Here is a 57671-nt window from a genome sequence, read left to right as displayed (position 1 = left end):
AGCCACCGGTTCAAAGGCTTCGACCTGGGCCAGGAAACCCTCAGCATCCCGAGTCGCGAAGTAGGGTTCGTTGTTGAGCTTCATTCGCCACTGTGACTTATCGTCGCCTACCAGCATGAGTGCCATGCTGACGGTCGCCGTCGAATTGTCCGCCGCATGCGGGTCCACGGTGCCGATTGAAAAACGCCCGACAGCGGGAATGTTAGCCGGTAGAAAAATACGTGAGGTCGACAGAGGGACGGCTGCGCCGCTCGCATGAAAAGTCCCACTGAAACACATACCCTTACCGTGGGCCCGTCGATAGCCTGGCGGAAAATGATCCAGGGAATCACCCAGAAATTCTTTTGTGGTAACGCCGGTGCCTAAGAATCCTCCTGTCCAGGCAAAAGCCAGCACAAGAGCAGTCGCGATACTGAATATGCCCAAAAACGGCACTCGATATTTCCATAAGCCCTGAAGGTTATTCTTAAGCATAAAATTCTCAGCTGCACTTTGTCAGGCAGCGCTGGATTGAAACTGCCGAATGGATAGCGCCAACGCTAACCGGCGCAAAGCAGTAGTCATGTGTAAGACAGAGGAATTTCAATCGCCGATATGGCAGGAAAAAATCCCGGTGGGCTCAATGGGTTTGCTTGAGCGGCAAAGCATGATAGCCCCTGCGCCATAGCCTGTGTGTGTCATTACATTGCTGAGGACGCCCAAGGCAAATGACGCCGGCGGTGCACCCCTTTTGACGTTATATGTCCAGCACCAATCGTGGAGATTTTGATCGTGAACAGCATACTAATATCGTATCGTTCGCCGCTTTTTCATCAGCAGTGAGATACACATCTCGATGGTCTGGTTCACCCTCTAAAACATCACAAAGGCATGTGCCACAAACACCCTGCTCGCAGGATATTTCGATATCAATACCTACTTCAGCCAGTGCTTGATAAATGGTCTGCCCGGTCATGACATTGACGATTTTACCGCTGCGCGCCGCCACAACCTCAAAACCAGACCCATTGGTATCAATGTCGGCCTGAAAGTATTCGCGGTGAATGTGTGCATCAGGGTAGCCGAGTTCGAGAGCATTATTGATAACCCACTCCATAAAACCTCCCGGTCCGCATGTATAGATGTGAGCCGTCTCCTGGCTGCCTCCTAATACGCGTTTGAGGTCCAGTTTGCTTTCAGGTTCATCGTCGAAGTGCAGCTGGACGGCTTGGGAAAATACGGAGCCCTCCAACTCTTCAAGAAACGCACTTCGGCTACGTGAGCGTGCGCAATAATGCATTTCAAACGCCTTGCCCTTGGCTTCAAGCGCATAGGCCATGGCCAGCATCGGTGTGATGCCAATACCCCCTCCGAGCAGGATTGAACGTTCGGCATTCAAGTCCAGCGGGAAATGGTTACGAGGCAGGCTAATGTTGACCTTTACGCCTTCAAGCAATTCCTGATGGACTGCAATGGATCCACCCCTGGATTGAGGATCTCTCAATACCCCAAGGCGATAAATGCCTGCGTCAGCGGGATCGCCGCACAACGAATATTGGCGGATCACACTTGAGGGGAGGTGCACATCAATATGGGCACCGGCTTCAAAGGTCGGCAAATTGCCGCGGTCTGCCCGCGCCAGCTCGATGACGACCACATCATCACCTTGCAGCACTCGTTTAAGCACGACTACGTTTAGGAGTTCATTCATCGGGTAATACCTGTACGCACGCGGGAAGACAATTCATCTTGATGGTTTAAAAAAAGCTCGCCAATCTTCATTCAGCCTGATCAAAAACACGCATAACACCGGCCTTGAGTGACGTGTGGGCGAGTAAGCCTTCTTCACCCAATTCATGACCTGCGCCCGAATCCTTCATGCCGCCGAAGGGGAGACTGAGATCCAGCACATTGTGGTTATTGATCCAGATAGTGCCTGCCTTCACGCCGCCGAAGAAGCTCGTGATCCGATCGACGTTTTTGGTCCAGATACTGGCTCCCAAACCAAATGAGGTCGCATTGGCGCGCTGGATAACCTCACGGTCGTCCTTGAAGGAAAAGGCTGTTAGCACCGGCCCAAAAATCTCCTTTTGGGATGTGATGCTGTTGTTTGTAAGGTCGGTCAAAATGGTAGGCTGAATATAAGCACCAGGGCTGTTGATCGTTTCGCCCCCACACAGTAATTCTGCACCGGACTCAAGGCCCTGGTGGATCATGCTCATAACCTTGTCGCGGTGGGCGTGATGAACGAGTGGGCCCATCTGCGAACTTAAATCCAGACCCGGGCCAATTTTGATGGTCCGTGCGATTTCAGCGACTCCCGCAGTGACTTCGGCGTAGTGGCGTTCGTGGACGTACAGCCGAGAACCTGCGCAGCAGTTTTGACCATGATTGCCGAAAATAGCCCAGGCAGCGCCGGGAATAGCGATGTTCAGATCGGCATCTTCGGCGATGACGACCGGTGACTTTCCGCCGAGTTCAAGCGTGTATTTTTTCATCAGAGGCGCTGCTATTGCGGCGATTCGTTTCCCTGTCTCGGTCGAGCCTGTAAAACTTATCTTGTCCACGCCAGGGTGCTCAACAAGCGCCGCGCCCACTTCATGACCTAGGCCGGTAATGACATTGACAACTCCAGGTGGAATACCAGCTTCATTACACAGCTCCGCCAGGCGCAAAGTAGTGAACGGGGTTTGCTCAGCGGGCTTGAGAACAACAGTGCACCCCGTTGCAAGAACAGGTGCCAATTTCCAGACCGCTTGGCAAAGCGGCACGTTCCACGGGGTAATTGCTGCTACGACACCCAGAGGCGATCGTTTTGTGAAACCAAAGAATTTTTGATCCGGAAGGTAAGGAACGGACAAATCCAGGGTTTTTCCAGAGATTTTGGTGGACCACCCCGCCATATAACGCAGCGTATAAACCGACAGGTCCGCATCGAATGCGCGAGTGTTTCGAATAAGGCGGCCACTGCTGAGCGTCTCGAGTTCAGAAAGCTCCTGAGCATTTTCCGCAATCAAATCAGCTAGCCGCAGCATCAAAGCTTCACGTTGGTAGGGTCTCATTCTGGACCAGGCGCTGTCTTCAAATGCCTTGCGTGCAGCGGCCACTGCCAGGTCGACGTCAAATTGGTCTGCCTGTGCGATTTGACCTAATTCAAGACCGTTACTAGGATCGGCGATAGAAAAGTATTTTTCTGAATGCGGGTCCCTGAACTCACCATTAATGAAGATTTGAGTGCGTTTGCCGATCCTGGATTTAGCCCCAGCGCTGAGGTGTTCGTAGTTATTTGCCAATGTCATGATCGAATGCCCATTGTTATTGTTTCAGGGGCCGCTATCGTACTAGCGGAATATAATGGAAATTAATATCCCGCACCGTCAAGAGTTGAACAATGACAGCAGAGGTACCTATTGTTGCCCTTGCTGCAACAAAGGCGAATCATCCAGGTGGTGCGTCCAATGTCTCACTTGCGTGTAGGACGGATTGGTTTTTGCTGATCGTGCCCTAGGCCATGGACCACAACTGCACTAAGCTTAGACGACGATATCGGGTAAAAAAGTAGTGCATCTAACCGGCCAGGTATATCTGGCCTGTATGTAATACAAGCAAGTATGGGCTTTAAGGCGAATTAAGAGTGTTGTATAATTTCTGGAAATTTTTTAGGTGAAAAAGGAAATTCTCAATGAGGATTGCTAAAAACAATCAAAAGACTGAAGAGAGGCGTACGGCTATTTTGGTCGAGGCAAGGATGGTATTTCTCGACTCGGGAAATGCTGGATTCAGTATGAGAAGCGTGGCTAAAAAAGTCGATATGTCGCTGAGTCATCTTCAATATTTTTTTCCGACCAAAGATCAACTATTTTTGGAGATGGTCAGGTACACCGTAAATGACTATCTGAGAAATTATAAACTCATAATGATGGAGTCCTATAACAGTCCCGAGCAACAGATGTGTGCTGTGTTGGATTATTTGTTTAGCGATCTCATGCGACTGGATGTTACAGCTATCTTCGTCGAGCTCTGGGGGATGGCACTCCGGGATGTAGAGGCTCGCCTTTTTCAGCGTAAACTGTACAGAGTCAATAGGCGAAAATTTTCGACAATCCTTACCAGGGTTTACCCTGATGCATCGCGTGAGACCATAAAACGGGTCGCAACCCAGGTGCTGTTACACATCGATGGCATTATGGTGCTTTACATGGTGGATTGGCCGGATGCACAGAATTATGAACGAATAGTTCAAGACGCTAAATCAATCATATGGAGAATCATGGAAAATATCGCTCAGAAAAAAGAGGCTAGTCAACTGCCGTAGCGATGGCATTTTTCCGAACCAAGAAAATCTTATTGGGGTTTCTGCTGTTGCAATCACGAATGCGCCGAATCTGTGCGTTTATCGCCATTGCCAAGTAATGCACCAAATCACGCGACAGAGGGGACAGCTTCCTGGATTGGCGCGAAATAATTTGTACTTGTGTTACATTCAACGCGTGATAATCGATAGGAATAGCTTTTAACGTGCCATTGCATAACTCATCAATGACGGGGAAGTCACTGAGTATTGTCGAGGCTATGCCGTTGCGCGTGAGATCCAACATTATCTTCAGTGAGTTTGAGGTAATGTAAGGCTGGAAGTGAGCGCTGCTTTCACTTCGCAACTGATCAATAATCCCTCTGATCCGGTACTCAGGGGGGGGTAGAACAATATCTTCGTCAGCCAAGTCTTGAAGACTGAGTATCGATCTGCCCGCCAGCGGGTGGTCGGGGTGGACAATAGCTCTCATGGGTTGATCGAAAGAATGGAGCCTATTGATGTTTGCGGTCTTGGTAGGGGAAAACACCAATCCTATGTCTGCTTCGTCTTCAGCGACCATTCGCTCAACTTCGTGAGAGGGCGCAATCAAAAGCTCAGTGTGCGATTGTCGGTTAGCTTTGAAAAATTGATAAAGCTCACCTATGGCCTGAGTGCTAAGCAGTCCTTCGCCCACCGCAATACTTGTTCTATTTAAATATCCTTCTTTGAGTTGGCCGAGTTTTTTCAAAAGTAGATTGTGATGACCCATACGCTCAACATAATAATCAACTGCAGCCTGACCAGCGGCGGTCAAGCAGATCCTGTGAGTACCTTCTTGTATGAGCTGAATACCGAGATCGGACTCCAGTTTTGCAATCTGGCGACTGATGGAGGAGACGGCGAGCTCCAGCTCTTCGGCCGCCGCGCGCATGGTTCCCAATCTGGAGCTTAAATACAGATACTTGAAGCGTTGATCTTGAAGCTCAGTTTGGGAATTCATCATGGGTGCCTCGCACGGTTCGCATCATCAAGTTTTTATTATGCTGACGAATCTATGCTAGTGAATGCCGGGAAGCAATACCGTGGGCTAGTTTTTTTGGTCAGTGACCTACAATATTTTTATAGCTTTTTGATCTAAGAAGGCTTTTCTGTCTGCGCCGAAATTTGCGGTTCCAGGTTGCATGTTTAACGTTCTATGGGACGCTTGATTGCTGAGGTACCCCTGATTTCCTGGCTTGATCAGCTGTGCTGGCGCTTGAGGTGATACGGTGCGGGATTAACTATGGGTGTGTCGCCAGTGACGAGATCAGCGACCAGTTGTCCGGCTGCTGGAGAGGTGCCAAAACCATGCCCTGAGAATCCGGAAGCAAGCGTCAAGCCCGGGATTTTATCCACGGGGGATATCACTGGGAGGCCGTCCGGCGTTACATCGATCATGCCAGCCCATTCGAGCTCTATGGTGGCTTTTTTAAAGGCGGGCCAAGCTTCAGTGAGATTGCGTAATGCAGCCCGATTCAGTCCGTGATTGACGTTTGGGTCTATTGTCCGTCGCCGCTCGAAAGCAGAGCTACCTTGATCAGAACTGCGTCGCGACAGGGCCAGTTCTGTCATGAACTCTCGTCCCAGGGAAAGATTCATGTTTTTCCATTGGGAACGCAGTGTGGAAAAGTAGTGATGCCCGATCAGCAAGCTGTCAGGTACGATCGGCACCATGAAAGCTCCCCGGTTCGTAATGATATATCCGCCGTCCTGATGTTTGCGAAAAGAGATATCTGGAGTTCCTACCGCGATCTCAGTCATTCCCTCTATCGTCAGCGGAGCCGTTCGAAGGACTGAGGCGACTACCGGCAACGTCAAGAGGGGAACACCCAAGGTAGCCAGGAAGCGTCTCGACCACGTGCCGCCGGAAAGGATTACGTTATCGCAACGCACTTCCCCCCGCTCGGTTACAACACCGCTTACGCTGCCTGCCGACATGGAAAGCGTTCGCACCGCGCAGTTCTCCACGATGATAACGCCTTTTGCAATAGCCGCCCGTGCGATGGCGCTGCTGGCAAGAGTAGGCTCTGCTCGGCCATCAGAGGCTGTATAAATTCCGCCTGCCCAATCGACGGTGCACCCTGGAGAAAGATCAGCGATTTCTCTCGCCGTGACCAGGCGTGAGTCGAGCGAGGCATCAGCGACTGAGTTCAACCATTCTTGATGTGAAGCCATTTCTGAGGCTGAACTGGCGGTATACAAAATACCGGTCTGTCTGTAGCCAACATCGGCATTGAGCCGTTGCGCCATGGTGCCCCAGAGTTTTTCTGCAGCGATTGAAAGAGGGAGGTCCAGTTTGTCCCGCCCCATTTTCCGGATCCAACCCAGATTTCGCGAGGATTGTTCGCCAGCAATTCGGCCCTTTTCAAGTACTGTGACGGGTATGCCACGTTCTGCCAGCGACAATGCCGCGGTGAGTCCGATAATGCCCCCTCCGATCACCACCACTGTCGTGGAGGCAGGAAGAACGACAGAAGTCTGAACGGGAGAGATAGAGGGGGCCAAGTTTCTTATCCTTGATATTGTATACGTTATCGAAAGTGCACTGAATCGCTGCGCCCTGAGGCTGCTAAGTGTCACGTATTATTATGAGTAATCGTGATTTCTTTGACATCGGCCTTTGAAACCCCGCGATAGGCGGTGACTTCAATTTCAACTTTGTATATCTCAGATCCCAGGGGAGGGCTGGTCAGCGTCAGCGTTGGATTAATGCCTCGCATTTTTTCTGCGTAGGTGGCCATTACGATATCTATGTCCTTCGCAAACGGTATGAACACGCGCGCGGCAACGATATCGCCAAGCGAAGCGTCAACGGCCGAAAGGGCATGTTCTATATTGGCCAAGACTTGAAGGGTCTGCTCAGCCGGGTCTTCGGGCATTTCCTTTGTGGCGGGATTGCGGCCGGCGGTATTGGATACGAAAATCAGATCGCCGACGGCGATCAGGCGCGAATAGCTACCCAGCTCCTCAAACTTGGATCCGGTTTTAACTTTAATAACGTCGATAACTTCTTTCATGTGGAGTGTCCGATATTCAATGAAGACTCAGAAGGCGCGGTGGCCGTGCGGGCTCAACTTAGCGTTGGGGTTTCCCAGAGATTAAGTTTGACGCCTATGCCTTTTTCGCATGCGTTCCGATAAATCACGGTGCCCCACGCAACATCTTCTACTGGCATACCGCCGACCGACATGATGATGATTTCATCGTCGTTTTTACGGCCGGGTGCTTCACCGACAACAATCTTGCCCAGATCCTCGAGCTGGTCAGGTGACATTTTTCCTTCGTCGATCAGATCCAGGAATTGGATGCCCACTACTGGCACGATGTTGTGCACTGGCTTGGGATTTTCTTCATGCCATGCCTGGTAGAGAGAAGGATTGTCCAGAACCTTGCGAATGTCGGGTGACTGCATGCCTTCATCGATACTCGTCAAGGCGGGCATGGACAGGAACGTACCAGGGCTTACCCATTCACGCTTCACCACAGGATAGGCAGAGGCGTCACCAATTGCTCCGGAATTGCAGAAGGTGACGATGTCACAGTCGCGTACCACAGCTTCGTTGGTGTCAACCACATGAATGTTGACAATCTGCGGAAAAGTCTCACGAACCCACGATGTAAACGCATCGATATTTTTTTGGCCGCGGCCCTTGACTTTAACTGTGTCAATCTCAGGACATTCGGCAACGAATGCCGAAAGTGAGGTTTTCGCCATCACGCCTGGACCCAGAATGCCAACCACCTTCGAATTCTTTTTGGCCAGATGGCGAGCGCCTACGCCAGGCACCGCGCCTGTTCGATAAGCAGAAAGAAGATTCGCTGACATGATTGCCAGAGGAGCGCCCGTATCGGCATCGTTGAGTACGAACAGAAGGATGGAGCGGGGCAGACCCTTCTCTCTATTCGCGATATTGGATCCGTACCATTTCATCCCGGCCGTCCGAAATTGACCGCCAAGGTACGCAGGCATCGCCATGAAGCGTCGATCGGGGGTAGGTTTAGGCATGTCCGGAAAAGGTGAGTCTTCGGGAAATACCACCACAGATCCGTGGGAATTGTTATTGGGACCTGCCATGCGGTAGTCGCCGTGGTACATCAGGGAAAACATTTCTTCCATCGTGTCAACGCAGGCTGCCATATTGGTAACGCCCGCCTGAATCATGTCCGGTTCAGAGAGGTAGATGAAATCAATATTTGGTAAGTTGTGCATAGTCGTTGATGCTCATTTTGAAATACTGCTCTTGCCGCTGATGCGAACCCTTCTCAGCGGGGACGTGATCTGACCGGTTGCGCTCTAACCTTCAACGCCGTTGTCATTCTGAATCGAACGGTCCAAACCGCAGGGCCTTCGAATAATCGGGTGAGCCATGACGGTTAGGCGCTTTTTTCGGCGCTTAACTGCTCCCAATCAGCCTTGGAGCATTCGGCATGAGTTCTGGCGCTCAAGCTAAACTAGGTAACAGACCACGCTTATCCTACAGTTCGATTTTTTGAACTCGATGACATTCGAGGCGACACTTGTTGTGGTAATGACAACGCTTGCGCTAGCAGGGTATAGAGGCTATTCCGGTCAAGCACCGATCAACGTCATTGCCTAAAAAGCAACATGATCCCTGGTTACTGTGATTGTGGCCCGATTTCTATGTCAGTAATTTCCTTGTCTTGTTTTTGCAAATTCGACAGGAGCCTTTTCATGATTCCCCTCATTTCTGACATTTCCCTGCTGGAAGAGCGTATTCGGGTACTTGAGGCCGAATCTGCGGTTCGCCATTTACTGAATCGGTATATGTTTTTGTGCGACGTTCCCGGGCCTGAAACACGTGAAAGCGAGCTGGGCCAATTGTTCTGCCAGGACGCAGTGTGGCAGGGGGTCGGATCTCGGTATGCCCTTAAGTTTGGTCGTCTAGACGGACGCAAAGCGATAGTGGCGATGCTCATGAGTTACCTGCCGCCAGCTCCACACTTTCTGTCAAATATGCACTTTCTTTCCGGTGAGCAGATATCTGTCGATGGTTTTCAAGCCAAAGGCCGATGGGTAATGCAGCAACTCAGTCGCTACGAATCTGGCCAATCAGGATCAATTGTCGCCGCCCTCAGCGTTGATTTTCTCTGGGAGGCAGGCGCCTGGCGCATCTCCTCTTTTTCAACTGAACGCGTTGATGCCTTTCGTCTCGAGAATGTCCAGGAGGCGTCACTGTGAGCCCGCTGGTCATTGAAGGTTGCATCGGGGGGCCGGGTCGGACGGTCGCCATCAAAGATTCTTTGGATGTGGCAGGTTGGCCAACACGGTGTGGGAGTCGTGCTTTCGAACACGCCCCGCCAGCCCAAGACCATGCAACTGTTGTGGAGGCGCTTCTCGACGATGGCTGGCAAATCATTGGCAAGACTGTGCTGCATGAGCTGGCTTTCGGTGTGACCGGTATCAACGAGTGGGCTGGAACGCCAGTTAATCCACAGGCACCGGATCGGATACCTGGTGGGTCTTCCAGTGGCTCAGCGGTCATCGTTGCTCAGGGAAATGTGGATGTGGCATTGGGTACTGATACAGGAGGTTCTGTGCGCATGCCGGCTGCCTGCTGTGGGGTCTTGGGTCTCAAGCCATCGTTCGGTCGTTTGAGTCGTCACGGTGTGTATCCGGCTTCCAGTTCTCTTGATGTTGTAGGGCCCATGGCTCGTGATCTCGAGACGATCGTGGCTGCGATGACGTCAATGGACTCAACTTTTTCGGCGCATAAGCCTCTCGGGAAATTTCGGGTAGGTTTAGTCAATGTCTCTTGCGATCCGGCGATTGAGCAAGCCATACGGGACGAGATGAATCGTCGCGGCTGGGCCTGGGAAGTCGTCACGCTGCCGCTTCTTGATCAGGCATTCGAAGCTGCATTGACCGTCATTAATGCTGAAACGTGGGCTGCTTATGGTCATTACACCGGCCAGGCTTTACTGGGTGCCGATATTGAGGCGAGGTTACTGCGTGCGGCCAATACTGATGCCGTAGCCGTACAAGCTGCGGATGCGGTGCGCATGGCATTCAGCGAACAGGTAGACCATTTACTGGAGCGCTTCGATACACTTGTCCTTCCGAGTTTGCCTCGTCTGCCACCGCTATTGGTTGATGTATGCAAGGGTGAATCGGTGATCGATCTGACGCGCTTCCTCAGGCCGTTCAACTTGAGCGGGCACCCGGCATTGAGTGTGCCAATTCCCTATCCGGGTTCCTCCATTAAAACCAGCCTGCAACTCATCGGAGCAAAGGGTGACGATGCACGTCTGTGTGCCATTGCTGGTGCGTTCCTTTGAATAAATCAGCGTTCGTCATCGAGCGCAGCAAGCACGCGGGTCAGGCGGTGCAATCAAAAAGTGACTCAGTTCCTTCTCGGGCGACCAAGGACCTGATCAGGGATGTCACCCAAAAGGTTGCAGCGTTGCAATCTGTACAACGAATGTCGCTTACGGTGTCATCGTTTTCGTGGCGAAGTACTGCAAGGATACCGGTAGGCCGTACACCCATATGAAGCCGGCTACCTGTGATGCGCAATCTACATCGCGCCGACAATTAGAAGGATACGCTTGAACCAGATTCAATCCGATTGCCAAGGCCAGGAATATACACTGGACATTGATGCCTCGTTGAATAGGCGTCATGAATCGTGTCATCGAAGACAAGTGATTGGTTTGAGTTTCTGAGTACCCGCCTTTTGGCAAGATAAGAGTTTGGTGAACTTGGCAACGAGTGAAGAGCGATATAAAGAATAGCCAGGCTGCGGTTTTCAGGGGCAGCGGGCAGGTATCGCTTGCGCTTGAGGAGCGCTCGCGTTGGTCCGCAAGGACGCTGCTGCATCGATTTATTTCCGTTATTCATAAAATAATTAGAGTGGAGAATTGGGATGACAGAGCTATCCGAACCCCTATCTGCAGATGTGCCTGCAGGCGGCCAGCAATTAGAAGGTAATCTAAGTGCTTATAAAATCGCGTTATTGGTGATTGCAGCCGCAGGACCGTTAGGGGCGGTTCTCACCGCGGCCCCCATCGCTTTTGAGCACGGTAATGGCGCTGGCCTTGCCGGAGCATTCCTGCTGGCGGGAATTCTGATGATTTTTTTCTCGATAGGCTATGGCGAATTAATCCGGGCGGTCCCGGGGGCCGGCGCATTTTACAAGTACCTCACGGTGATCTTTGGACGGGGCGTAGGAGCGGGGGCGGCATGGGTTGCCTTAGCCTCTTATCTGGCGATTACTACGGCGATTGCTGTGGCGTCCGGGTATTACACGAATATGACCATGCAAGGGTTTGGTATTGATATCGGCTGGGCAGCATGGACCGTCTTATACGTGGGGGCGATTTGTTACCTGGGTCGGGCGAATATTGATTTTGCGGCAAAGATCCTCGTGCCTTTGGTGCTTGCAGAGTTTTTTGTGCTTTTTCTACTGGGTATTTCCATATTCTTGGATAAAGGTCTTAACGCCTTCCCGGTTCAAGCCATCTCGGTAGACGCAATAATGTTGCCGGGGCTGGGGGTTGGGCTCATGGTGGCGCTGGCATCATTCCTCGGTGTCGAGTCCGCCGCGCTTTATGCGATGGAAGCCAGGAAGCCAGCAAAAACCATTCCGCATGCCACTCGTTTGGCGGTCGTTTTGGTAGGCGTCGCCTACTTGATCATTATCTGGCTGATCATCGGTGAGGTTGGGTTTGACTCCATCAAGGACGAGGCAGCAATAGCGAAGGGCGGGTTGGTCATCAATTTGTTCACGACTCGTTTGGGTAGCACGATGGCGACAATTGTTTCCCTCATGCTGTGCACCAGCAACTTTTGCTGTTTGTTGTCACTGCATAATGCTGCGACGCGGTATGTTCAAGTTTTGGCCAAAGACAGGCACTTGCCGAATGTTCTTTCACATGTTCATGAAACGAAAAAATCTCCAGCCAATGCAAGTCTTCTTGTAACCGTGCTCGTCGCGCTGACCATTATCGTCTCTTCCTCCCTGGGCTATGACGCCTTTGTATTTTTGTTTCCCGTAACGGTGGCATTGTCGACGCTTGGATTGATAGGGCTTCAGACATTTGTCACATTGGGGGTCGTCGTTCACTTCAAAAGAGCCAACGATAAACGGTATTTTAAAACGTTACTCAGCCCGCTCATCGCACTGGCTGGGCTGAGTACTGCCGTTTATCTCATCTACGATAATTACGGCATGCTAACGGGCAGTGAATCTGCCTGGGTCAATGGCACTCCATTACTTCTGGTTGTCTTATTTATCTACGGGATAATCAAGGGGCGCATCAGGAAAGCTGACTCTTCCGGGATCAAATGATATAGGCCATGCCTACACCGCCGTTAAGCTTGATCCAGGTGGATTGACGCTTGTTGTCTTTAAAACAATAAACCTCTCGCGGTCGGCGGTTGATGAGGTGTGGGTGCGGGCTTAAGGTTATTTCAAAATAACTCTCGTCACATTGCGATAGAAAGGTAATTAATTGTGAGCGATTTAATTAACGTTGTCGGGCTTGATATGGAGCCCGCAAGCTTGGTCAAGCACGACCGCGTGCACACGTCGTTGTACACCGATGCCAAGCTGTTTGACATGGAACTGGAAAAGATTTTCTACAGTACCTGGGTCTGGGTCGCGCACGTCAGCGAGATCCCGGAGGCGGGCAGCTACAAAAGCACCTACATCGGCAAGCAGCCGGTGATCGTGGTGCGCGACCGCAAGAAACAGGTCCATGTGCACCTCAACCGCTGCCGCCATCGCGGCGCTACGGTATGCGAACACAAGAAGGGCAAGACCAACAGCTTTGTCTGCCCATATCACGGCTGGAGTTACGCGCTGGATGGTTCACTGCGTGGTGTGCCGAGCCCTGAAAGCTACGGTGATTGCCTCGATAAGGGCGAGCTGCCTCTGGTCAGCCTGCGTGTTGAAGAATATGCGGGCATGCTGTTTGCCACTCTCAAGGATGACATCGAACCACTGGTCGACTTCCTCGGGCCTGCCAAGAAATGGATCGACCTGTTCATGAAACAGGGCGCCGGTTACCCGATCAAGGTCCCAGGCGAGCACCGTTTCCGTTTTCCGGGCAACTGGAAAATCCAGTTGGAAAATACCACAGACGCCTACCACTTCCCGCTGGTGCACAAGTCATTCCTGGCATCGGTAGATGAGCAAACCCTTAAACTTTTCGACTTCGTTGAAGGGCCGGGTTACGTCGAAGACCTTGGTAATGGGCACAGCGTAATGGTGATGATCCCCGACTTGGTGGATCTTGAAGCCGATCTCGACAAACCGATCCCGGAGCGCTTCGAGGAGCTTGCTGCGCAATTGCGCGAAGACGGTATCGAAGAGCAGCAAGTACGCCGTATTGTTCGTGCTGTCGGTGGCTCGGGTTTCAATCTTAACCTGTTCCCCAACGTTGCCTGTTCCATGGCGTTTTTTCGCGCGCTGCAACCGATATCGGTGACAGAGACGGAAATTCATCACTCGGTAATCACCATGGACGGCGGCCCGGCTATAGCCAACCGCTACCGCCTGCGTTTGCATGAGCACTTCCAGGGGCCGATGGGCTTTGGTACTCCGGACGATTCCGAAGCCTGGGAGCGTGTGCAGAAAGGCGCCAGTGCTGGCGAAGACCTGTGGATCATGTTGAACCGTGGCCTGCCGGGTGAGAAACCGACCGAAGACGGGCTGGTCAGCGACGTAAGCGCCGAGACCGGCATGCGCGCTGCTTACCAGCAGTGGAAAAAGATGATGACGGCAGAGACTAAGTAAATGAACCTGCAATTACTGAATCAAGTCACCGCTTTTATCTGGGCTGAAGGCGACATGCTCGACCATGGCGAATTCGAAACCTGGTTGAGCCTGTGGAACGAAAAGGGTACTTACATTATCCCGATCAATCCCAAGGAAGAAGACTTCGAAAACACCCTCAACTACGCCTATGACGATCATCACATGCGTCAGTTACGAATCCAGCGTCTGACCGGAGGTGATTCGATTTCCACCAGCCCGCAGCCGCGTACCGTGCGCACCCTGTCACGTTTTCGTGTGCTGTTCGAAAGCAATGAAAAAGTGACGGTCCGTTGCGCGCAAAACTTGCGGGAGTTCCGTAAGGACTCGCTCAAACATTACAGCGCCGACATCGTCTACGAGCTTGAGCGCGTCAGTGATACTTTCAAAATTCAGCGTAAGTTGATTCGTTTGATCAACGCTGACGACGCACTCGCCGGGATAGGTTATATACTTTAAGTTAACAGTTCGGGTGCCGGAGACGAGGAGTGTCCGCACTGTTTCTGCCGGCTATAAGAGCGGTGCCTTCTGACACTCGCCAAGCGTTTTGATCGGAAGGCAATTTGTCGGGGTTGAACAGTGTCTGCTGAGGGTGTCGGTTATAGATTTAAATATCAGTCTCTGTAGAGGCGGGTGTTTTATGCTAGGTCAGCATAGTTAAGTTTTTAGCCCTTCTTATACTTGACACATGCTCTACAGAAAAAGCACGTCAGACTCATGCGATTGTTGTACAGATAATAATGCTCATGTTAGGCCTGGTAGAGAGTTATTCAAGCAAGCTATCGCGAGGAGGTGAAAATTTAAAAAAAGCAACAGATGTTAAAAAATAGACTGCGCAACTATTAATTAGTAGCTCGCATTGACTACCCCAACGACTGCAGAATCCTGGCGGCATTTAAATGCAGGTGAGGAATAGCCCATTTAATGCATCGCTTAACCCAATAAAAAAAATGGAAATGCAACCATGCGTCGATATTCCCTGCTTCACTTTTGTACCCTCGCTGCACTGTTCAATGCAACAACTCCCGCGGGCGCTTACGAGCTTTTTTCCCGAGATGACACCCATCTCAATGCTAACCTGGATGCGGTTTTTGGCGTTTTCCACAGTCGTGAAAGTTATCCAGCCTCTGGCCGGTTAACACAGGGAGCGTCCACATGGAGAGAGGGCTACATCAAGTATGGCGTGAGCGGCGATCAGGGATTGCGAGGCGCAGGGACGGCCTATGGTGCCTTCTCATTGGTCAGTTCGGCCACTTGGGGGGACGGGGATGCTGCAGGCTACACTGATGGATCTGAGCGCACCACCAAGATTGAAGATGCTTATCTGGGATGGCGCTCGGGCAACCTATTTGAAGTCCTTGGCAAAGACGGCATCGACTTTTCATTCGGTCGACAGAATATTGCAGTGGGCGACGGCTTCCTTATTCAGGGCGACGCCTTCAGTGCGGGTCGCGGCCTCGGCGACGGACAGTACAATCGTGGAGGTGCTTTCTACGTGGCTGCCCGCAAAGCGTTCGATAAGACAGCCGTGTTGCGCATTGGCGGTAAAGAGGGCTGGCGTGGCGATCTGATGTGGCTTAAATCCGATAACCCCTCTCAGGCCAATACCGAGATGTACGTCAGTACGCTGGAACACGTGGCTGCAGCCGGTACGGTTGGCCTGACGTACGTCAACACCACGAAAATCGCTGAACAGTACGCTTCGCCCCTGCAGCTTGAGCGTGACGGCATGAAGACCTACAGCGTGCGCGCAGTGGGTAATGCGGGCGTGGAAAACCTGTTTTTGTCGGGTGAATACGCCAGGCAAAACAAACCGAATGCGGCGAATGAGGACGCTTGGTATCTGGAAGCAGGGTGGACCTTTGCTGATGCCCCGTGGAAGCCGAGCGCCAGCTATCGCTACAGCCGCTTTTCAGAGGGTTACGACACCTTGTTTTATGGAACGGGTCGTGGTTACGGCACATGGTTCCAGGGTGAAGTGGCAAGTAACTATGCCGGCCCCTTCAACAATAACGCTCGTATCCAGAATGTTACATTCAAGGTCTCTCCTTTGGAAAGCCTGACCCTCGGAGCCATGTACTTTAATTACGACACCATCGATCGTAACGTGCGTAACACCGATGGTCATGAAATCGACTTGTATGCCGAATGGCGCGTTAATCAGCACTTGACCGTTTTGCCGTTGTTAGGCATCTACCAGCCCGGCAAGAGCGCAGAGAAGGGGGGGACGCAGTTGGGTAACAACGATACAAATATGTACACCCAGTTGGTGTTTGCTACGACATTTTGATACCTGGCAGGTGAATGATGTCACCTGTTTTTGTTCCTGCCCGTTTAGATAAAGTTGTATCCCTAGACACGCCATAGCCCACCGTCGAATCGCCGAGTTTTGCCTGGCAAACGTTCTGTACTTCTTGCGAGATCTAGCTTGATCAAAGAAAAGCATGACGTAAATAACGCAGTCAGTAATGGAAACCGGCAGAGCGTTTCATCCGTGCGCTTGGAATAGTTTCCACTTTTGCTCCTTGGTGGAGGTGCCCTCGTTCCCGAGGGCACCCTTTTTAGACAGCCACTCTTTTTGAGCGGTTCTTGGCCGCTTTATTCTGGCGTTGCGTTTTCCAAGACTATTTTGTCTGGAGCACTCACGATTTTAGCCCCATCGACTTTCCTGACAGCTGCGTCAACGACGCCCAGGTGGTAACCCAGCACGCTTTCATGGGCGACATCACTTATCAAAACGCCGGAGCCATGTTCTTCGGCAAATAGCTTTTGCCTGGCTACCACTAACCGTCGAGGAAATAAAATGAGCGATAAAAAGACCTTGCGCGTGCTGTTCTGCATGGGAATCAACCAGAATTTTTTCGATGCTGCGCGCGACGAGCAATTGCAGGTGTGGGCCGCGTTCAGTGCAATGTGGAACGGTATCCACGACCTGGCCGGGGTCAAGGTGCTGGGCAATATGGATGACGACCAGAGCATGGTCGGGCCGTCCGATGGCTTCCCCTGGACCACCTACCTGTTGGCCGACGTGCCGGATATCCAGACCGTGCATGCCATGTGCAACCTGTTTCGTAGCACCCCGGTGGGCGATGGCCCTTACAAGCTGTGGCGCTACACCAAGGTTGAAGCCCGGGTTGGGCGCGAGCTGATCATTCAGCGTACTTGATGCCGACGAGGATACTTCCATGAGCATGCTGATTCCCGCTGTAAACCTCGCCGTCGACCCCGCTGAACGGGTGCAGGCCGATCGCGTCCACACCTCGATGTATACCGATGCGCAACTGTTCGACGCCGAGCTGGAGAAGATTTTCTATAGCACCTGGATCTGGGTCGCCCACGAAAGCGAGATACCCGACAACGGCAGCTACAAGACCACCTATATCGGCAAGCAGCCGGTGATCGTGGTGCGTGACCGCAAGAAAGACGTGCACGTGCTGCTCAACCGTTGTCGCCACCGTGGCGCCACTGTGTGCGAACACAAAAAAGGCAAGACCAACAGCTTCGTCTGCCCTTACCACGGCTGGGGCTACGCGCTCGACGGCTCACTGCGTGGCATCCCACACCCGGAAAGCTACGACGACTGCATCGACAAGGCCGAGCTGCCGCTGGTCAGCCTGCGTACCGAAAGCTACGCCGGCATGATCTTCGCCACCTTCAAGGACGACATCGAGCCGCTGGAGGACTACCTCGGTGCGGCGAAAAAATGGATGGACCTGTTCATGAAGCAGGGCGCTGGTTATGGCATCAAGGTGCCGGGCGAGCACCGTTTCCGCTTCCCCGGCAACTGGAAGATCCAGCTGGAAAACACCACCGACGCTTACCACTTCCCGTTGGTGCACAAGAGTTTTCTGTCGTCGGTGGATGAGCAGACCCTGGCGCTGTTCGACTTCGTCAAAGGACCTGGCTACGTCGAGGACCTGGGCAACGGCCACGGCGTGATGGTGATGATTCCCGACTTGATCGACCTCGAAGCCGACCTGGACAAGCCGATTCCCGAGCGCTTCGAAGAGCTGGCCGCCGAGCTGCGTGACGAGGGCATCGAGGAGCAGCAGGTGCGCCGGATCGTGCGTGCGGTCGGCGGCACCGGCTTCAACCTCAACCTGTTCCCCAACGTTGCATGCTCGATGGCGTTTTTCCGGGTGCTGCAGCCGATCTCGGTGACCGAGACCGAAATCCACCACTCGGTGATAACCATGGACGGCGGGCCGGCCGTTGCCAACCGCTATCGACTGCGCCTGCATGAGCACTTCCAGGGGCCGATGGCTTCGGCACTCCGGACGATTCCGAGGCTTGGGAGCGGGTACAGAAGGGCGCCAGCGCCGGTGAAGATCTGTGGATCATGCTAAACCGTGGCTTGCCCGGCGAGCAGGCCAGCGCAGACGGGCTGGTATCCGACGTGAGTGCCGAAACCGGTATGCGCGCCGCCTATCGGCAGTGGAAAAAGATGATGTCGGCCTGATCCGTGGAGAACCTTATGAACCTGCAATTACTGCAAGAAGTGACCGCTTTCATCTGGCAGGAAGGCGACATGCTCGCCCACGGAGAATACGACGGCTGGTTGAAGATGTGGACCGAGAAGGGCACCTACATCATTCCCATCGCCCCCAAGGAAACCGACTTCGAGAACACCCTCAACTACGCCTACGACGATCATCATATGCGTAAACTGCGGGTGCGGCGTCTGACCGGCGGCGAATCGATCTCAACCAGCCCGCAACCGCGCACGGTGCGCATGCAGTCGCGGTTCCGGGTGTGGGCCGATGACGGCGTGCAGGTGACTGTGCGCTGCGCGCAGAACATCCGTGAGTTCCGCAAGGAAAGCCTGAAGTTCTACAGCGCCGACCTCACCTACGAACTGATCCGCTGCGACGGTGGTTTCAAGATCCAGCGCAAAGTGGTCAGCCTTATCAACAGTGACGATGCCCTTGCCGGTATCGGCTACATCCTTTGAGGCGCGCCGAAATGAGCCATATCGCATTGGTGACGGGCGCGGGGCAGGGGCTGGGGCAGCATTTCTGCGCCAGCCTCCTGCGGGCCGGGTACTCGGTGGCGATCACCGACCTCAACCTTAAAGCCGCACAGGCGTGCGCCCATCAGTTGGACCCGGGCGGCGAGCGCACGCTTGCGCTGCAACTGGACGCCGGGAGCAAAGCCGATTTCGAAGCGGGCTTGGACCAGGTGCTGGTGCGCTTCGGCGCGCTGCACGTAGTGGTCAATAACGCTGCCGTCACCAAGACCACGCCGCTGATGCAGATCAGCCCCGAGGAATTCGACGCCGTGGTGGGCCTGAACCTGCGCAGCGTGTTCCTCGGCTGCCAGGTGCTGGGCGCGTACATGGCCGAAACCGGCTATGGGCGGATCATCAACATGGCGTCCCTGGCCGGCCAGAACGGCGGTACTGCGACCGGCGCACACTATGCCGCGAGCAAGGGCGGCATAGTGACGCTGACCAAGATCTTCGCCAAGGAGTTTGCCGCCCGCGGGGTGACTGTCAATGCCATTGCCCCTGGCCCTATCGAGTCGGCGGCGGTACGCGCGGCGATTCCGGTCGAACGCCTGCCGGACCTGCTGGCGAATATTCCGGTGCGACGCCTGGGCGACGCGGACTTTCTCGGTGACTTGATTGTGCAGTTGGCACGGCCAGAGGCCTATTTCACGACCGGGGCCACCTGGGATGTGAATGGCGGCCTGTTCATGCGTTGACTGATACCGGCCGCCACGGCGGCCTTTACGAACTCCATGGAATAACGGCCATGACTGAAGAACTGTTGGACGTAGTCGTGCGCAAGCGCGAGTTGCACGGGGACGGCGTTGTCGTCCTGGACCTGACCCGCCGTGACGGCGCGCCGCTGCCGACGTTTGATGCCGGTGCGCACGTCGATATCCATATCGGGCCGGGGCTGGTGCGTCAGTACTCGCTGTGCAGCAACCCTGCTCGAAGGGCGTGAGTTGCAGATCAGTGTGCCGCGCAACCTGTTTCCGCTGGCGGCCGACGCGCGGCGTTCGGTGCTATTGGGTGGCGGTATCGGTGTCACGCCGATGATCGCCATGGCCTATGCGTTGCACGCGGCCGGTCAGATTTTCGAGCTGCATTACTGTGGGCGTGAGCGCGGGCGCAGTGCGTTCCTCGCGGAGCTGACCAGCGCACCGTTTGCCGCGCAGGTGTTCACCCACTTCGATGATGAAGGGCCTGAGCAGAAGCTCGACCTGGCGACGGTGCTGGGTAAGGGCGAGGCCGGCGTGCACATGTATACCTGCCGCCCCGCGGGTTTCATGGACTGGGTGATCCAGGGCGCACGCGACCAGGGCTACACCGACGCGCATATCCACAAGGAATATTTCCAGGTGGACGTGGACAGCTCAGGTGGCAGCTTTGAGGTGGTTGCAGCCCGCATTGGCAAGACCGTTCAGGTGACCGGAGGACAGAGCATTCTTGCCGCGCTGGCGAAGGTCGGTATCAAGATCGAAATTTCCTGCGAGCAGGGCGTATGCGGTCTTTGCCTGTGCGATGTGCTCGAGGGCGAGCCGGACCATCGTGACGTGTACCTCACGGACGATGAAAAGGCCGGCAATGACCAAATTCTAGTGTGCTGTTCACGAGCCAAATCCAAAACCCCGTGCTGGATAGCTAAGGGGAACGATCATGGTAGACGTAGGCAGCTTTCGTAATGCAATGGCCATGTTGGGCGGTGCCGTTTCGGTCATCACCACCGATGGCGTGGCGGGCCGGTTCGGTTTTACCGCCTCGGCAGTGTGCAGCGTGACCGATTCACCGCCCACGCTCTTGGTGTGCATGAACCGTTCCTCCCATTCCAACGAGCATTTCAAGCACAACGGCACAGTGTGTGAACACCCTGTGCGGCGATCATCAGCAACTGTCCGGCGCTTTCGCCAACCGTGCATTGAGCATGGATGAGCGCTTCGCCGTCACGGGGTGGACCACCCTGGAAAGTGGCGCGCCGGTGATGCTCGACGCGCTGGTCAATTTCGGCTGCCGGATCGTGCAGGTCCATGAAGTGGGCTCCCACAGTTTCTTCTACTGTGAGGTCCAGACCATTCGCCAGGGCGGTGCGGACGAGGGCTTGGTATATTTCAACCGCGCCTATCACCGCCTGGGTGAAGCCTCCAAGGCTTGCTGAATACCACGTTCGCTGGAGGGGCAAACGGCAGCCGGGGTCAGACAACCCCGGCCAGAGGGACTCAGATCAATTCTTCCACCAAGTGCAGGCAATGTGTAAGCCCCGGCGACTTGTCATTCACACGCCGGCTCAGAATGATCGGCGAAGTCGCGGTGGCTTCAACAATTGGCGTATAGCCGATATCCGCCCGGTGCAGCACTTGCACCGAGGTCGGTACCAACGTCACGCCCATGCCGGCACCGACTAGGCCAATGGCAGTCTGCAATTCGTTGGTCCATTGCGCCACCTTGAGGCTCAGGCCATGGGCGTCGAACAGCGCGATCACATGGTCTGCATAACTGGGACGCGGGTTGCCGGGGTACAGCACAAAAGGCTCTGTGGCCAACTGGGCGAGGGTGGCTGGTGCGGCCAGCAACGGGTGGCCGGCGGGCAATACGGCGACTAGTCGATCTTCCACCAGTACGCGCTGGACGATGGCCGAGTCGTCGATGCGGATTCGCCCGAACCCCACATCGATCCGCCCGGCCTTGAGCGCTTCGACCTGTTGTAAGGTGGTCATCTCCGACAGCCCCAATTCCAGCTCCAGCGCCTCGTGGGTGCGCAGCATGCGAATCAGTTCCGGCAACACGCCATACAGGGTCGACGGCGCAAAGCCGATGCCCAGCCAAGTCTTATCGCCCTGGCCGATGCGCCGCGTGTTGGCGCACAGCGTGTTCAGCTGTTCCAGCAGCACATTGGCATGCTCATAAAAAAACCGTCCGGCCTCGGTCAGCCGCAGCGGCCGGCCGCGTTCGAGCAGAACAACCCCCAGCTCATCCTCCAGTTGCTGGATCTGCCGGCTCAAGGGCGGTTGGGCGATGTGCAGGCGTTCGGCGGCGCGGGTGAAGTTAAGGGTTGCCCCAAGCGCTTGGAAATAACGCAGGTGACGTAGTTCCATGATCACTCCCTCCATACCCTAAGGGTATTGTTCGAGACCCATTCTATATTGGATGCCTTGAAAAATAGGGAACAGAATCGGATCAAATCTAAAAAGAACTCAACAGGTATCGCCATGCCCATTTGCGCCATAGAGTCGATCGAGACCATCATCGTCGACCTGCCCACCATTCGCCCGCACAAGCTGGCGATGCACACGATGCAGAACCAGACCTTGGTGATCATCCGCGTGCGCTGCGCCGACGGCATCGAGGGCATCGGCGAATCCACCACCATTGGCGGCCTGAGCTACGGCAATGAAAGCCCCGACAGCATCAAGGTCAACATCGATCGCCATTTTGCGCCGCTGCTGATCGGCCAGGACGCCAGCAATATCAATGCGGCCATGTTGCGCCTGGAGCGCAGCATTCGGGGCAACACCTTTGCCAAGTCCGGCGTCGAAAGCGCCTTGCTCGATGCGCTGGGCAAACGCTTGAACCTGCCGGTCAGCGAACTGCTCGGCGGCCGCGTGCGAGATGCGTTGCCGGTGGCCTGGACCCTGGCCAGCGGCAACACCGAAAAGGACATTGCCGAGGCCGAGAAGATGCTCGACCTGCGCCGCCACCGCATCTTCAAATTGAAGATCGGCGCCGGTGAGGTCGACCACGACCTAGCCCACGTGATCGCAATCAAAAAGGCCCTGGGCGACCGCGCCAGTGTGCGCGTGGACGTTAACCAGGCGTGGGACGAGGCGGTGGCATTGCGCGCGTGCAATGTGCTTGGCGACAACGGTATCGACCTGATCGAGCAACCGATTACCCGCAATAACCGCGGTGGTATGGCGCGGCTCAACCTGTCGAGCCCGGCACCGATCATGGCGGATGAATCCATCGAATCTGTGGAGGACGCCTTCAACCTGGCCCGCGAGGGCGCGGCGTCGGTGTTCGCCCTCAAGATCGCCAAGAACGGCGGCCCCCGCGCGGTGTTGCGCACGGCGGCAATCGCCGAGGCGGCGGGCATCGGCCTGTACGGCGGCACCATGCTCGAGGGCGGTATCGGCACCCTGGCGTCAGCGCATGCATTCCTCACGCTGAACAAACTGGCGTGGGACACCGAACTGTTCGGCCCATTGCTGCTGACCGAGGACATCCTCACGGAGCCGCTGGTGTACCGTGATTTCCACCTGCATGTCTCCACCGTACCGGGCCTGGGCCTGGCCATCGATGAAGAGCGCCTGGCGTTCTTCCGTCGTGACAAACACTAAGAGGCAACTGCCATGTTGTTCCATGTGAAAATGACCGTGAACCTGCCTCTGGACATGAACCCCGAGCGCGCGGCCAGTCTCAAGGCCGATGAGAAAGCTCTGGCGCAGCGTCTGCAACAGGAAGGCAAATGGCGCCACCTGTGGCGTATCGCCGGGCATTACGCCAACTACAGCGTGTTCGATGTCGACAGCGTGCAAGACCTGCACGACCTGCTGATGCAACTGCCGCTCTACCCCTATATGTCGATCGAAGTGAATGCCTTGTGCCGGCACCCTTCGTCGATCCATGAAGACGACCGTTAAGCCTGTCACGCACCCAATAATTACAAGATGAGGAATGCACCATGTCCATCCGACTGTCCCAGACCGCTCACGCACAACAGTTTCTCGAAGAAGCCAGCGGCAAACTTAACGACGCAGGCAACCCGCGCACCAAAGCGTTGGTGTATCGGATTTTGCGCGACACCGTGAACATCATCGAAGATCTGGAGGTTACTCCCGAGGAATTCTGGAAGGCGGTCAACTACCTCAACGAACTGGGCAAGAACCAGGAGGCTGGGCTGCTCGCCGCCGGGCTGGGCCTGGAGCATTATCTGGATATGTTGATGGACGCCGCCGATGTCGAGGCCGGCAAGACCGGTGGCACCCCGCGTACCATCGAGGGCCCGCTTTACGTGGCCGGTGCGCCGTTGTCCAAGTACGAAGCGCGCCTGGATGATGGGACCGATGCTGCCGTGCCGCTGTTCATGCAAGGCCAGGTGCGCGATACCGACGGCAATCCACTAGCCGGCGCGATTGTCGATGTGTGGCAAGCTAATACCGGCGGCACGTATTCGTGGTTTGACCCGACGCAATCGGAGTTCAACCTGCGTCGACGCATCGAAACCGATGCCCAGGGCAACTATCGTTTCCGCAGCATCGTGCCGTCGGGTTATGGCTGCCCGCCGACCGGGCCGACCCAACAGTTGCTTGATCAACTCGGGCGCCACGGGCAGCGGCCGGCGCATATCCATTTCTTTATTTCGGCTCCGGGTTATCGGCACCTGACCACTCAGATCAACCTGTCGGATGACCCGTACTTGCACGACGATTTTGCGTATGCCACACGCGATGAACTGATCGCCGAAATCCGCTTCAGCGACGATCAGCAACTGGCGCGGGAGTTGGGCGTGCAAGGGCGCTTTGCGCGAATTGATTTCGACTTTGAGCTGCAGGTGGCCGCTGCACCGGTAGAGCAGAAGCGCATGCAGCGCGTTCGTGCGCTCGAGGATTGAGCGCGGTAGGGCAGGTGAGTACCTGAGTGTTCGGGATTACGGTGTGTCGGTCAGTCTATCGACCGATAGATCGCAACGGGGGCGCAAGCAGACTTTAGTTGCATTGCCTGGTCAGCGGATGCTGGCCAGGCTTGGCGCAGAGGCTTTTTTGGAGAAACTCAGCCGAATTGATCTGCATATTCAACTACGGTTTTAGACTTCCTGTTACGTGTTAGCTGATAAGAAAAAATTGCCAGCCACATGAACCAGCCTGGCATCACCATCAAGACGACGCTCAGCCATTTCGCGGCTGAGTACCGTGCACTGTTCGCCAAGGGTCGGCTATTCCTGCAGCGACCGGTATCGCGTTTGCCTTGGGCGTACTGTCGCTGCTCGGTAAACGTGTGCCCATTTCGTTGAGAATCTTTCTGTCCGCGCTGGCGATTCTTGATGACCTTGGTTCTGTACTGATCATCGCCCTGTTTTACACCAGCGGCTTGTCGGTCAGCATGTTGCTGGCCTCACTGAGCGTTATTGTGTTCCTGGTGATGCCCACGTGGGTCGCTTTCGCCGTTGTACCCATCTTCGGTTTTGCCAATGCGGATGTCTCTCTTGCCGGTATCTCGCCCAATAACCTGATCGACCCGGTACCTCTGGGAGTAACGCTTGGGCTATTGCTAGGCAAGCAAATTGGCGTGTTTGGTTTGGCTGCGCTGGCTATTCGCGCAGGGCTGGCCAAGCTGCCTGAGAAATGTGATTGGTCTCAGCTGTACGGTGTAGCGCTGCTGTGCGGAATTGGTTTCACAATGAGCCTGTTCATCGGGGCGCTGGCTTTCCCGGATAACCTGCATTTGGTCGATGAGGTGAAGGTTGGGGTGCTAATGGGCTCCATTCTTTCCGCTGTCCTCGGTGTTGCTGTTCTTTTGAAGGCTAAACTTTGCCGTTCCCAACCGCTCAGGATCGTACCTTTCTCAAAGGCCTGTGAGTTTGTCACGGAAAGTCGGAACTCCACGTTCAGCAGACATGCCGGCGCCGGTAAAAAACACAACCTTTCGAGCGTCAGTCACGGCTTTGATGGCGCGATCCCAGCATGTCCTCTGGAAGCTTTGTCGGCTGCAGAGCAAACGAACGGGGTGTGGTAGCTGCTATCGATTGCGGAGCTGAAGACTGGGCCCATCGGGGACACGTCAGTATCTGACGCTTCTTCAATCCGTCCTGCCAGAAGCACCTGAAACTGAGATGGATAGTGACGCAGGAGGAATTTGGCGTCACGGCGTACCCTTTCTGGCATCGATAAGTCTCGGGAGAGCTCGAGCAGAAACGCCCCCGTTTGGATGACTGCCCGGGTACGTTCAATCGGCATGGTCATGTTTAAGCCCTCTTGGTCATCGTGCTGCCGCAATTAGGTGCTCACGCTTGGCGAGTGCTTCCTATGATGTCTTGACCTACAGTTAGTTGACGTGCCGTATCGGCCACACAGAGAACATGCTACTAGGTTCCTTAGGCTAAGGCCCCCATGCGTGAGTGCTTGGACGAAATCAATCGGCGTTATGCTGCGCAACGGATTCCTGTGCAGAACACGTTAGCCCTGCCCGAAGTGAAGCCACCAAACCCCGACAAATAGCCAACATCGCCCACCATCAGCAGTCCTTGGTTGCGTGTTTGAAAACATCCATTGACTTGGTGAGGGTTCAAAAGATCTATGGTATTTCTTACTGAAACGTTATCCCTAGATGCGTGGATCAGCCGGCGAGCCTTCAACCCGGTTCCAGTTCGCATCCGCCTAACAGGGCCCGGTCCAGAAACCTGTTCTGTTTATCAGATCTGTTCCGAAGCAAGCCCTGAGCATGCTCTTCAAAATCTGCTTTCATTTTCCACTTGAGTGTCTTTTGAATCGCCCCGGATTTCGTAGATACCTCGTTGGATTAAACGTAAGCGTCCGGGGAAGTCATCTACCCGATCCCTGCGATGGCTGAATGTGTACGGCAACGTCTTTCAGCAGGCTTTTGAGAAGGTATTCAGCCCTCCCTAGCCCGCAAAAACTATATTCGTGAACGAGCCCCATGAAAGACAGGACACCGTTTCCCCCTTACGATAAGGGATAGGCAAACGGTTATGTTTATGACTAATAGCAACGACAAGAGTGGGGAGCTTTTGGGTCAGGAGCGGCGGCGCCGCTGGAGCCCGGAGCAAAAACTGGCCATGGTTCGCGAGAGTCTTGAGCCAGGGCAAAGCGTTTCGGTGGTCGCTCGACGCAACGGCATCAATGCCAACCAGCTGTTCCTATGGCGCAAGTTATATCAGGACGGCAGTCTGTCGGCGGTCAGTGCCGGTGAAGCCGTTGTGCCCGCCTCGGAGTTGAGCGATGCGCTCAAGCAGATCCGTGAACTGCAACGGATGCTGGGCAAGAAAACGATGGAAGCAGAAATCCTCAAAGAGGCCGTGGAGATCGCCCGGTCGCGAAAATGGATTGCGCACTCACCCTTGTTGCCGGGGGACGACCAGTGAAGCTGGTCAGCGAATGTCTCGGTGTGGCGCGCTCGCAATTAACGGTTCGAATCAAGCAATCGGTATCGCTCAAAGTACGGCGCCGCAGGCCTGTGGACGATGCTGATCTGGTGGTTGAAATCCAGCAACAGATCAGCGAACTGCCCAGCTATGGCTACCGTCGTGTTTGGGGATTGCTGCGTCGTGCCCGTGAAACCCAGTCGCTGCCGGCGATCAATGTGAAACGGGTTTACCGGGTCATGCGCGATCACGACCTGCTGTTGGCGCGGCGCATCAAACAGCCCGGCGTGCCGCGTCGGCACGAGGGTCGTATTGCGGTGCAAACCAGTGATACGCGTTGGTGCTCGGACGGCTTTGAGTTCCGCTGTGAGGACGGCGCCAAACTGAGCGTGACCTTCGCCCTGGATTGCTGTGACCGCGAAGCCATCGGCTGGGTCGCGAGTCCGACCGGGTACAGCGGCGATGACATCCGCGACTTGATGCTGGAGAGCGTAGAGAAACGCTTCGGTGATCAACTGCCTGCAACGCCGGTTCAATGGCTAAGCGACAACGGCTCGGCGTACACCGCCGAACAGACACGCCTGTTTGCTCGACAGATCGGTTTGCAGCCGGTGACCACCCCGGTGCGCAGCCCGCAGAGCAACGGCATGGCCGAGAGCTTCGTGAAGACGATCAAACGTGACTACGTTGCGCACATGCCCAAGCCGGATCGAGAAACGGCGCTGCGCAACCTGGCAATTGCCTTCGAGCATTACAACGAGCAGCATCCGCACAGCGCCTTGAACTATCGCTCACCGAGGGAGTTCAGGCGCTTGGTAGCAGCATCAATTTGACGGGGAGTTGGTGTCCGGTTTTGTAGGGGCAAGTCCAATTCGCTAGCTCTTAAATCACTGTCGATTTCTCGGTGGAGACGTCGGTGTAGTCAGCTTACGATAGCGCGCTCTGCATCTGTCTTTTCTCACCGGGGTACCACTGAATGACGCCACTAAGTGCGGTTTTTCGCAACCTTCACCAAGATAATTTGTTGGTACTCGCCAACGTGAGCGATGCTGGCAGCGCACGTATTGTCGAGAGCGTAGGGAGTAAGGCTGTCGCGACCAGCAGCGCCGCCGTTGCTTGGGCACATGGCTACCAAGATGGCAATCAACTTCCCCTAAAATTGCTGACTACTACAGTTGAGTCAATGGTTCGAGTGCTTACAGTCCCCCTCACGGTCGATGTCGAAGGGGGCTATTCCGATGACCTTGAGTCGGTTGCTAAAGTTATTGACTGCGTAGTTAGCACTGGAGCTGTAGGAATAAACATTGAGGACGGAACAGGCAGCACCGATCTGATTTTGCGAAAAATCGAAATGGCAAAGAAGGTAGCAAACAAGCATGGAATCGACCTGTTCGTGAACGTACGAACTGACGTTTATCTGCGATGTTTGGTAGAACCAGCGCGACAATTGGCAGAGACCCTCTTCCGTGCATCGCTGTTCGAGCAAGCAGGTGCAGACGGCATTTTTGCAGCTGGAATGGTTGAGGAAAACGACATTGCTACACTGTGCGAGGCAACGCGGCTACCCGTCAACCTGCTTGCCTGGAACGGCCAGCCCAGTATGGATCAATTGAAGAGTCTAGGCGTCAACCGGCTAAGCGCCGGATCCAGCATCGCTGAGTTCCTATACGGTGCCAACAAGGCGATAGCAACGAGCTTCTTGCGAACGGGGAAGCTTTTCGAGTATCCATTGGACGCATATACCTACAGCGACCTGAATAGCCTTATGGCAGCAAAAAAAACCACCTAGGCGAAAAGTAATCTTCGCTCTATCAATCTGTGATTCGCATGAAAATCGCCGCTGTTTCCCGCACCTCGAAAGCGATTTTCACTCCCATTCGAGGACGAGGCTACGGTCTATGAGATCTTACAATCACTCTCTTCCGCCCAGAAGCGAGATGGTGAATGCGATGCTATGCAGCGACACCGCCTATGAGGGCGTTTTTTTCACTGCTGTCAAAACTACAGGTATTTTTTGCCGACCTACATGTAGTGCACGTAAGCCAAAGCCCGAAAATGTAGAGTTTTTTTCGCAGGCCGACGAAGCGATGGCAGCAGGTTATCGGCCTTGCTTGCGATGCAAGCCATTGGATCTAGCGGCTTCCGCGCCAGATTGGGTCAAGGGGCTGCTAGCTTCTATATCTGCATCACCTGACGCTCGCTGGAGTGATGCTGAACTAACTACGCGTGGTATCGATCCACTCCGCTTACGCAGGTGGTTCAAACAAAATTTTGGCATGACTTTTCATGCATGGATGCGTTCTAGAAGGCTCGGTGTCGCCCTAGGCCGGATCTCTTCGGGCGAAACGCTGGATAACACAGCATTTGACTTAGGGTACGAGTCATTGAGTGGCTTTAGAGATGCTTTCAAAAAAACATTTCAAATTCCCCCTGGTAAGGCAGCTGAAACGTCGCTCCTGCTTTATCGCCATCTGACTACACCGTTGGGCCCAATGATTGCCATGGCAGAGGAACGAGGTTTGGTACTCCTCGAATTTCTTGACCGCCCGGCCCTAACCGCTGAATTAAACGAATTGCGTGGGCGGCATGGGTATTCAATCGCGCCTGGCGAGCATCTCTTCATCAAGCAGATCGAAGTTCAACTAAAACTTTATTTTGATGGAAAGCTAAAAAGGTTTTCAGTACCGCTCCATATGCCAGGCAGCTCTTTTGACAGGCTTGTGTGGGCAGAGCTTCTAAAAATCGACTATGGAACCATTTCAACCTACGGTGCCATCGCTAGGGGCATTGGTAAGCCAGGTGCAAGCCAAGCAGTGGGCAATGCAAATGGACACAATCGCTTATCTATTGTTGTCCCCTGTCACCGTGTCATAGCGACAAATGGTTCACTCGCCGGATATGGCGGAGGACAGCCCCGGAAAGAGTTTTTACTGCGTTTGGAGAAGACTGCTTTGCAAATGACTCAACAGAACGAATTTCTGTTGAATTAGTTGCTAATAAAAATATACGCAGACACAACGACTCTCAGCGCGTCCTTTTTAAAGATCCGTGGGCACTTATTGGGTAAGCGTCTGCCGAAGTCACCTTGTATGACTCAGAACGGTATAAGCAGTCCTTCAGAAAGCCGTAGGACGGCTGATAATCCATGGCCTGACCTCATCCGGCGTCATGAAAAGCCTCGTTTATCGCGTTGAGCAAAGTAGCCCTTATAGGCGCGTCACCCTCTCACCTACCAATCCTCAAATACCCGAAAGTCATTCTCTCGGGCATTTGAGCATCCGGTAAAAAAACTTGTAACTCAGTTCACCTTGAACCGTCCCACCAGCCCCTGCTGTTGCTCGGCCAAGCGGGCTAACTCGCGGCTGGTGACGGCGGTTTGTTCAGCACCGGCGCTGACCTGGATAACCAGAGTGTTGATGTCGTTTACGTTGCGGTGGATCTCCTCGGCAACCTGACTCTGTTGTTCTGCCGCCGAGGCGACCTGTATGTTGCTGTCGCTGATGGTCGCGATGCCCTCGGCTATTTCTTCTAGCAACTCCCCTGCGCGCACTACGTTGCTCGCGCCTTCTTGAGCCTTCCCTAGAGTTTCCTGCATGGAAGTGGCGGCACGGTCGGAGCCGGATTGCAGATTGGCGATCATCTTCTGGATACTGACGGTGGAATCCTGAGTCTTTTTGGCCAGATTCCGCACCTCATCGGCGACCACGGCAAATCCACGACCCTGCTCACCGGCACGGGCAGCCTCAATGGCAGCGTTCAAAGCTAGCAGATTGGTTTGCTCTGCTACACCACGAATCACATCCAAAACCGAGGAGATGGAATAGCTTTCACCCTTGAGCTCCTCAATGATTCGGGATGTTTGTTCGGCCTGAACCTCAAGCCCTTTGATCAAGCTGATGGTGTTCTCGATTTCAGCCTTGCCCTGCATAGTGCTGGCATTAACGCGCTGCGACATCTCTGCGGCGTCGGTAGTGCTGCGCGCCACGTCTTTGACCGTGGCGCTCATCTCGCTGATGGCAGTGACCACCTGATCGGTGCCTTGACGCTGCTGGACGACGTTATTGCTAGTTTGCAGGGCCACAGCCGAAGACTGCTCGGCGGCGGTCGCGACCTGCGCCGTGGCACTCCCGATCTCACGGATCACTTCACCGATCTGTATGGCCATGTTATCCAGGTTACGCGAGATCTCGCCAAACTCGTCTCTGCCGGTGTAACGGGTTCTGGCAGTTAGGTCACGCGTGGATAGCGAAATAAGGGTGCGGTTCACGTCGACCACAGCGATTTTGATATTGCGAATAATCACCGAAGCGAGCCACAGCACCGCAATCAACATCAGAATGACGGTGGCTATTGCGACATACAGACTGCGCTGGGCATCGGTACGCGCGACATTGGCTAGGCTCACGACCGTCTGGCCCAGTTCAGCCTCGACCTGAGCCATCATGTCGATACGGCTGGTGGAAAGGTTGAACCAGTCTTCGGGTTTGATATTAAGCGGATCGCCTAGAGGCGTATCAAATCCGAGTTTTTGCAGGCGAGCTACATCGACGGATGCGGGCTGTTGTAGAACCGCATCCAGCTTATTTTTGAACACGGCAGGAGCCCAGCGTTGAAAGGCCTCGAAATAGCCGGAGAACTCGCCCATGTTGCGGCTGAAACGTGACAACAGCGGCGCATCAAAACGGTTTTGGTTGAATGCCAGGCCAAGCAGTACACGCTCTCGACCAGAGCGCTCTTTCATGTCTACGAACTGATTGAGTGAACTCAGCCCACGCAGGATTTCCGGATCCTCAATGCTGGTTTCCAGTGAGTAAGAGAAGCCGATCAAATTTTTGATAAGATCGGTGAATCGGGTGCCGGACTCGCCGTTATTGATTGCGAGCGTGTCCACCTGCTGACGCAGTCCGGCCAAACCATCAATTGCGCGCAGCATCTTGTCAGGCGCGATAAGACCCTCGGTCGATTGCGCATGCATCGCGCTCACCGCACGGTCGGTTTCTTGGCGTAAGACTTTCAACTTGTCCTGCATCGTCTTACCACCGCTGCCCAGAAACACGCCGCTTGCGCCGCGCTCACGCTGGATAGTGGTTACTACGTCACTGAGTTTCTGCGCGGTGCCGGTAGCGGTGACCGCTCGGTTCATCTCGCTCAGTGTCTCTCGTTTGTCAGCTACAAAAATCCCGGCGAAGACCAGAAAGCCCAACAGGGGAAACATCAAAATAAGCAGTAGCTTTGTACTCAAAGGAGCATTTCTAAGCATGGCAGGCCTCAGGGCTTGAAGATGTTGTTTAAAGCTATCCAAGGCGAACGTTCTATGAAGTCGACGTCTGATAGAGCCCAGGATGGTTCAGTAGTAGCCTGCCGTAGCCAGTTTTTTCTCCGTTCGGAATGTTTCGGCTGAAACCAGCAAAGCTTTACCTGTACCCGTGTATCGATAGGGGCCTAGGTACCGAGTAGGTGGGATCTTTGTAACCGTCCGGCCAAGTCATCTACCCAGTTCCGCAAAGCCAAGACATGGTGTGCACTTAAATTTAAGTGGTCACCAGTTCTAGCCTTTTGTGCGAGTTTGCAGACTCTTCATAGAATGCTGCTCAGCGTTTACGCGTGAACTGTTGCTCAGTGACCGCCGTACCCCATTGATTGCCTTGCTCTTCATGAGTTAGCTCGAAACCCAAGGATTCGTAGAGGCGCCGGGCAGCTTCCAACCCTTTGAATGTCCAAAGTTGTATAGCTGAGAAATTCTGCCGGTCGCAGAAATCTAATGCCTCGGTGAGAAGGTGACGACCTATACCGCCACCACGGCAGCCATCGTCAAGGATGAACCAGCGCAGGTGGGCTTCATCGTTTCCGAGATCCTCTCCGTCAATAGCCAGCGATCCCACAATCCGGCCAGCGCTCTCAGCGACCCAGATGGCGTTACGCGTATTGTTCAGTCGTCCCGCAAACTCCGCAACGCCAGTTGCAACCTGACTCTCGAAAAACTGACCAAAGCCTGAATGGCGAGAGTAAAAGCTAGCGTGCATTTCGGCCATACGACCGATCAGGCCAGGGCGATAGCAGGATCATCACACTGCCTTAAAAATGGCTGACGAACGTCGACGCACGCGGCCGCGCCTTGAGCACCGATTCAGCGCTGAAGCCGACCAGAAGGTAGGTCACTGCGCAGCCTAGGATGTCGAGGTCGAAACGATCAAGAAGGCGGTGGCCAGCACTAATGCCTGAAGTTGCTCGGTATCCAGCTCCATCTCAGAACCGTGGCGAATGCCTGGCCAGTGGAACTTGCCTTGGTTTAATCGGCGCGCCGCTAGCCATATTCCGAAGCCGTCATGCACCAGCACTTTCATGCGATTGGCGCGGCGGTTGGCGAACAGATAAGCACAGTGCGGCTGCGCCGCACCGAACACGGCGATCACCCTGGCTAATGCCGTCTCGGTACCGGCGCGCATGTCCATCGGCTCGGTGGCGAGCCAGACGGAGTCGATGCGAATCATCGCAGGAGGTCTCGAAGAAAGGTCGCGCAGGCAGCAGCATTTTCAGTGGGCCAGTTCACTTTGACGGTGCCACGCGGGTGCTGTATTTCAACGCAGATGTTCGATGATGACGGATGGGATTTTGCCCCAGCCAGCGACACGGGTAATGGAATAAATGCAGGTTGCAGCGCTGTGCTTTTCTGCGATTGCAGCCGAATCCATTTGTGGACGAGGTTTGCGTTGAGGTTATGGCTGAGTGCGATGCTGGCAATCGAAGCACCGGGCTGAGCACACTCTTGAATGACTTGGGCTTTGAAGGACTTGGAATAAGAACGGCGTGTTGGCTGCATGAAATACCCGATTAAAAGTCTAGAACTGGTGCCCACTTAAATTTAAGTGCACACCATGTCTTGGCTTAGCGGGGCTGGGTAGATGACTTGGCCGGACGCATACGATTAAACTGAGGGCGAGTACGAGGGCCCTTAGCAATCCGAGTCTGGCTTAAAACACAACGGCGATAAAAGGGTGAATACGAGGGAACGTCTTATGAGACGTTCAGAGCAACACAGCAGAAAGGCGAAAGCCCGGTCGTTACCGGGCTTTGCAGATCCCTCAAGGGGAGATAAAGCTCAAGTGCCTCAAGGGCGACCCGCCAAACTCTACGAGCGGTAGAGGCCCATGTCAACGCTTGGCTTCTGGGATAAAAGTAGACAGGGGATGTGTACCGTAATGTGTAGTCGTTAGAGCTGAAACGGTCCTGTCTAGCACTGTGGGCAGGTCACCATGCCGTAATCTGTAGTCGATACGAAGACTACTGATCTGATCTATTGGGTGTTTCTCAACGGTGCCATAACTGACTCTACGTCCAAACCGTTCATAAGGCAGTTGTGTGCTATCACTGACAGAGCCTCGAAAAGCTTGTCTCGCTGTCTTGCCAACGCAGCGTTCTCCGCTTGAAGACTTGCAATACGCTCTTCGAGACTTCTGCGCCGGCGGGCACCATCCGGATCTCTCCCGCTTTCCCTCATTTGAACAATACGGGCGGCCTCAATTCTGCCTCCACGGTCACCTCCTAGCGTAGCTCGGCTTGTCAGGCCCAGCCGGCGCTGCACCTCCGGTCGGGAAATAGGAGCGAACTCCACTCCTGAGCTAATCATCTGGGCGAGGAGAGCGTCTATTGCTTCGTCAAGAGTGCCGCCCCTCAATGTCTGTCGTCGTGCCATAGTTGCCCCTAGTCATCTGATACCGAACTGTGTCGTTTGTCCGAGTCGACAACCGTGATTGGACGCCCGTTTGGAAACACGCGTTGCACACCTCCATTGGTATCGCGTGCAAGGACAGATTTTAAATTCTTGAGCTTGTTTTCCTGGTCTGCTAGCCATACATCGCTGCCTGCCTCTCCGGTGCCTGCGTCGCGCATGATGGATATTGCCTTCGTCAGATTCTTAGCTTGTTTTTCAAGGTTGAGCCGCTCCGATGAAGTGCCCATCAGATGTAGATGCGAGCAGCCATTCCAGCATTGAAGATGCTTAGGGCAGGGGGCCTGGGAGAAATCGTGGATACAACCTCCGAAAGGGGTCACATGCAGCGCCGTGGCGTGTACCGTGAGGAATGCTTCCGCAGTTGTTGTACCTTTATCTGATAGCAAAGCATGGTAACTATCGGTCAAAGCGCCATGAATGCGCTTATCTCTTATGGCTGTATGTAGAAAGTCGAGGCGCTCGTGATAGCTATTGAACGCCAGAAACTCATGATGGGCAGCGGTGTTTTCTTCAATGCTCGTGTGTTGGTAATAAACATTCTGGTCGAGGCGTTTTCGCCCCAGAGCCAATGCTTGCTGAACATCGCTCATACCGGTCAAGTGGTAAATTGTGTTCCGCCAGTGTCTAGGTTGGTGGCTTGTTAGCCTAATCGGAGTTCCATCGGATTCGGTTAATGAACGACGCGAAAAAATGGACGTATATTTTTCATTGTCACCTAATGCGTGATTGATATCCCCGAGGGTGACCCGACGCGGGACCGCACGAAACACATTCGCCTCACGTCCACCGAAACGAAATTGGCCGTCGAAAGCGATCGCAAGCGTTTCGCTGGTTCTAAGTACGATACGAACTTGTCCACCGACATTTTCTGTCAATGCCGCGTGCCCACGGATTCTCGGGACGATCAGTCGCTCAATCTCCCCGGCGACGTAACGTCGCTTTAACGACCTTCCTTGCTTTTCATCCGGTTCATCGTCAAATGGATGGACACCGTTGCGAGTGAGGAAAAGGTATAGATTTCTGCTTGCGCTTCTTGCTTCGCTAAAACCTAGCCAGTCCAAGACCTTTGCATCGGAGATCACTGACTGAGGGGGGTAGCTCCAAATACGTCCTGGGTGGAGTTCTTGCCAGGCGGCAATTTCTCGTTGTTCATTGGTTAGCGTTTTTAATCGCTCTACTGCGCGCCTGGCTAGAGGAATGTCGCTTTCAGCCAGCCAATGAACACGGGATTGAAATTGCTTTTCCGCGAAGTACCTAATTCCGCATTCGACGAGAGGCTTGTCATGGGCATCGACAACCACTTCTCCTGTCGTCCCTTTGATCGGCCTTTCGACCCAACAATCATAAGGTATTACTGCTATTTCGTTACCTCGTTGCCCAGTCGCTATCAATAAGTCGATCACTCGCAGCAAAATTTCTTCGCCGTCACTGAGTGGGTTGTTCGAACATATGGCATATGCCTCCATCGCCTCACGAGAAGGTAATCTCTCATCAGATTTACGCTGTTTTACCGCACGATCAGGATCGTGCAATGAGATGAACTCGTGGCGGCTTTTCTCTGGTTTTGCATCATGTGTAAAGTGGATGGCGGTGTCGGTTAATTGTAGTTTATCGATCGTATCCGCAATTACCTGAAGATGAGATATCGCGTCGTAAAGGTTCTTGTAGCCACTCCCTCTGAGAAATTCTACGACACGGTCAAAATCGCCCCGCGTCAACTGTGTAGGGTCGGATACACGTCGTTCAAACAACGGATTGTAAAGCCGGCGTACCGCAATATTGTAGGCGGCGACCATCGAAAACTTCAGGCTTCGGGTGCGTTGTAGATATACGATTAATGCCTTGCAAAAATCCTGGAAATCCAAGGGAAGAGCAGCTTTAGGAGGAACAGAATAGCCATTCTTTTCAAGTGATTGTCGTTGAGTTTCAAAGGTTATAGTCTGCTGCTTTAAGCGCTGAGGTAACCAATGCTGGACCGACCATAGCGCTGACTCCCAAGGGGTTGGAATCGATAAAGACTGAAAAATCACTTTTTCCTGTTTAATGAAACCTTCGAGGCTCTGCCTTGCCCTAGACAGCGTCATCTGCGGCACCCTCCGTGTGCTGCCGGCAGCGTTCGATCGTAGTGCTTACTGCCAGGATGGTTATCTGATGCTGGGCGAGGGGCCGATTTTGACTGAGATCACCGGCTTGTTCTGCCATATCAATGAACCGTTGGGCCTCCCGCTGGAGCGCATCCTTTACCTGCTCATGGCGGCCGTCAGCAAAGGGGTGGAACTTCTTGCAGGTGTAGCACGCGTATATAGGGTTGTAGGGGCAGTGGGTATGGACGGGCAGGGCGCAGGCACCAATATCGCCTATGTACTGCGTATCAATGACGCCGCGGACGGCTGCTTCAGGAGCCGTATCGCGGCGTTTGACGATTTTCCCAGTTAATAAGCTGCGCATGATGCGTTGATAGGCCGGGCTCTTACCCAGAGCTTTCTCTTTGATCCGGGCAATGTTTGGGGTGGCAGTTACGTAAGCACGCGCCGCAACCGTGCTGTTGTGTCCGAGCAGTTCGGCAATCATGTCTGCCGGAGTACCCTGATCCGCCAGGCTTTGCCCGAGGTGATGTCGCAACAATATGGATACCTGATTCGGCCTATCTATACCAGCTTCACCCAGCTCGTGTTTGAGACCTGAACCGATTTCGCTAACCGAGAGACGCCTTCCACAAGGGTTGACAAATAATGGTTCACAGCCGCTACCAAAACGGTGTTGAATTTCTAAAATGTGGCGTGAGATTTTCACCCCCAGGCGCGAGGTTATTTTACGAGGGCGCCGCTCAGGTTTGCGTTGGCCAACTTTTTTGGCCATGGGTAGCCATAGGGTGTAGTACTTCTCGTGATCAGCGCTTTCAATAAACTCAAAATCAGCAATGTCTAGCGAATGAAATTGAATCGATCGAGGTGCGAGTTCGAAACCTAAGTGAAGTACGATATTAAACTGGACATCCTCCCAAGAGTCAGTCAAAGATTGTCGTTCAATGCGTTTAAGCAATAGAATTTCCTCGTCGAGCTCCAAGCCTGACTGAGAGAGAAAAATTCGAGAGTAGGGAGATGAGCGTTCGGTTTTGAAGTCCTTGATCTTTAGATAAATATCGTTACTAAATCCGGCAATTCCTCTATCCATTACCCAGCGATAAAGCGTGCGAAAGACGACTACGTACTCTCTTGAGCTGTTCCAACTATTGAATGCACTAATAATTTCCTCGGCTGCCCAAGGGAATTTCAAGGAAATATCACTTTCCGAAACCCGATGGAGCATTCTGGCGGCCCTATATGCAGTTGAAGGGGAGTATTTCTCTAACATATGGGCCATAAATGCCTTTGCTATTTCGACAAACTCCGAGCTCAACTTTAGACCAGACCAATCAATATTCATTGCCGTTCCGCCGTCGTACCACGTCCAGACGTTCAATCGAGTATCGACATACTTTGGTTGGTCATTAGTGCGAGTCCGAATCGTAACGTAAGCGGGCCCCCTGAACACGTAAGCTGGCAAAGAGGAGGGCGGTGACGCGTGTTCTTGAGCGGCTGATTTGGTCACGGCGAATCTCCTTAACTGTCAAGTCGGCTCCAGGCTGCCGAGGTGCGCTGGGCATTGTGGAGGTTGGCCGACTCGGCTAGATAACGACCTGCGTAACGACGTGGCATAGTCGAGGTCTCAGACCAACCGCAGACTCGCCGTAGTTCGTCCGTGGCCCGCTCGAGGTCATGCCCACGCTTTTCGACCAGGTAAGCCAAAAAGTGGTCTGCAAAGGTGTGGCGAAAGTCATGCGCAGAAAGTGTAGGCAACAATCCTGGATGAGCCAGCTCAATGGTCAGAAACAGCCGGTCAAGAACGTTAGACAACGCGCGGATCGACAGCGGGCGGCCCCGATCCGAGATGAACAAATAGCGATACAGCAATTTCATCGGTTTGCCGTCACGCAAAGGGCGCCGATCGCTCTGGATATAGCGTTCGTAGACCTCATACAACTGTGCGGAGATACCTACGGTTCGCCCATGTGTTTTGAGCGCAGGCTCTTCAACGCGCGGATCGCGGGAATCATGTTCTCGATCATTGATGCTGACATAGGCATGCTGAGACCCTTTATTGATATCCGTGGAGTAGAGCTTCAGAAGCTCTCCGCGACGGATGCCGGTCTCCAAGAGCAATTCGATCATTAGCCAATTACGCAGTTGCAAACGTTCCGGGAACGGATTCTCCACAGCGCCAGGGCGAATCAGTGTGCGAACGATCTGTAGTTGCGTATCTGTCAGACTGCGGTAACGAGTGCGATCGGGACGAGCATTGATGATATGGCTCTCAAAGCGCCGCTCAATGACGTCGGCAACATCGGCAAATACCACGTTGATGTCAGCCTGTGTGGCTGAACTCTGACGGGCGCGCGGGATGTAACGGGTGACGCACCAAGACAGGTATTTCTTCAGCAGGCGCAGGTACTGGTCACGTGTTCGTGAACTGATCTGCTGAAAAAGTACAGTGCCAGCTTTGCCGATTCGGGCGATCAGATTATCGGCATGACGGCCACTTTGGAGCCAAATAGCGTAACCGTCCAGCAAAGCCAGAATCGCCTCAAAGTGGCAGGCCAAGATGGCCTCATCGATATCCAGATCTCGGCTTTTGGCATAGGCGTAGAAAGCCTGGATCGCGCGCAGGTGCGCCGCAGCCGTGTTGTAAGCCCGGTGCCTGAGTTTGAGTTGGACGTAGATGAACGGAATGAGTATGGGCAACGGCGTCGCATCACCAGTTTGTACAAGCAGCGGTAGTCGTTGACCTGAAGAGAACCTGCACTGGATCAGTTTCATCGACAGCCACCTCATTCAAGGAATCGTCATGAACACTATGGACATGGCCCGTTGAGAGAGTAGACGTCAAATACGAATTCGTCGAATCAATGACTTACGTGTCTTATGAACATATCTGACATAGCACCTGATTTAACATAATATACATTATGCGAACAATCCTATACGGAGCTGGAGGGCTCTGCGGACAGATTTGAAGCCAGGTCTTTGCTTCAATCGCTGTGCTGCAGATCGCGGACATCGCTTGGCGATGCTTTCCGCGCATGCTTGAATGCCGGCATTAGCAACGCTGTTGCTTTCACTCTGCGCCGGAGAAACGGAATGTGGCTTTGTACAGACTGGAAAATTGACTGGAATGCGGTCAGCGCCGTAGCGACTGCAGCAGCCGCAATGATCGCACTGTGCGTATGGCTCATCGACAAGCATCAACGGAAGCTTGAACGCACAGCCTTTGCTGCAGGACAAAAATGCGCGTAGGCAGCTGGTCGAAAAGGCATCAGCAATTACGATTGAGCTACCATCCCAGTTTTTGGACAAAGCTCATTTCTTCAGTGAGGCTGTCAGCAGCAGCCTGGCAAACGTATTTTCTGAAGTAAATCGCTTAAAGCAGTTGGTGGGATTATTCGGTGACTTGGCAGATAAAGAGCGGCAAGACGTGATTGACCTTCACTTAATGACGGTTCTCAACCAGATCAAAACGGCTGAGGCAGCTGCTGAATCTGCCTTTCAGGCTCTTTTAGTGGTTGGACGAACCAGCCGATAATCTTGACTCCCCTCCCCCATGAAATGCATTTCAATTATAACTAAACTAAATGACTATTTAGTTTAGTTATAATATGACAACTGTCCTTCCCCCCACAAAACGCGTCAATAACCACTCGCCGCCGTCATCGCCCCACCCACAATCGCAATCCCTGAGCTGCTGCCCAAGCGTGTGGCCCCGGCTTCAATCATCTTCAACGCCGTCGGATAATCGCGTACGCCACCGGACGCCTTCACCCCAACGCCGGTCCCTACGGTTCTACGCATCAGTGCCACGTCGTCGACTGTAGCGCCGCTTCGACTGAACCCGGTGGACGTCTTGACGAAGGCCACCCCCAGGTCACGGCAAATCTCGCAGGCTTGAATCTTCTGCTGGTCGTCAAGCAAGCAGGTTTCCAGGATGACCTTCAACGGCACGGCACTGCAAGCCTGGTGGACCAGGGCGATGTCTTCGCGCACCGCGTCCAGCAGCCCTTCCTTCAACCAGCCGATATTGAGCACCATGTCGATCTCCCCTGCCCCGGCGGCAATCGCCCGTTGCGCTTCGAAAGCCTTGGTATCACTCAGGCCGGCGCCCAATGGAAAGCCGACCACGGCGCATATAACTACACTGTCATCGGTCAGGCACGAAGCCGCGTAAGGCACCTGACCGGAATTGACGCACACCGAATAAAAACCATGCTCGCGGGCTTCTTCGCACAAGGTGCGGATCTGTGCACGGGAGGCGTCGGGCGCCAGCAAGGTGTGATCGATGTACTTGGCCAATGCGGCGGGTTGCAGACTGTTCATTTAATGGGCCCTTGCCTGTATGTTGCCAATGATTGTGAGGCGCTGGTCCGAGCGCTTACATAATTTCGTTACAATACTAACAATTAATGTTACTTATTTAACACCAACAATCAAGCCCTGGAAGATTCGTGGACAGTAGAAAAGCCGAGCGATTGAAGCTTATCCAGCAAGCCCTGCAGGACCAGAACGCCATTCACCTGAAGGAAATGGCCGCACTGCTGGACGTTTCCGAGATGACCCTGCGCCGCGATCTCGGCCACTTCAGCGAGCACCTGCGGCTGCTGGGTGGCTATATCACCCGGGTCGGCAATGACAGCGGCGATTACCGGGTAGCCGAGCAGGACACGCGCCACGTCGAGGAAAAACGCCGCATCGGCAAACTCGCCGCTTCGTTGATCCAGGCCGGAGATACGATATTTTTCGACTGTGGTACCACCTCGCCTTTTGTCGTTGATTTCATCCCCGATGCCCTGGAGTTCACGGCGGTGTGCAGCTCATTGAATGTGCTGCTCAAGCTGCAGAACAAACCCAATTGCCACATCGTGTTGTGCGGCGGCACCTTTCACCGCAAGAACCAGGTCTTTGAAAGCAGCGCCGAAAGCAGCATCCTCGACAACGTGCGCCTGACGTGGGCCTTTGTGACCGCCGCCGGCGTCAGCCAGGCGTTTGGCGTAACGTGCTTCAACTTCAATGAAGTCGAGGTCAAGCAAAAGGTCATGCGCCAGGCTCAGCAACGCGTGTTGCTCGCCGATTTCAGTAAGTTCGACACGGTGCGCACGGCACATTTCGCTGCGCTTGAGGACTTTCAGTACGTGGTCAGCGACAAGAAAATCCCCCGCAGCTACAAGGACGTCATTCAGGCCAATGGCGCGCAATTGCTGGTTTAGTCCAACAACCGTTGCCGTTCCTGCGCATTCAAATACCCGGTACTGACACTGAATGAAGCGCTGGCTCCGGCCGCCAGCGAACGCACATGGCCTTTCGCCCTCTCTGCGTTATAGCCCTCGGGCTCGCAGGTGGACGGCAACACGAACGCCGCCACTTGCTGATCCGGCGTGTGCAGGATCCAGCGTGCGGCGTGGGCAAATTGCTCGGGACGGTAGCGGGTGTAGAACGCCGCACCGCTGGGATGATCCAGCAGAAAATGCGCCTGGCCCGTGGCGTCTGTGCCAACTCCGTCGAAGAAAAACACGATTTCGGGGTCGTACAATGCCGGCTGCTCCAGGCAGGCCAATTGCGCAGGCTGCTCGGCCAGCTGCGCCATGTAGGCACTCCATGCCGGCGTCGGCTTGACATGATCCGGCACGCTGGTGCGCAGACGCTGGCGCTGCGTGCCCAATGGCTCGACAAAGCGGGCGCCGTCCACGTACGCGTAGTTCATGTGGGCCATGTACATCAGGTCCATGGGCTTGCCGGCCAGGTTCGTCACCTGCATGTCGATATCGAACACGGCCGAATCGGCGCGCAGTGTCACGCTGGGGCTTGCTCGGTAGCGATCGCCGAATCCCTTGGCATATTCATACGAGCCTCCCAGGCGAACAACACCCTCGTCCACCTCCAACCAGGCCGTATCCATGGGCGCGCAGGGCATTTCGCCGTGCAAGGCGTGCGTGTCATCCGGCGCCGGGCAGCCGTTGCGTAGCAGGCCACTGTGAAACATGAAGCAGCCGTAAGTATCGATTATCGTCGGACTGGGTCGGGGTTGCTCGAACAGATTGCTCATGGTCAAGTCGCAACCGTCGAACACGGCTGACCAGATCATCTGCCCTTGAAAAGGCAGGATCACCAGTCGTCCACGGCTATTCTCCAGGCTCACGGCCCGCACGCCGGACGGATAGGCCCAGGCACTGACCTTGAAGGCCGACGATTGCAGGAGGATCCTCTCCTGCTCGGCAAACACCGCAGGGTACAGCGCAATACGTGTATTCATGAGGCCACCGCCCTGGTCGCGCCCACCGGTAAGGTGCCGGGTTGGCGCATGCATTTGAGGGCGTACATCACGATCACAATGAAACACAGCAACGGCACGCTGTAAGCCAGTTGCATGTTGCCGCCGCTGGCGTCGGACAACAGGCCCTGGAAGATCGGGATCACCCCGCCGCCGACAATGCTCATCACCAGCAATGAACCGCCGACGCCGGTGTCTTCACCCAGGCCATCGATGGTCAGGCCGTAGATGGTCGGCCAGCACGGGCCGAGGAAGATACTCACGCCAACCGCGGCATACACCGCCGAAATGTTCGGCACCAGAATGGTGTAGGCCAGCAGCACGATGCACAGCACCCCGTAGATCGCGAGTACCTTGGCGGGGTGCAGGCGCCGCATCAACAGGTTGGCGATCAACTTGCCGACAAAGTAGGCGGCAAAAGTGGTCAGCAGAAACCATGAGGCGCTGCGTTCATTCATACCGCCCATTTGCATGGCCAGGCGAATGGTGAAGCTCCACACGCCAACCTGTGCGCCCACATAAAGAAACTGTGCCAATACGCCAAAGGTAAAGCGCGGGTTACGCCACAGCCGCCCCAGGCTTTGACCCAGACTGCCGGGCTTGCTGCCGGCGGGTTTGTTGCCCTTGCACGCTGGGAAACGCGTAATGGCGATCAGGATAAATATCAGCACCAGCACCGCAATCATCCACTTGTAGGGCAACAGCGTGGACTGGATCATTTGCAACTGCTGCACCGCTGCCTCGGAGGCGCTCATTCGAGCCAGCTGTTCAGTGGTGGCGTCGGTGTCCTTGAACATCACGAAACTGCCCACATACACCCCCGCCATGGCGCCGAACGGGTGAAAGGTCTGCGAAATATTCAAGCGCCGGGTCCCGGTTTCCCGGGGACCCATCAGTGTCGAGTAGGTGTTGCAGGCGGTTTCCAGAAACGACAGGCCGGCGGCTATCACAAACAGCGCCAGTAGGAACATGCCGTACTTGGCCGTGGACGCCGCCGGGAAAAACAACAGGCAACCCAACATGTACAGCAGCAGCCCGATCAGAATCGTGCTCTTGTAGCTGAAACGACGAACCACCATCGCGGCCGGAATCGCTACAAAAAAGTAGCCCAGGTAAAACGCCGACTGCACAAAGGCGGTCTGGAAATCACTCAGCAAAAACGCTTTCTTGAAGTGGGCGATCAGCACGTCGTTCATGCTCGCCGCCGCAGCCCATAGGGCGAAGATGCTGCACAGCAGGATAAAGGCGAACCAGGGCGTGCGGTTCAGGTAGAAACCATCGGGTGTCTGTTGCAGCGCAGGTTTGTTCATTATTGTTCTCCGGGCTGGGGTGAGGGTGTCAGCGCTGTTGCTCAAAGCGATTGAACGTTTCACTGTCGGGATAGGAACTCTGCGTACCCAGCCCCATGACCGAGCAGGCGGAATACGCCACCGCCCGCTCCATGGCCTGACGAATATGGCGATCGCGGTTCCAGTGGTGAATGAAACAACCGATGAAGGCATCCCCGGCACCGGTGGTGTCGCGGGCTTCAACCCGCACCCCCGGCACCTGGAACTCGCCCTCCTCCCCCACGTACAGCGCGCCGTGCTCGCCGAGGGTCACGATCACGTGCCGGATGCCGCTGTTTACCAGGCTGCGGGCGGCGGTCTGGGCCGATTGCGGTGAGTCCACAACGTGGCCGCTGATCAACGCCAGTTCCGATTCGTTGGGGATCAGGAAGTCAAGGTGCGCCAGGTGCTCACGACTCAAACCGGCCAGGGCCGGTGCAGGGTTGAGGAGCACCGCGATACCGTGCCGGTGAGCGAATTCGATGGCGTGGTAGACCGTCTCAAGATTGATCTCCAGCTGCAGCACGATCAGCGTGCATTCGCGCAGGTCGGCGGCGGCCGCCTCGATATCCGCCGGCAGCAAATGCGCATTGGCGCCCTTGACGATCAAAATGCTGTTGTGGGAATCGGCCCGGACAAAAATCGGCGCGACGCCGCTGGAGACGCCAGGCACACGCCGCACATAACGGGTGTCGATACCAAAGCGCTGGAAGTTGGCCACTGTGTTATCGGCAAACATATCGTCGCCGACCTTGCTCATCATCAGGACATCAGCCCCAAGCTTGGCGGCCGCCACCGCCTGGTTGGCCCCTTTGCCGCCGCACCCCATGGCGAAGCCAGGCGCTTCCAGGGTTTCGCCCTGGACCGGCATGCGGTCGATATAGGTAATCAAATCCACCATGTTGCTGCCGATGACTGCGATCTTGCTCATTGCTATTCCACCTTGTTGCGGCACGACCAGGCAGGTCATGCCGCTCTTGTTTTGTTATTTAAATAACATTAGGTGTGAATATTCAATCTTTTTTTGCGGGAACGATTCAAAGCATCGTACGAATAGGTACGCGCATGGGGCGGCGCATAAAGCGCCGGGACGCGACCTTGAGCGGTTGCTGAATGAAAATTTTCCGCAAAAAAAACCGGCCCACAAGGAGCCGGCCGAAAATATGCCTGCGTTACAGTCTGAATCGATCCACGGACTGCGACAATTTGCCGGCCAAGCCGGCCAACTCATCGGTGGTCGAGGCCGTTGCACCAATAACGCGGCTGTTGTTTTCCGACATGCCGGCGATCATCTCTACCTGGTGGGCAATCTCGTTGCTGGCCAGGCTCTGCTCGCTGATGGTGCGGGAAATGTCGTTGACCAACTCGGTGGTATTGAGCGTGGCCTGGAGGATCTCGCGGATCGCGCGTTCCACCTCGGCGGTGACGGCCATGCCCTTGTCCACCTGTGCAACGCCCTCCTCCATGCTGGTCACCGCTTCGCGGGTATTCTGCTGGATACGCCCGACCATGCTGGCGATTTCCTGGGTCGATGCGCTGGTGCGTCCCGCCAGGCTGCGCACTTCATCGGCCACCACAGCAAAGCCGCGGCCCTGCTCGCCGGCGCGGGCGGCTTCGATGGCGGCGTTGAGGGCCAGCAAGTTGGTCTGGTCGGCGATGCCCTTGATCACCTGGATTATGCTGAAGATCGCTTCGGACTCTTTGTCCAGGGTGCGGATCACCTGGGCCGATTGCTGGGCCGAGCGTGCGATGCCGTCCATATCGCTGACCACCTGATGAATGATCCGGCCGCCGTCCTTGGCCAGGGTTTCGGCCTGGTTGGCCATGTCCAGTGCGTGTCCGGCATGGCGGGTGATTTCTTCGATGCTGGCGGTCATTTCGCTCGCGGCGGCGGCCATGGTGCTGGCGGCTTCGCTTTGCTGCTGGCTGCTGCCCGCTACTTCATGGCAGCCCTGGCTCAGGCGTTCGCTGACGCCATTGACGTCATGGGCATTGCTGCGTACCACGTCGATCATGCCGCGCAAATCGCGTTGCATGGTGGCGAGGCTGCGAATCAGCGTACTGGCTTCGTCCTGGTTGCGCGGCTCGACAATCGGTTCGCTCAAGTTGCCATGGGCGATGCTGTCGGCAATGCGGCTGGCGGTGCGCAGCGGTCCCATGATGCTCAGGATCACCCAACGCCCTTGTGCCAACAGCAGCAAGAGGCTGGCGCCCAGCACCACGCCAAGAATCCAGTTGGCGTTGCTGATGGCCTGCCGGGTGCCGGTACTGGTGTGCAGGGTATGGCTTTCGATCAGTTCACTCAGCGCGGCCATTTGCTCCTCCAACTGGCTGAACGCCGCATTGAAGGTCCCAAGCTCCCCGCGCGCCGCCTCGGGATTGGCCAGGGCCAACGCGACGATACGCTCGCCGGCGCTTACGTAGGTTTCCAGGCTGGGTTTGATTTTTTCCAGACTGGCCTTGATTGAATCTTCCACTGGCAGCTTGAAGTTATCGGCCAATACCTGACGAAAATGTTCGGCATGTTCTTTGAGTGACGTGGTGACCTCGGCTTGGGTACTCGTGCCTTTACCCAACCCCACCAGCATGGCGGACAACACATCAGCACGCAGGGCGTCGTGCATCATGTCGGCTTCCATATGGTTGCGCAGCACCGTCATGCTGACTTCATTGTCCTGCACGGCAGTGCCCATTCGGGAGTTTCCCAGGTAGCCGGCCAGGCTCATGATCAAGGCTGTCAGCAGACCGGTCGCAATCAACAGCATCAAGCGTAGTTTGATCGTCATCTGGTATCCCCGTACCTGGAGCGCCGGTTGGGACACCAACCGTTCGAGCTTCATTAGTACCGTTATCGGCACCGGTATCCGTTAGTGAAGCCCAAGTTTGCGGATCTGCACGAATCCCTTAAGCTTGGCGTCTTTTTGCTCTGCCCGGACTCGCCCATGCCTCGAAGTATCGCCCACCTCGCCCTGCTGCTGGGCTTGATCACCGCCGTCGGCCCGTTTGCCATCGACAGCTATCTGCCGGCGTTGCCAACTCTCGGCGCCAGTCTCCACGCTTCGCCGGCCGCCGTGCAGATGAGCCTGACGGTGTTCTTCATGATCATTGGCGTATGCCAACTGTTCTACGGCCCGATCAGCGATGTCTTCGGGCGTAAATTGCCGATCTATGTGGGGTTGCTGATCTTTATCGTCGGCAGCATCGGCTGCGCATTGGCGCCGACCATCGAAGTGCTGATCGGCTTTCGCGCGGTGCAGGCCTTTGGGGCATGCGCCGGCATGGTGATTCCACGGGCGATTGTCCGCGACTTGTACACCGGCCATGAAGCGGCGCGCTTGATGGCCTTGTTGATGCTGGTGATGAGCGTCTCGCCGATCCTTGCGCCATTGGCCGGCAGCCTGGTGATTTCGCTCTGGAGCTGGCGCGAGGTGTTTGCCGCGCTGGCGGTGGTGGCGCTGCTGTGCCTGGTGATGACCATTGTGCAGTTGCCGGAAACCCATCCGGCGGAGCGTCGTTTGGGCAAGACCCTGGGCAGCGCATTCGGCAGCTACGGCGCCCTCCTGCGCGATCCAGTGTTCACCGGCTTGTCGGTGGTGTGCGGCTTCGGCATCGCCACGTTCTTTGTGTTTATCGGCAGCGCACCCTTCGTGTACATCGAATACTTCGGCCTGACACCGACGCAATTCAGCCTGTGCTTTGCAGTGAATGCGGCGTCATTCTTCGCCATGAGCCAGATGACGGCACGCCTGAGCGCCCGCTTTGGTCTGCCACCGCTGATTCGCTGGTCGGTGATTGCCGTGGCCGCCGTGATGGCGCTGCTGGCGGCCACTACCCTGTGGGGCAATAATCTGGCCTTGATGATGACTCTGCTGTTTATCGGCTTCGGTTTTCTCGGCCTGTTATTACCGGCGGCCGGGGTGTTGTCGCTGGAAGACCATGGCGCGGTGGCAGGTTCGGCGTCGGCCCTGCTGGGCGCGATTCAGATGGTCACCGCCGCGGTGGCCATGACGCTGGTGGGGCTGTTCGCTGACCATACGCCCGCGCCGATGCTGGTGGGCATTGCGCTGTGCGCGGCCGCCGCCATGCTTACCGTGCTGTGGACGCTGCGCCGCCTGCCGCCGCACCTGGCGAGCGCCTGATCACCGCGTAACGCCTACAAATCAAACCGATCCACCGCCCGCCGCCGCTCATTGTCGTCACGCACGTCATAGCTGGCGGTGGTCTGGATGTTGGTGTGGTGGGCCAGCTTTTGCGCAATTGACAGGTCATGCTCCTCGATCACCCGGGTGATGAACGAGCGGCGGAAGTCATGGGGCATGATCTTCACCCCCACTTGGTCCCCGCGCTGGCGTGCGATGTAGTAAATCGCGTGCTTGGTGATGCGTTCCCGGGTGATATGACTGCCGCGGCGAATGCGGTTGAACAGGAATGCATCGTCCTCTTCGCCTTCCTTGAGTTGTCCGCGACGAAACTCCAGCCAGGCCTGCAGCTTGGCGAAGGCCCAGTCCGGCGCATACTTGACCAGTTCCTTATTGCCCTTGCCGATCACGCGCAAGCTGCGCTGCTCAAAGTCGATCTGGGCCAGGTCAAGGTTGACCGACTCCGACTTGCGCATGCCCGAGCCGTACAGGATGCCGATGACGGCGGCGTCGCGCAGGCCCTGGGGACGAGGGTCGGCGGCGCAGACTTCCATCATTTCGCGGATCAACGTGCGGCGCAGGTTACGTCCCTGCCCCAGGCGTGTGCCGGACGCGGCCTTGACCGAACGCATCTTCAACAGATGGTCCTGGCTGATCAGGCTCATCCGCCACGCTTCATTCATCACCCCGCGCACGGCATTCACATACAGTGACGAAGTGTTCGGCGCATAGCCGTCTTCGCGCAACGCGGCGACCAGGGCGATCACCTGTTCGGGCTGCAGCAGGTGCCAGTCGATGTCTTCCAGATTGACGTCTTCGAAGCCCAGACGATCTGCGGCATCCTGCAGCACGTAACGCATGGTCAGTTGGCTGGAGGACGCAAGGCGGGTGAGGTAGAGGGTCAGCGGGTTGCGGATGGACTCAGTCAAGGTAGATCAGCCTTTGGATTAAATATCACGATCAATCTATTGATTCGTCTTGATATTTATTGAATTGGCGAGGGCCGAGTCTAGCGCAGTCCCGGCCCTGCCATCAAATCAGGGCGCCACATCCTCTGCTTCGGCGGAAGGCTGAGGTTGAGCCTGGGACTGGCTCCAATCGGCGTCCTGTTTGCGCATCAACGCAAACCAGTGCCGGCGCATGAAGCTCAGGTAGCTGTCCGGTGCCTTGGCGAAATCCTTCTCGTCGCCGTAGCAGCCTGGCAGCGGCAACTCCGTGCCCTGCTCCTTGTACTGGCTGACCAACGCCTGCTGCGCGGCCACGCTGCAATCGGTCGGCAACGGCATACCGCGCAGGGCACCGGCATCCTCGTCCCACCAGGCTGCGCCGTAGCGGTCAACACCGCGCAGGCGATACTTCTGTGACTTGCCGACGTGCATGATCAGCTTGAATTCATTGGGGCTGACATCGCTGGTACAGGTGCGCGAGTAGCCGACAGTCGTCTGGGTATTGCCGTCACCCAGCAGGTCGGTGACCTGGGTGGCCGCCGTGTCAAAATGCAAACCGGCGTCGAATTGGCACTGGCGCACGTCGTCGTAGAGCATCCACACGCGTTTGGGGTGCTCGCCGGCCAGCAGGTACTGGGCCGCGTAGACAAAGGCCGACTGGGTGCCATCGTCGTCCCGCTCGCCGACCTGTTCGGCCAGCACCAGCAGGTTCTTGCCTTGATGGTCGTCCCAGGTATAGGCAGCGACTTGCTTACCGCGCACTTCGACACCCTCGGGTACCTGATCGATGCTCGCCAGGGCAACGGCCTCATCGGCGCGCACCGTGGTGACACAGGCGAGGCACACCCACAATCCCATCAACAAAGGCCGCAACTGGCCGCTTAAAAGCTGCACGCTATTCATCCGAGTACCCTGGCAAGAGATGGCTTACTTTACCGGCACTTGAAGGGCAATGCAGAGAAGTTTGTTGAATGGATGCACGGGAGCCATCGATGTGAACCAAATATCCCGCGGCCCGCTCCTATCCACCTGAAAATTACAGTGTTTAACACCTTGGCGACATAGCTGAACCCTGGCTGTCTACCTGTCAAATAAACGAGTTTTTCATCCGCCTTTCATATTCGTTGAACATTTTTGCGCTTAACCTTGTAGGCAATACTTCAGAGCAATCCGGGGTTAACCGACTAAGCTGTTGATTCCGCTTTATCTTTAGCGCCGTTTTGTACTCTGCGGGCTGTAATTTTGCCCAATAATCGCTGCTGTTTTCGCGCTCCAAGTTGCTCCAGCCGAGGTCATGAATCTTTGAAACCCTACCCTATTCATTGCGTATCGATCGTTATCCCGGTCTATAACGAACAAGAGAGCCTGCCCGAATTGCTGCGGCGTACCACGGCAGCCTGCAGACAGCTGGCCTACGAATACGAAATCATCCTGGTGGATGACGGTAGCCGCGACGATTCGGCGCAGTTGCTCGAAGACGCCGCCGCTGAAGACGGCAGCAACGTGGTGGCGGTGATCCTCAACCGCAACTATGGCCAGCACGCCGCAATCATGGCCGGTTTCGAACAATGCTGCGGCGAAGTGGTGATTACCCTCGATGCCGACCTGCAAAACCCGCCGGAAGAAATCCCGCGCCTGGTGGAACAGGCCGCGCTGGGCTACGACGTGGTCGCCACGGTGCGCAACAATCGCCAGGATTCCGCGTTCCGCCGCTGGCCTTCGCGCCTGATCAACCTGGCCGTGCAGCGCTCCACCGGCGTGGCCATGACTGACTACGGCTGCATGCTGCGCGCCTACCGCCGCACCATCGTCGACGCGATGCTGGCCTGCCGCGAGCGCAGCACCTTCATCCCGATCCTGGCCAATGGCTTTGCCCGTCACACCACAGAAATCCTGGTGCACCACGCCGAGCGCGAACACGGCGAATCCAAATACAGCGCCATGCGCCTGATCAGCCTGATGTTCGACCTCCTCACCTGCATGACCACCACGCCGTTGCGCCTGCTGTCCATCGTCGGCTTCAGTCTGGCGGCGCTGGGCGTGCTGTTTGCCTTTGCACTGATCGTCATGCGCCTGGCCTTCGGGGCCGATTGGGCGGGCGACGGTCTGTTCGTACTGTTTGCCGTGCTGTTCGTGTTCACCGGTGGTCAGTTCATCGGCATGGGCCTGCTGGGCGAATACCTGGGCCGCATGTACAGCGATGTGCGCGCCCGCCCGCGTTTCTTCATTGAAAAAGTGCTGCGCAACCAACCGGCGGCACCGGCTCCCGTGGTCGTCGTTGATGGCCTGGTGTCTTCCCATACTTCTACTTCTTCTTCCGATCAGGTCCAGTCATGAGTTCAAAAGCCGTTGTCTTCGCCTACCACGATATTGGCTGTGCCGGTATTGAAGCCTTGCTCGATGCGGGCTACGACATCGCTGCGGTGTTTACCCATGCCGACGATCCCAAGGAAAACAACTTCTACGGCTCGGTCGCCCAGCTGTGCGCCCGCAACGGTATCCCGGTGCACGCACCGGAAGACGCCAACCACCCGCTGTGGGTCGAACGCATCGCCAAGCTGAACCCGGATTTCATCTTCTCCTTCTATTACCGCAACCTGTTGAGCGAGCCGCTGCTGGCCACCGCCCGCCACGGCGCGTTCAATCTGCATGGTTCGCTGCTGCCCAAATACCGTGGCCGCGCACCGGCCAACTGGGTGCTGGTCAATGGCGAAAGCGAAACCGGCGTGACCCTGCACCGCATGGTCAAGCGTGCCGATGCCGGTGCGATCCTCGCCCAGCAGAAAGTCAGCATCGAGCGCAGCGATACCGGCCTGAGCCTGCACGCCAAACTGCGTGATGCCGCCGGCAACCTGCTGCGTGACGCCCTGCCGCAACTGGCCCAGGGCAAACTGAGCGAAACCGCCCAGGACGAAAGCCAGGCCACCTACTTCGGCCGCCGTACCGCCGCCGATGGCAAGATCGACTGGAAAAAGCCCGCCGAGGAGCTGTTCAACCTGGTCCGCGCCGTGACTCAGCCTTACCCTGGCGCCTTTTGCGCCGTCGGCGAGCACAAGCTCATCGTGTGGCAGGCCGAAGTGATCAAGGGTAACGAAGGTATGGCGCCAGGCCGCGTAATCAGCGTCAACCCGCTGCGCATCGCCTGTGGTGAAGACTCCCTGGTGGTGAAGTTCGGCCAGCGCAATGACAACGGCCTGTACCTGGCCGGCCCTTCCCTTGCCGATGAACTGGGCCTGGTGGACGGTTCCGTGCTGCGCGGTGCCGAGTCGGGCCGCAAGCCTCGCCGTACCCGCGTGCTGATCCTGGGGGTGAACGGCTTTATCGGTAATCATCTGTCCGAGCGCCTGCTGCGCGACGACCGTTACGAAGTCTACGGCCTGGACATCGGCTCCGACGCCATCGAGCGCCTGCGCAGCCACCCCAACTTCCATTACGTGGAAGGCGATATCAGCATCCACACCGAGTGGATCGAGTACCACATCAAGAAATGCGACGTGGTGCTGCCGCTGGTAGCCATCGCTACGCCGATCGAATACACCCGCAACCCGCTGCGCGTGTTCGAGCTGGACTTCGAAGAAAACCTCAAGCTGGTGCGTTACTGCGTCAAGTACAACAAGCGCGTGATCTTCCCGTCGACCTCCGAAGTCTATGGCATGTGCCAGGACCAGTACTTCGACGAAGACACCTCCAACCTGGTAGTCGGGCCGGTCAACAAGCAACGCTGGATCTACTCGGTCTCCAAGCAACTGCTCGACCGTGTGATCTGGGCCTATGGCGACAAGGGCCTGAAATTCACGCTGTTCCGTCCGTTCAACTGGATGGGCCCGCGCCTGGATCGCCTGGAATCCGCGCGTATCGGCAGTTCCCGTGCCATTACCCAGTTGATCCTCAATCTGGTGGAAGGCACGCCGATCCGCCTGTTCGACGGTGGCGAGCAGAAGCGTTGCTTCACCGACATCGCCGACGGCATCGAAGCCTTGGCGCGCATCATCGATAATGAAAACGGTGTTTGCGACGGCCAGATCATCAACATCGGCAACCCGGAAAACGAAGCCAGCATCCGCCAGTTGGGCGAAGAGCTGCTGCGTCAGTTCGAAGCGCACCCGCTGCGCCACAACTTCCCACCGTTCGCCGGTTTCCGCGATGTGGAGAGCAAGGCCTTCTACGGCACCGGTTACCAGGACGTGGCCCACCGCAAGCCAAGCATCGAAAACGCCAAGCGCCTGCTGAACTGGGAGCCGACCGTGGAGATGAGCGAGACCATCGGCAACACGCTCGATTTCTTCCTGCGTGAAGCCATGCTTGAAATAGCGGACAAAAAGTAATGGATGCAGGTCTTCGCATCGACGTCGACACCTACCGTGGCACCCGTGAAGGTGTGCCGCGGCTGCTCGATTCCCTAGACGAAGCCGGGATCAAGGCGACGTTTTTCTTCAGCGTCGGGCCGGACAACATGGGGCGCCATTTGTGGCGCCTGATCCGCCCGCAGTTCCTGTGGAAAATGCTGCGTTCCAATGCCGCCGGCCTGTATGGCTGGGACATTTTGCTGGCCGGCACCGCCTGGCCGGGCAAACCGATTGGCCGCGACCTGGGGCATCTGATGCGCCAGGCCAAGGCCGCCGGGCATGAAGTCGGCCTGCACGCCTGGGATCACCATGGCTGGCAGGCCAATGCCGGGCGCTGGAGCGACGTGCAACTGGTGGAGCAGATCCGACGCGGCGTCGACACCTTGAGCGACATCCTCGGTGAACGTATCGACTGTTCGGCGGCCGCCGGTTGGCGCGCCGATGAACGCGTGGTGCAAGCCAAGCAAGCCTTCAATTTTCGCTACAACAGCGATTGCCGGGGCACCAGCCTGTTTCGACCGACCCTGGCCGATGGCAGCGCGGGTACCCCACAAATTCCGGTAGACCTGCCGACCTTCGACGAAGTCGTCGGGCCGGTGGTGGCTGCCAAGGACTTCAACCGTTTTATCCTGGACCGGTTCGGCGCATCGACGCTGAACGTCTACACGATCCACGCGGAAGTAGAAGGGATTCTGATGGCCAATGATTTTCGCCTGTTGCTTGCCCAGGCAGCGCAGCGCGGCATCGATTTCAAGCCTCTGGGCGACTTGTTGCCTGCGGATGTGACCACCCTGCCCCAGCAACAGCTGGTGCGCGGCACATTAAGCGGTCGTGAAGGTTGGCTCGGAGTGCAGCAGGCATGATCCGCCGCTGGGCACTGCCCCTGCTCCTGTTGGCGTTTGGCATGTTTTACCTGCTACCGCTGGCAACCCACGGCCTGTGGATTCCCGATGAAACCCGCTACGCACAGATCAGCCAGGAAATGCTGCTGACCGGCAAGTGGGCCGCGCCGCACTTCATGGGCATTCGCTATTTCGAAAAACCAGCAGCGGGCTACTGGATGATCGCGCTGGGCCAGGCGATCTTCGGCCAGAACCTGTTCGGCGTGCGTTTCGCTTCGGCCCTGAGCACCGGCCTGAGCATTCTGCTGGTTTACCTGATGTCCCGCCGGTTGTGGAACGACCCGCAGAAAAGCCTGGTCAGCTGCGTGCTCTATATGAGTTTCGTCAGCGTGGCGATGCTCGGCGGCTACGCCAATCTGGACCCGCAGTTCACCTTTTGGGTCAACCTGACCGGTGTGGCCTTGTGGTTCTGTTTCGACAGCACGACCCGCCGTGCTCGACTGGGGTCCTGGGCCTTGCTAGGCCTGGCCTGCGGCATGGGCTTCATGACCAAAGGCTTCCTGGCGTGGTTGCTGCCGGTGCTGATCGCCCTGCCCTACGCCCTCTGGCAGAAACGCTCGATTGAGTTGTTCAAGTTCGGGCCGGTGGCGGTGGCGGCGGCGATCCTGGTCAGCTTGCCCTGGGCGCTGGCCGTGCACCTGCAAGAGCCGGACTACTGGCACTTCTTCTTCTGGCACGAGCATATCCAGCGCTTCGCCGGTGAGGATGCCCAGCATGCCGAACCGTTCTGGTACTACCTGCCCTTGCTGGTCGCCTTCACGTTGCCGTGGGTCGCCCTGTTGCCGTCGACGCTCAAGCAGGCGTGGTCGGACAAGCACCTGCCGAACACCGCGTTCCTGCTGCTGTGGCTGCTGATGCCCCTGGCTTTCTTCAGCCTGGCAAAAGGCAAGCTGCCCTCCTACATAATGCCGTGCCTGTTGCCCCTGGCATTGCTGATGGGTTCGACCCTGAGTGACAGGCTCGCTCAAGGCCGTGGCCGCGTATTGCGCATCAACGGCTGGCTGAACCTGGTGATCGGTGTGCTCGTCCTGCTGACGCTCACCTGGTTCCAATTCAAGAAGCCGCTGTACGAGCACGGTGAGGAAACCCTCAGCCTGGTACTGGTATTGACCTGTTTGTCCGGCTGGATCCTGGCCAATCTGCTGCACGCGGCACGCCCGTTGAAACTGTGGGCCGCCCCGCTGATCGGCAGTGGCTTGCTGGTTGCCTTGTTGCCCGCCGCCCTGCCCCATTCGGTGGTTTATAACAAAACGCCGGACCAGTTCATCATCGATCACGCCGAAGAACTCAAACCCTCCGTTGCGCTGTTGAGCAATGATCTGGGCGCGTCCGCAGCGCTGGCATGGCGACTGAAACGGCCCGATATCACGCTGTACAACACCTCTGGCGAAGTGAAATACGGGCTGGCATACGCCGATACCGCCCACCGTCTGGTCGATCGCAATCAAATCCAGGCCTGGATGGCGCAAACCCGCCGCAGTGGCGCGGTAGGCGTGGTGATGCGCGTCAACAGCCAGGGCGAAAAGGAAGAACTCGCCCTGCTGCCCCCGGACGGCCAGCGGTATGCCCAAGGCAACATCGTGATCCTGATTTTCCCGCAGGTCGCGCCATGATCACCTTGCTGCTATTGCTCACGGCCTGCCTGCTCACGTGCATGGGCCAGGTCTCGCAGAAGTTTGCCGTAGAGAGCTGGCGTGACCTGCCCGACGCTTGGGCGCTGAAGCTGCGCTCACCCTGGTTGTGGTCGGCGCTTATGTGCCTGGGCCTCGGCCTGCTGGTGTGGTTGCTGGTGCTGCAGCGCCTGGAAGTCGGCATTGCCTACCCGATGCTCAGCCTGAATTTTGTGCTGGTCACGCTGATGGCACGCTTTGTCTTTGCCGAGCCCATCGATGGCCGCCACTGGCTGGGCGTGGTGCTGGTCATTGCCGGTGTGGTGCTGTTGGGGCGCCAGGTATGAGCCGGACACGCGGTTTCGCCCTGGCCCTGGGCAGCGTCGGCCTGGTCAGTGCCGCTCAGTTGGGCATGCGCTGGAGCATGACGCGGCTGCCGCTGCCGGATCAGTGGCCGGATGCCTTGAGCAGCGCCGGCATCGACCTGAACGCCCTGGGCGTGGTGATCCTGGCGATCATTGCCTACGCGCTGTCGATGCTCTGCTGGCTCGGCGCGCTGAAGCATTTGCCCCTCGGGCGCGCCTATTCGCTGCTCAGCATCAGCTATGCGCTGGTGTACCTGCTGGCGGCCAGCCTGCCGGTCTTCAACGAACACTTTTCGCTTTCGAAAACCCTGGGGGTGGCGTTGGTCATCCTCGGCGTACTGGTTATCAACTCTCGTCGTGCTAGCACCTCAAGTCCCAGGAATACCCCATGAAAATCAGTGTATTTGGTAGTGGTTACGTCGGTCTGGTACAGGCCACGGTATTAGCCGAAGTCGGTCACGATGTCATTTGCATGGACGTTGACCAGCGCAAAGTCGAGTCGCTGCAGAAGGGTCACGTGACCATCTTCGAGCCGGGTCTGGCGGCGATGGTCAAGGAAAACCTGGAAAGCGGACGCCTGCGTTTCACCTACGACGAAAAACTCGCCGTCGAGCATGGTGAAGTGCTGTTCATTGCGGTGGGAACACCGTCGGATGAAGACGGTTCGGCCGATCTCAAATACGTGCTGTCGGTGGGTGATGCGGTCGCCCGCCATCGCGTGGCGCCGGTGATCCTGGTGGAGAAGTCTACCGTGCCGGTGGGCACCGGCGACACCCTGCG

The 57671-nt window shown here is 55.9% G+C and carries 48 protein-coding genes and 6 pseudogenes (2 of these 54 running past the window's edge); 30 read left to right on the top strand and 24 right to left on the bottom strand.

Annotated elements, in window-relative coordinates:
* The 3 genes from MRY17_RS12590 to MRY17_RS12580 form a co-directional block, all read right to left on the bottom strand.
* Positions 1 to 474: the beginning of a catalase family peroxidase gene (locus MRY17_RS12590; RefSeq protein WP_003173924.1), read on the bottom strand. Its footprint begins 603 nt before the window's first position; the window shows 474 of its 1077 coding nt (coding positions 1-474); the start codon lies at positions 472 to 474; its stop codon lies off the left edge, out of view.
* A 262-nt stretch (positions 475 to 736) separates the two neighbouring features.
* Positions 737 to 1690 (bottom strand): PDR/VanB family oxidoreductase, encoded by a 954-nt coding sequence (locus MRY17_RS12585; protein WP_243353874.1) that lies wholly within the window; start codon positions 1688 to 1690, stop codon positions 737 to 739.
* A 67-nt stretch (positions 1691 to 1757) separates the two neighbouring features.
* Positions 1758 to 3278: an aldehyde dehydrogenase family protein gene (locus MRY17_RS12580; RefSeq protein WP_003173922.1), complete on the bottom strand. Its 1521-nt coding sequence runs from the start codon at positions 3276 to 3278 to the stop codon at positions 1758 to 1760.
* Between the two features lie 383 nt (positions 3279 to 3661).
* On the opposite strand from MRY17_RS12580, the gene MRY17_RS12575 reads away from it, so the two are divergent.
* Positions 3662 to 4294 carry a TetR/AcrR family transcriptional regulator gene (locus tag MRY17_RS12575; RefSeq protein ID WP_003173921.1) on the top strand — a complete coding sequence of 211 codons (633 nt, stop codon included), beginning with the start codon at positions 3662 to 3664 and terminating at the stop codon, positions 4292 to 4294.
* Here the strand turns inward: MRY17_RS12575 and MRY17_RS12570 are convergent.
* From MRY17_RS12570 to MRY17_RS12555, 4 genes are all read right to left on the bottom strand, one after another.
* The gene (locus MRY17_RS12570) at positions 4278 to 5276 is read right to left on the bottom strand and encodes a LysR family transcriptional regulator (protein WP_232291304.1); all 999 of its coding nucleotides are present in this window, start codon (positions 5274 to 5276) and stop codon (positions 4278 to 4280) included. The genes MRY17_RS12575 and MRY17_RS12570 overlap by 17 nt on opposite strands.
* 236 nt (positions 5277 to 5512) lie before the next feature.
* Positions 5513 to 6817: an NAD(P)/FAD-dependent oxidoreductase gene (locus MRY17_RS12565; protein ID WP_124377926.1), complete on the bottom strand. Its 1305-nt coding sequence runs from the start codon at positions 6815 to 6817 to the stop codon at positions 5513 to 5515.
* A gap of 71 nt (positions 6818 to 6888) precedes the next feature.
* A complete protein-coding gene (locus MRY17_RS12560; RefSeq protein ID WP_003173919.1) occupies positions 6889 to 7329 on the bottom strand; it encodes a Rid family hydrolase in 441 nt (146 codons plus the stop codon).
* Positions 7330 to 7382: 53 nt separating this feature from the next.
* On the bottom strand, positions 7383 to 8522 hold the full coding sequence (locus MRY17_RS12555) for a tyramine oxidase subunit B (RefSeq protein ID WP_003173918.1): 1140 nt from the start codon (positions 8520 to 8522) through the stop codon (positions 7383 to 7385).
* 483 nt (positions 8523 to 9005) lie between these two features.
* On the opposite strand from MRY17_RS12555, the gene MRY17_RS12550 reads away from it, so the two are divergent.
* The 12 genes and pseudogenes from MRY17_RS12550 to MRY17_RS12495 all read left to right on the top strand — a co-directional run bounded on the left by MRY17_RS12550 (position 9006) and on the right by MRY17_RS12495 (position 21227).
* Entirely contained in the window at positions 9006 to 9512 is a 507-nt protein-coding gene (locus MRY17_RS12550) for a nuclear transport factor 2 family protein (protein WP_003173917.1), read from the top strand.
* On the top strand, positions 9509 to 10609 hold the full coding sequence (locus MRY17_RS12545; RefSeq protein WP_003173916.1) for an amidase: 1101 nt from the start codon (positions 9509 to 9511) through the stop codon (positions 10607 to 10609). The genes MRY17_RS12550 and MRY17_RS12545 overlap by 4 nt, the downstream gene beginning before the upstream one ends.
* A 587-nt stretch (positions 10610 to 11196) precedes the next feature.
* The gene (locus MRY17_RS12540) at positions 11197 to 12621 is read left to right on the top strand and encodes an APC family permease (protein WP_065884345.1); all 1425 of its coding nucleotides are present in this window, start codon (positions 11197 to 11199) and stop codon (positions 12619 to 12621) included.
* 165 nt (positions 12622 to 12786) lie between these two features.
* Entirely contained in the window at positions 12787 to 14070 is a 1284-nt protein-coding gene (locus MRY17_RS12535; protein ID WP_065884344.1) for an aromatic ring-hydroxylating oxygenase subunit alpha, read from the top strand.
* Positions 14071 to 14547: an aromatic-ring-hydroxylating dioxygenase subunit beta gene (locus tag MRY17_RS12530; RefSeq protein WP_003173913.1), complete on the top strand. Its 477-nt coding sequence runs from the start codon at positions 14071 to 14073 to the stop codon at positions 14545 to 14547.
* 505 nt (positions 14548 to 15052) lie between these two features.
* Positions 15053 to 16378: an alginate export family protein gene (locus MRY17_RS12525; RefSeq protein WP_243353873.1), complete on the top strand. Its 1326-nt coding sequence runs from the start codon at positions 15053 to 15055 to the stop codon at positions 16376 to 16378.
* Between the two features lie 513 nt (positions 16379 to 16891).
* A complete protein-coding gene (locus MRY17_RS12520) occupies positions 16892 to 17254 on the top strand; it encodes an IacB protein (RefSeq protein WP_243353872.1) in 363 nt (120 codons plus the stop codon).
* 19 nt (positions 17255 to 17273) lie between these two features.
* Positions 17274 to 18547, top strand: a pseudogene (locus MRY17_RS12515) (aromatic ring-hydroxylating oxygenase subunit alpha).
* A 15-nt stretch (positions 18548 to 18562) separates the two neighbouring features.
* Positions 18563 to 19039, top strand: a complete 477-nt coding sequence (locus MRY17_RS12510) for an aromatic-ring-hydroxylating dioxygenase subunit beta (RefSeq protein ID WP_243353871.1) — start codon at positions 18563 to 18565, stop codon at positions 19037 to 19039.
* Between the two features lie 11 nt (positions 19040 to 19050).
* Positions 19051 to 19791, top strand: coding sequence for an SDR family NAD(P)-dependent oxidoreductase (locus MRY17_RS12505; protein ID WP_243353870.1), 741 nt, complete (start codon positions 19051 to 19053; stop codon positions 19789 to 19791).
* Between the two features lie 50 nt (positions 19792 to 19841).
* Positions 19842 to 20757: pseudogene (locus tag MRY17_RS12500) on the top strand (PDR/VanB family oxidoreductase).
* A 49-nt stretch (positions 20758 to 20806) separates the two neighbouring features.
* Positions 20807 to 21227, top strand: a pseudogene (locus tag MRY17_RS12495) (flavin reductase).
* 61 nt (positions 21228 to 21288) lie between these two features.
* Here MRY17_RS12495 and MRY17_RS12490 read toward each other — a convergent pair.
* Positions 21289 to 22164, bottom strand: a complete 876-nt coding sequence (locus MRY17_RS12490) for a LysR family transcriptional regulator (protein ID WP_124377917.1) — start codon at positions 22162 to 22164, stop codon at positions 21289 to 21291.
* A 114-nt stretch (positions 22165 to 22278) separates the two neighbouring features.
* Between MRY17_RS12490 and MRY17_RS12485 the strand changes: the two genes are divergently transcribed.
* The 4 genes and pseudogenes from MRY17_RS12485 to MRY17_RS12470 form a co-directional block, all read left to right on the top strand.
* The gene (locus MRY17_RS12485; RefSeq protein ID WP_243353869.1) at positions 22279 to 23406 is read left to right on the top strand and encodes a muconate cycloisomerase family protein; all 1128 of its coding nucleotides are present in this window, start codon (positions 22279 to 22281) and stop codon (positions 23404 to 23406) included.
* Between the two features lie 12 nt (positions 23407 to 23418).
* Complete coding sequence (catC, locus tag MRY17_RS12480) at positions 23419 to 23709, top strand: muconolactone Delta-isomerase (RefSeq protein ID WP_124377915.1); 291 nt, start codon at positions 23419 to 23421, stop codon at positions 23707 to 23709.
* A 41-nt stretch (positions 23710 to 23750) separates the two neighbouring features.
* Positions 23751 to 24680, top strand: coding sequence for a catechol 1,2-dioxygenase (gene catA / locus MRY17_RS12475; RefSeq protein WP_243353868.1), 930 nt, complete (start codon positions 23751 to 23753; stop codon positions 24678 to 24680).
* A 314-nt stretch (positions 24681 to 24994) separates the two neighbouring features.
* Positions 24995 to 25582 (top strand): annotated as a pseudogene (locus MRY17_RS12470) (Na+/H+ antiporter NhaA); the annotation flags it as partial.
* Between the two features lie 140 nt (positions 25583 to 25722).
* Here the strand turns inward: MRY17_RS12470 and MRY17_RS26475 are convergent.
* A complete protein-coding gene (locus MRY17_RS26475; RefSeq protein ID WP_305117495.1) occupies positions 25723 to 26022 on the bottom strand; it encodes a BPSL0761 family protein in 300 nt (99 codons plus the stop codon).
* A 758-nt stretch (positions 26023 to 26780) separates the two neighbouring features.
* Here MRY17_RS26475 and MRY17_RS12465 point away from each other — a divergent pair.
* From MRY17_RS12465 to MRY17_RS12455, 3 genes are all read left to right on the top strand, one after another.
* Positions 26781 to 28000 (top strand): IS3 family transposase gene (locus tag MRY17_RS12465; RefSeq protein ID WP_431768381.1). Its coding sequence is split into 2 segments (ribosomal slippage): positions 26781 to 27126 and positions 27126 to 28000, totalling 1221 coding nucleotides; the frame shifts between segments, so codons are not numbered across the junction.
* A 143-nt stretch (positions 28001 to 28143) separates the two neighbouring features.
* Positions 28144 to 28956 carry an isocitrate lyase/PEP mutase family protein gene (locus MRY17_RS12460; protein WP_015372096.1) on the top strand — a complete coding sequence of 271 codons (813 nt, stop codon included), beginning with the start codon at positions 28144 to 28146 and terminating at the stop codon, positions 28954 to 28956.
* 160 nt (positions 28957 to 29116) lie between these two features.
* Positions 29117 to 30157 (top strand): bifunctional transcriptional activator/DNA repair enzyme AdaA, encoded by a 1041-nt coding sequence (locus MRY17_RS12455; RefSeq protein ID WP_235594039.1) that lies wholly within the window; start codon positions 29117 to 29119, stop codon positions 30155 to 30157.
* A gap of 308 nt (positions 30158 to 30465) precedes the next feature.
* Here MRY17_RS12455 and MRY17_RS12450 read toward each other — a convergent pair whose 3' ends face one another.
* The 7 genes and pseudogenes from MRY17_RS12450 to MRY17_RS12420 form a co-directional block, all read right to left on the bottom strand.
* Complete coding sequence (locus MRY17_RS12450) at positions 30466 to 32382, bottom strand: methyl-accepting chemotaxis protein (RefSeq protein ID WP_043205934.1); 1917 nt, start codon at positions 32380 to 32382, stop codon at positions 30466 to 30468.
* A 376-nt stretch (positions 32383 to 32758) separates the two neighbouring features.
* Positions 32759 to 33223 (bottom strand): annotated as a pseudogene (locus MRY17_RS12445) (GNAT family N-acetyltransferase); the annotation flags it as partial.
* 111 nt (positions 33224 to 33334) lie between these two features.
* A complete protein-coding gene (tnpB, locus tag MRY17_RS12440) occupies positions 33335 to 33658 on the bottom strand; it encodes an IS66 family insertion sequence element accessory protein TnpB (RefSeq protein ID WP_015372092.1) in 324 nt (107 codons plus the stop codon).
* Complete coding sequence (gene tnpA / locus MRY17_RS12435; protein ID WP_015372091.1) at positions 33655 to 33987, bottom strand: IS66-like element accessory protein TnpA; 333 nt, start codon at positions 33985 to 33987, stop codon at positions 33655 to 33657. The genes tnpB and tnpA overlap by 4 nt, the downstream gene beginning before the upstream one ends.
* An 881-nt stretch (positions 33988 to 34868) precedes the next feature.
* Positions 34869 to 36983, bottom strand: a complete 2115-nt coding sequence (locus tag MRY17_RS12430) for a hypothetical protein (protein WP_015372090.1) — start codon at positions 36981 to 36983, stop codon at positions 34869 to 34871.
* Positions 36970 to 38490, bottom strand: coding sequence for a tyrosine-type recombinase/integrase (locus MRY17_RS12425; RefSeq protein WP_016980312.1), 1521 nt, complete (start codon positions 38488 to 38490; stop codon positions 36970 to 36972). The genes MRY17_RS12430 and MRY17_RS12425 overlap by 14 nt, the downstream gene beginning before the upstream one ends.
* Positions 38491 to 38501: 11 nt before the next feature.
* The gene (locus MRY17_RS12420; RefSeq protein WP_243353866.1) at positions 38502 to 39755 is read right to left on the bottom strand and encodes a tyrosine-type recombinase/integrase; all 1254 of its coding nucleotides are present in this window, start codon (positions 39753 to 39755) and stop codon (positions 38502 to 38504) included.
* 436 nt (positions 39756 to 40191) lie between these two features.
* On the opposite strand from MRY17_RS12420, the gene MRY17_RS12415 reads away from it, so the two are divergent.
* Positions 40192 to 40518, top strand: coding sequence for a hypothetical protein (locus MRY17_RS12415; protein WP_243353865.1), 327 nt, complete (start codon positions 40192 to 40194; stop codon positions 40516 to 40518).
* A gap of 104 nt (positions 40519 to 40622) precedes the next feature.
* Here the strand turns inward: MRY17_RS12415 and deoC are convergent, their stop codons facing one another.
* Positions 40623 to 41306 (bottom strand): deoxyribose-phosphate aldolase, encoded by a 684-nt coding sequence (gene deoC, locus MRY17_RS12410; protein ID WP_243353864.1) that lies wholly within the window; start codon positions 41304 to 41306, stop codon positions 40623 to 40625.
* 128 nt (positions 41307 to 41434) lie between these two features.
* Here deoC and deoR point away from each other — a divergent pair, with 128 nt between their 5' ends.
* Complete coding sequence (gene deoR / locus MRY17_RS12405) at positions 41435 to 42193, top strand: DNA-binding transcriptional repressor DeoR (protein ID WP_243353863.1); 759 nt, start codon at positions 41435 to 41437, stop codon at positions 42191 to 42193.
* Here deoR and MRY17_RS12400 read toward each other — a convergent pair.
* The 5 genes and pseudogenes from MRY17_RS12400 to MRY17_RS26620 all read right to left on the bottom strand — a co-directional run.
* Entirely contained in the window at positions 42190 to 43236 is a 1047-nt protein-coding gene (locus MRY17_RS12400) for an aldose 1-epimerase family protein (RefSeq protein WP_243353862.1), read from the bottom strand. The two genes, deoR and MRY17_RS12400, sit on opposite strands and share 4 nt — an antisense overlap.
* On the bottom strand, positions 43233 to 44564 hold the full coding sequence (gene fucP, locus MRY17_RS12395) for an L-fucose:H+ symporter permease (RefSeq protein ID WP_057722396.1): 1332 nt from the start codon (positions 44562 to 44564) through the stop codon (positions 43233 to 43235). The genes MRY17_RS12400 and fucP overlap by 4 nt, the downstream gene beginning before the upstream one ends.
* A 28-nt stretch (positions 44565 to 44592) precedes the next feature.
* Positions 44593 to 45513: a ribokinase gene (rbsK, locus tag MRY17_RS12390; RefSeq protein WP_191952795.1), complete on the bottom strand. Its 921-nt coding sequence runs from the start codon at positions 45511 to 45513 to the stop codon at positions 44593 to 44595.
* A 241-nt stretch (positions 45514 to 45754) separates the two neighbouring features.
* On the bottom strand, positions 45755 to 46480 hold the full coding sequence (locus tag MRY17_RS26625) for a methyl-accepting chemotaxis protein (RefSeq protein WP_375154666.1): 726 nt from the start codon (positions 46478 to 46480) through the stop codon (positions 45755 to 45757).
* 132 nt (positions 46481 to 46612) lie between these two features.
* A pseudogene (locus tag MRY17_RS26620) lies at positions 46613 to 47368 on the bottom strand (MCP four helix bundle domain-containing protein); the annotation flags it as partial.
* Positions 47369 to 47524: 156 nt separating this feature from the next.
* Here MRY17_RS26620 and MRY17_RS12380 point away from each other — a divergent pair.
* Positions 47525 to 48721 carry a multidrug effflux MFS transporter gene (locus tag MRY17_RS12380; RefSeq protein ID WP_191955426.1) on the top strand — a complete coding sequence of 399 codons (1197 nt, stop codon included), beginning with the start codon at positions 47525 to 47527 and terminating at the stop codon, positions 48719 to 48721.
* Positions 48722 to 48735: 14 nt separating this feature from the next.
* On the opposite strand, the gene MRY17_RS12375 is transcribed toward MRY17_RS12380, so the two are convergent.
* Both MRY17_RS12375 and MRY17_RS12370 read right to left on the bottom strand, forming a co-directional pair.
* Positions 48736 to 49650 carry a site-specific integrase gene (locus MRY17_RS12375; protein ID WP_243353860.1) on the bottom strand — a complete coding sequence of 305 codons (915 nt, stop codon included), beginning with the start codon at positions 49648 to 49650 and terminating at the stop codon, positions 48736 to 48738.
* Positions 49651 to 49758: 108 nt separating this feature from the next.
* A complete protein-coding gene (locus MRY17_RS12370; RefSeq protein WP_191952792.1) occupies positions 49759 to 50571 on the bottom strand; it encodes a M949_RS01915 family surface polysaccharide biosynthesis protein in 813 nt (270 codons plus the stop codon).
* A 399-nt stretch (positions 50572 to 50970) separates the two neighbouring features.
* Here MRY17_RS12370 and arnC point away from each other — a divergent pair, with 399 nt between their 5' ends.
* The 7 genes in view from arnC to MRY17_RS12335 are tightly spaced (each overlapping or abutting the next) and all read left to right on the top strand, a layout consistent with a single transcriptional unit that may run on beyond the window.
* Positions 50971 to 52005 carry an undecaprenyl-phosphate 4-deoxy-4-formamido-L-arabinose transferase gene (arnC, locus tag MRY17_RS12365; RefSeq protein ID WP_243353859.1) on the top strand — a complete coding sequence of 345 codons (1035 nt, stop codon included), beginning with the start codon at positions 50971 to 50973 and terminating at the stop codon, positions 52003 to 52005.
* A complete protein-coding gene (arnA, locus tag MRY17_RS12360; protein ID WP_243353858.1) occupies positions 52002 to 53993 on the top strand; it encodes a bifunctional UDP-4-amino-4-deoxy-L-arabinose formyltransferase/UDP-glucuronic acid oxidase ArnA in 1992 nt (663 codons plus the stop codon). The genes arnC and arnA overlap by 4 nt, the downstream gene beginning before the upstream one ends.
* Positions 53993 to 54877, top strand: a complete 885-nt coding sequence (gene arnD / locus MRY17_RS12355) for a 4-deoxy-4-formamido-L-arabinose-phosphoundecaprenol deformylase (protein WP_243353857.1) — start codon at positions 53993 to 53995, stop codon at positions 54875 to 54877. The genes arnA and arnD overlap by 1 nt, the downstream gene beginning before the upstream one ends.
* Entirely contained in the window at positions 54874 to 56529 is a 1656-nt protein-coding gene (gene arnT, locus MRY17_RS12350; protein WP_243353856.1) for a lipid IV(A) 4-amino-4-deoxy-L-arabinosyltransferase, read from the top strand. The genes arnD and arnT overlap by 4 nt, the downstream gene beginning before the upstream one ends.
* On the top strand, positions 56526 to 56873 hold the full coding sequence (gene arnE, locus MRY17_RS12345) for a 4-amino-4-deoxy-L-arabinose-phosphoundecaprenol flippase subunit ArnE (RefSeq protein ID WP_243353855.1): 348 nt from the start codon (positions 56526 to 56528) through the stop codon (positions 56871 to 56873). Before arnT ends, arnE begins: the two co-directional genes overlap by 4 nt.
* Positions 56870 to 57283: a 4-amino-4-deoxy-L-arabinose-phosphoundecaprenol flippase subunit ArnF gene (gene arnF / locus MRY17_RS12340; RefSeq protein WP_124423681.1), complete on the top strand. Its 414-nt coding sequence runs from the start codon at positions 56870 to 56872 to the stop codon at positions 57281 to 57283. Before arnE ends, arnF begins: the two co-directional genes overlap by 4 nt.
* On the top strand, positions 57280 to 57671 hold the 5' end (the start) of the coding sequence (locus MRY17_RS12335; protein ID WP_181284283.1) for a UDP-glucose dehydrogenase family protein. Its footprint extends 988 nt past the window's final position; only the first 392 of its 1380 coding nucleotides appear in the window; its start codon is at positions 57280 to 57282; the stop codon falls past the right edge of the window. The genes arnF and MRY17_RS12335 overlap by 4 nt, the downstream gene beginning before the upstream one ends.

It is taken from the genome of Pseudomonas orientalis (assembly GCF_022807995.1).
GTDB classification, from domain to species: domain Bacteria; phylum Pseudomonadota; class Gammaproteobacteria; order Pseudomonadales; family Pseudomonadaceae; genus Aquipseudomonas; species Aquipseudomonas orientalis_B.
This window is presented reverse-complemented; position numbering and strand designations above follow the sequence as displayed.

Bases quoted from the DNA above. Each gene is read 5' to 3' on its own strand.
- MRY17_RS12585 (WP_243353874.1), bottom strand. From the start codon at position 1,690: ATGAATGAACTCCTAAACGTAGTCGTGCTTAAACGAGTGCTGCAAGGT.
- MRY17_RS12580 (WP_003173922.1), bottom strand. From the start codon at position 3,278: ATGACATTGGCAAATAACTACGAACACCTCAGCGCTGGGGCTAAATCC.
- MRY17_RS12575 (WP_003173921.1), top strand. From the start codon at position 3,662: ATGAGGATTGCTAAAAACAATCAAAAGACTGAAGAGAGGCGTACGGCT.
- MRY17_RS12570 (WP_232291304.1), bottom strand. From the start codon at position 5,276: ATGATGAATTCCCAAACTGAGCTTCAAGATCAACGCTTCAAGTATCTG.
- MRY17_RS12560 (WP_003173919.1), bottom strand. From the start codon at position 7,329: ATGAAAGAAGTTATCGACGTTATTAAAGTTAAAACCGGATCCAAGTTT.
- MRY17_RS12555 (WP_003173918.1), bottom strand. From the start codon at position 8,522: ATGCACAACTTACCAAATATTGATTTCATCTACCTCTCTGAACCGGAC.
- MRY17_RS12550 (WP_003173917.1), top strand. From the start codon at position 9,006: ATGATTCCCCTCATTTCTGACATTTCCCTGCTGGAAGAGCGTATTCGG.
- MRY17_RS12540 (WP_065884345.1), top strand. From the start codon at position 11,197: ATGACAGAGCTATCCGAACCCCTATCTGCAGATGTGCCTGCAGGCGGC.
- MRY17_RS12530 (WP_003173913.1), top strand. From the start codon at position 14,071: ATGAACCTGCAATTACTGAATCAAGTCACCGCTTTTATCTGGGCTGAA.
- MRY17_RS12525 (WP_243353873.1), top strand. From the start codon at position 15,053: ATGCGTCGATATTCCCTGCTTCACTTTTGTACCCTCGCTGCACTGTTC.
- MRY17_RS12520 (WP_243353872.1), top strand. From the start codon at position 16,892: ATGAGCGATAAAAAGACCTTGCGCGTGCTGTTCTGCATGGGAATCAAC.
- MRY17_RS12510 (WP_243353871.1), top strand. From the start codon at position 18,563: ATGAACCTGCAATTACTGCAAGAAGTGACCGCTTTCATCTGGCAGGAA.
- MRY17_RS12505 (WP_243353870.1), top strand. From the start codon at position 19,051: ATGAGCCATATCGCATTGGTGACGGGCGCGGGGCAGGGGCTGGGGCAG.
- MRY17_RS12490 (WP_124377917.1), bottom strand. From the start codon at position 22,164: ATGGAACTACGTCACCTGCGTTATTTCCAAGCGCTTGGGGCAACCCTT.
- MRY17_RS12485 (WP_243353869.1), top strand. From the start codon at position 22,279: ATGCCCATTTGCGCCATAGAGTCGATCGAGACCATCATCGTCGACCTG.
- catC (WP_124377915.1), top strand. From the start codon at position 23,419: ATGTTGTTCCATGTGAAAATGACCGTGAACCTGCCTCTGGACATGAAC.
- catA (WP_243353868.1), top strand. From the start codon at position 23,751: ATGTCCATCCGACTGTCCCAGACCGCTCACGCACAACAGTTTCTCGAA.
- MRY17_RS26475 (WP_305117495.1), bottom strand. From the start codon at position 26,022: ATGCCGATTGAACGTACCCGGGCAGTCATCCAAACGGGGGCGTTTCTG.
- MRY17_RS12460 (WP_015372096.1), top strand. From the start codon at position 28,144: ATGACGCCACTAAGTGCGGTTTTTCGCAACCTTCACCAAGATAATTTG.
- MRY17_RS12455 (WP_235594039.1), top strand. From the start codon at position 29,117: ATGCTATGCAGCGACACCGCCTATGAGGGCGTTTTTTTCACTGCTGTC.
- MRY17_RS12450 (WP_043205934.1), bottom strand. From the start codon at position 32,382: ATGTTTCCCCTGTTGGGCTTTCTGGTCTTCGCCGGGATTTTTGTAGCT.
- tnpB (WP_015372092.1), bottom strand. From the start codon at position 33,658: ATGATTCGCATCGACTCCGTCTGGCTCGCCACCGAGCCGATGGACATG.
- tnpA (WP_015372091.1), bottom strand. From the start codon at position 33,987: ATGCAGCCAACACGCCGTTCTTATTCCAAGTCCTTCAAAGCCCAAGTC.
- MRY17_RS12430 (WP_015372090.1), bottom strand. From the start codon at position 36,983: ATGACGCTGTCTAGGGCAAGGCAGAGCCTCGAAGGTTTCATTAAACAG.
- MRY17_RS12420 (WP_243353866.1), bottom strand. From the start codon at position 39,755: ATGAAACTGATCCAGTGCAGGTTCTCTTCAGGTCAACGACTACCGCTG.
- deoC (WP_243353864.1), bottom strand. From the start codon at position 41,306: ATGAACAGTCTGCAACCCGCCGCATTGGCCAAGTACATCGATCACACC.
- MRY17_RS12400 (WP_243353862.1), bottom strand. From the start codon at position 43,236: ATGAATACACGTATTGCGCTGTACCCTGCGGTGTTTGCCGAGCAGGAG.
- fucP (WP_057722396.1), bottom strand. From the start codon at position 44,564: ATGAACAAACCTGCGCTGCAACAGACACCCGATGGTTTCTACCTGAAC.
- rbsK (WP_191952795.1), bottom strand. From the start codon at position 45,513: ATGAGCAAGATCGCAGTCATCGGCAGCAACATGGTGGATTTGATTACC.
- MRY17_RS26625 (WP_375154666.1), bottom strand. From the start codon at position 46,480: ATGGCCGCCGCCGCGAGCGAAATGACCGCCAGCATCGAAGAAATCACC.
- MRY17_RS12380 (WP_191955426.1), top strand. From the start codon at position 47,525: ATGCCTCGAAGTATCGCCCACCTCGCCCTGCTGCTGGGCTTGATCACC.
- MRY17_RS12370 (WP_191952792.1), bottom strand. From the start codon at position 50,571: ATGAATAGCGTGCAGCTTTTAAGCGGCCAGTTGCGGCCTTTGTTGATG.
- arnA (WP_243353858.1), top strand. From the start codon at position 52,002: ATGAGTTCAAAAGCCGTTGTCTTCGCCTACCACGATATTGGCTGTGCC.
- arnD (WP_243353857.1), top strand. From the start codon at position 53,993: ATGGATGCAGGTCTTCGCATCGACGTCGACACCTACCGTGGCACCCGT.
- arnT (WP_243353856.1), top strand. From the start codon at position 54,874: ATGATCCGCCGCTGGGCACTGCCCCTGCTCCTGTTGGCGTTTGGCATG.
- arnE (WP_243353855.1), top strand. From the start codon at position 56,526: ATGATCACCTTGCTGCTATTGCTCACGGCCTGCCTGCTCACGTGCATG.
- arnF (WP_124423681.1), top strand. From the start codon at position 56,870: ATGAGCCGGACACGCGGTTTCGCCCTGGCCCTGGGCAGCGTCGGCCTG.